Annotated in this window: 56 protein-coding genes and 1 tRNA gene (2 of these 57 running past the window's edge); 36 read left to right on the forward strand and 21 right to left on the reverse strand. The window is 37.2% G+C overall.

From position 1 onward, the window contains the following. On the forward strand, positions 1–1,595 hold the 3' portion of the coding sequence (locus tag LS68_RS02335; protein WP_034369385.1) for a PD-(D/E)XK nuclease family protein. 691 nt of this gene lie to the left of the window's left edge; the window shows 1,595 of its 2,286 coding nt (coding positions 692–2,286); its start codon lies off the left edge, out of view; its stop codon occupies positions 1,593–1,595. Between the two features lie 31 nt (positions 1,596–1,626). Here LS68_RS02335 and murI read toward each other — a convergent pair whose 3' ends face one another. From murI to LS68_RS02370, 7 genes are all read right to left on the reverse strand, one after another. Beyond that, complete coding sequence (murI, locus tag LS68_RS02340) at positions 1,627–2,367, reverse strand: glutamate racemase (protein WP_034369387.1); 741 nt, start codon at positions 2,365–2,367, stop codon at positions 1,627–1,629. Between the two features lie 4 nt (positions 2,368–2,371). Continuing rightward, complete coding sequence (rho, locus tag LS68_RS02345) at positions 2,372–3,667, reverse strand: transcription termination factor Rho (protein WP_034369390.1); 1,296 nt, start codon at positions 3,665–3,667, stop codon at positions 2,372–2,374. Between the two features lie 117 nt (positions 3,668–3,784). Further along, entirely contained in the window at positions 3,785–4,459 is a 675-nt protein-coding gene (locus tag LS68_RS02350; RefSeq protein WP_138090828.1) for a response regulator, read from the reverse strand. Beyond that, positions 4,449–5,909 carry a HAMP domain-containing sensor histidine kinase gene (locus tag LS68_RS02355; protein ID WP_034369393.1) on the reverse strand — a complete coding sequence of 487 codons (1,461 nt, stop codon included), beginning with the start codon at positions 5,907–5,909 and terminating at the stop codon, positions 4,449–4,451. The genes LS68_RS02350 and LS68_RS02355 overlap by 11 nt, the downstream gene beginning before the upstream one ends. Then, a complete protein-coding gene (locus LS68_RS02360) occupies positions 5,910–7,379 on the reverse strand; it encodes a hypothetical protein (protein WP_138090831.1) in 1,470 nt (489 codons plus the stop codon). Between the two features lie 2 nt (positions 7,380–7,381). After that, complete coding sequence (gene uvrC / locus LS68_RS02365; RefSeq protein ID WP_034372220.1) at positions 7,382–9,190, reverse strand: excinuclease ABC subunit UvrC; 1,809 nt, start codon at positions 9,188–9,190, stop codon at positions 7,382–7,384. Then, a complete protein-coding gene (locus tag LS68_RS02370; RefSeq protein WP_081950958.1) occupies positions 9,183–9,647 on the reverse strand; it encodes a hypothetical protein in 465 nt (154 codons plus the stop codon). The genes uvrC and LS68_RS02370 overlap by 8 nt, the downstream gene beginning before the upstream one ends. Between LS68_RS02370 and LS68_RS02375 the strand changes: the two genes are divergently transcribed. Then, on the forward strand, positions 9,630–9,836 hold the full coding sequence (locus tag LS68_RS02375; RefSeq protein ID WP_034372222.1) for a hypothetical protein: 207 nt from the start codon (positions 9,630–9,632) through the stop codon (positions 9,834–9,836). The genes LS68_RS02370 and LS68_RS02375 overlap by 18 nt on opposite strands. Continuing rightward, a complete protein-coding gene (locus LS68_RS02380) occupies positions 9,833–11,293 on the forward strand; it encodes an FAD-dependent oxidoreductase (RefSeq protein WP_034372224.1) in 1,461 nt (486 codons plus the stop codon). The genes LS68_RS02375 and LS68_RS02380 overlap by 4 nt, the downstream gene beginning before the upstream one ends. On the opposite strand, the gene LS68_RS02385 is transcribed toward LS68_RS02380, so the two are convergent. From LS68_RS02385 to mnmG, 3 genes are all read right to left on the reverse strand, one after another. Then, positions 11,283–12,455, reverse strand: coding sequence for a glutathionylspermidine synthase family protein (locus LS68_RS02385; RefSeq protein WP_034372227.1), 1,173 nt, complete (start codon positions 12,453–12,455; stop codon positions 11,283–11,285). The two genes, LS68_RS02380 and LS68_RS02385, sit on opposite strands and share 11 nt — an antisense overlap. Positions 12,456–12,464: 9 nt before the next feature. Next, complete coding sequence (locus tag LS68_RS02390) at positions 12,465–13,070, reverse strand: UPF0323 family lipoprotein (RefSeq protein ID WP_034372230.1); 606 nt, start codon at positions 13,068–13,070, stop codon at positions 12,465–12,467. Positions 13,071–13,139: 69 nt separating this feature from the next. After that, the gene (gene mnmG / locus LS68_RS02395) at positions 13,140–15,050 is read right to left on the reverse strand and encodes a tRNA uridine-5-carboxymethylaminomethyl(34) synthesis enzyme MnmG (RefSeq protein WP_199741473.1); all 1,911 of its coding nucleotides are present in this window, start codon (positions 15,048–15,050) and stop codon (positions 13,140–13,142) included. A 110-nt stretch (positions 15,051–15,160) separates the two neighbouring features. Here mnmG and LS68_RS02400 point away from each other — a divergent pair, with 110 nt between their 5' ends. Beyond that, positions 15,161–15,820 (forward strand): Crp/Fnr family transcriptional regulator, encoded by a 660-nt coding sequence (locus LS68_RS02400; RefSeq protein WP_034372236.1) that lies wholly within the window; start codon positions 15,161–15,163, stop codon positions 15,818–15,820. Between the two features lie 147 nt (positions 15,821–15,967). On the opposite strand, the gene LS68_RS02405 is transcribed toward LS68_RS02400, so the two are convergent. Further along, positions 15,968–16,045 (reverse strand) — tRNA-Pro (locus LS68_RS02405). Between the two features lie 168 nt (positions 16,046–16,213). Here LS68_RS02405 and LS68_RS02410 point away from each other — a divergent pair. The 16 genes from LS68_RS02410 to LS68_RS02485 all read left to right on the forward strand — a co-directional run bounded on the left by LS68_RS02410 (position 16,214) and on the right by LS68_RS02485 (position 32,737). Continuing rightward, positions 16,214–17,194, forward strand: coding sequence for a flagellar basal body P-ring protein FlgI (locus tag LS68_RS02410; RefSeq protein WP_052100481.1), 981 nt, complete (start codon positions 16,214–16,216; stop codon positions 17,192–17,194). A gap of 28 nt (positions 17,195–17,222) precedes the next feature. Beyond that, complete coding sequence (locus LS68_RS02415) at positions 17,223–17,540, forward strand: rod-binding protein (RefSeq protein ID WP_034372242.1); 318 nt, start codon at positions 17,223–17,225, stop codon at positions 17,538–17,540. Next, positions 17,482–18,579 (forward strand): HAMP domain-containing sensor histidine kinase, encoded by a 1,098-nt coding sequence (locus LS68_RS02420; protein WP_241993675.1) that lies wholly within the window; start codon positions 17,482–17,484, stop codon positions 18,577–18,579. The genes LS68_RS02415 and LS68_RS02420 overlap by 59 nt, the downstream gene beginning before the upstream one ends. A 16-nt stretch (positions 18,580–18,595) precedes the next feature. Continuing rightward, positions 18,596–19,900, forward strand: a complete 1,305-nt coding sequence (aroA, locus tag LS68_RS02425) for a 3-phosphoshikimate 1-carboxyvinyltransferase (RefSeq protein WP_034372248.1) — start codon at positions 18,596–18,598, stop codon at positions 19,898–19,900. Positions 19,901–19,912: 12 nt separating this feature from the next. Beyond that, complete coding sequence (locus tag LS68_RS02430; protein WP_034372251.1) at positions 19,913–20,734, forward strand: 4-hydroxy-3-methylbut-2-enyl diphosphate reductase; 822 nt, start codon at positions 19,913–19,915, stop codon at positions 20,732–20,734. Between the two features lie 97 nt (positions 20,735–20,831). Next, complete coding sequence (locus tag LS68_RS02435) at positions 20,832–22,490, forward strand: 30S ribosomal protein S1 (protein ID WP_034372254.1); 1,659 nt, start codon at positions 20,832–20,834, stop codon at positions 22,488–22,490. 13 nt (positions 22,491–22,503) lie between these two features. Continuing rightward, positions 22,504–22,977 carry a hypothetical protein gene (locus LS68_RS02440; RefSeq protein ID WP_034372257.1) on the forward strand — a complete coding sequence of 158 codons (474 nt, stop codon included), beginning with the start codon at positions 22,504–22,506 and terminating at the stop codon, positions 22,975–22,977. A 22-nt stretch (positions 22,978–22,999) separates the two neighbouring features. Continuing rightward, on the forward strand, positions 23,000–24,577 hold the full coding sequence (gene serA / locus LS68_RS02445) for a phosphoglycerate dehydrogenase (RefSeq protein WP_034372260.1): 1,578 nt from the start codon (positions 23,000–23,002) through the stop codon (positions 24,575–24,577). A gap of 26 nt (positions 24,578–24,603) precedes the next feature. Beyond that, complete coding sequence (locus tag LS68_RS02450; protein ID WP_081950948.1) at positions 24,604–24,864, forward strand: putative Se/S carrier-like protein; 261 nt, start codon at positions 24,604–24,606, stop codon at positions 24,862–24,864. 57 nt (positions 24,865–24,921) lie between these two features. Then, a complete protein-coding gene (gene uvrA, locus LS68_RS02455) occupies positions 24,922–27,774 on the forward strand; it encodes an excinuclease ABC subunit UvrA (protein ID WP_052100463.1) in 2,853 nt (950 codons plus the stop codon). A gap of 3 nt (positions 27,775–27,777) precedes the next feature. After that, the gene (locus LS68_RS02460) at positions 27,778–28,818 is read left to right on the forward strand and encodes a D-alanine--D-alanine ligase (RefSeq protein WP_034372262.1); all 1,041 of its coding nucleotides are present in this window, start codon (positions 27,778–27,780) and stop codon (positions 28,816–28,818) included. Between the two features lie 21 nt (positions 28,819–28,839). Further along, positions 28,840–29,571: an alpha/beta hydrolase gene (locus tag LS68_RS02465; protein WP_034372265.1), complete on the forward strand. Its 732-nt coding sequence runs from the start codon at positions 28,840–28,842 to the stop codon at positions 29,569–29,571. After that, a complete protein-coding gene (locus LS68_RS02470) occupies positions 29,564–29,875 on the forward strand; it encodes an acylphosphatase (protein WP_034372268.1) in 312 nt (103 codons plus the stop codon). Before LS68_RS02465 ends, LS68_RS02470 begins: the two co-directional genes overlap by 8 nt. An 8-nt stretch (positions 29,876–29,883) precedes the next feature. Continuing rightward, positions 29,884–31,365, forward strand: coding sequence for a UDP-N-acetylmuramoyl-tripeptide--D-alanyl-D-alanine ligase (gene murF, locus LS68_RS02475; protein WP_034372271.1), 1,482 nt, complete (start codon positions 29,884–29,886; stop codon positions 31,363–31,365). A gap of 23 nt (positions 31,366–31,388) precedes the next feature. Beyond that, positions 31,389–31,877: an HIT domain-containing protein gene (locus LS68_RS02480; protein WP_034372274.1), complete on the forward strand. Its 489-nt coding sequence runs from the start codon at positions 31,389–31,391 to the stop codon at positions 31,875–31,877. Between the two features lie 11 nt (positions 31,878–31,888). Further along, entirely contained in the window at positions 31,889–32,737 is an 849-nt protein-coding gene (locus tag LS68_RS02485) for an ankyrin repeat domain-containing protein (protein WP_034372278.1), read from the forward strand. Here LS68_RS02485 and LS68_RS02490 read toward each other — a convergent pair whose 3' ends face one another. Continuing rightward, entirely contained in the window at positions 32,738–33,271 is a 534-nt protein-coding gene (locus LS68_RS02490; RefSeq protein ID WP_034372279.1) for a PAS domain-containing protein, read from the reverse strand. 147 nt (positions 33,272–33,418) lie between these two features. Between LS68_RS02490 and truB the strand changes: the two genes are divergently transcribed. The 16 genes from truB (at position 33,419) to LS68_RS02570 (ending at position 48,577) form a co-directional block, all read left to right on the forward strand. Further along, on the forward strand, positions 33,419–34,258 hold the full coding sequence (gene truB / locus LS68_RS02495; protein WP_034372281.1) for a tRNA pseudouridine(55) synthase TruB: 840 nt from the start codon (positions 33,419–33,421) through the stop codon (positions 34,256–34,258). Positions 34,259–34,261: 3 nt separating this feature from the next. Further along, positions 34,262–34,513: a carbon storage regulator gene (locus tag LS68_RS02500; RefSeq protein ID WP_034372283.1), complete on the forward strand. Its 252-nt coding sequence runs from the start codon at positions 34,262–34,264 to the stop codon at positions 34,511–34,513. Further along, positions 34,510–35,334: a 4-(cytidine 5'-diphospho)-2-C-methyl-D-erythritol kinase gene (locus tag LS68_RS02505; protein ID WP_138090838.1), complete on the forward strand. Its 825-nt coding sequence runs from the start codon at positions 34,510–34,512 to the stop codon at positions 35,332–35,334. Before LS68_RS02500 ends, LS68_RS02505 begins: the two co-directional genes overlap by 4 nt. 2 nt (positions 35,335–35,336) lie before the next feature. After that, positions 35,337–35,804, forward strand: a complete 468-nt coding sequence (smpB, locus tag LS68_RS02510; RefSeq protein WP_138090841.1) for an SsrA-binding protein SmpB — start codon at positions 35,337–35,339, stop codon at positions 35,802–35,804. Positions 35,805–35,822: 18 nt separating this feature from the next. After that, the gene (exbB, locus tag LS68_RS02515) at positions 35,823–36,287 is read left to right on the forward strand and encodes a TonB-system energizer ExbB (RefSeq protein WP_138090844.1); all 465 of its coding nucleotides are present in this window, start codon (positions 35,823–35,825) and stop codon (positions 36,285–36,287) included. Then, a complete protein-coding gene (locus LS68_RS02520; protein WP_034369110.1) occupies positions 36,284–36,670 on the forward strand; it encodes a biopolymer transporter ExbD in 387 nt (128 codons plus the stop codon). Before exbB ends, LS68_RS02520 begins: the two co-directional genes overlap by 4 nt. 16 nt (positions 36,671–36,686) lie before the next feature. After that, the gene (locus LS68_RS02525; RefSeq protein WP_034369108.1) at positions 36,687–38,606 is read left to right on the forward strand and encodes a hypothetical protein; all 1,920 of its coding nucleotides are present in this window, start codon (positions 36,687–36,689) and stop codon (positions 38,604–38,606) included. 14 nt (positions 38,607–38,620) lie between these two features. After that, on the forward strand, positions 38,621–39,334 hold the full coding sequence (locus LS68_RS02530; RefSeq protein WP_138090847.1) for an OmpA family protein: 714 nt from the start codon (positions 38,621–38,623) through the stop codon (positions 39,332–39,334). Positions 39,335–39,401: 67 nt separating this feature from the next. Next, positions 39,402–39,536, forward strand: coding sequence for a 50S ribosomal protein L34 (gene rpmH, locus LS68_RS02535; protein ID WP_081950894.1), 135 nt, complete (start codon positions 39,402–39,404; stop codon positions 39,534–39,536). An 8-nt stretch (positions 39,537–39,544) separates the two neighbouring features. Beyond that, positions 39,545–39,979, forward strand: a complete 435-nt coding sequence (gene rnpA, locus LS68_RS02540) for a ribonuclease P protein component (RefSeq protein ID WP_034370148.1) — start codon at positions 39,545–39,547, stop codon at positions 39,977–39,979. Further along, positions 39,979–40,371 carry a membrane protein insertion efficiency factor YidD gene (gene yidD / locus LS68_RS02545; protein WP_241993649.1) on the forward strand — a complete coding sequence of 131 codons (393 nt, stop codon included), beginning with the start codon at positions 39,979–39,981 and terminating at the stop codon, positions 40,369–40,371. Before rnpA ends, yidD begins: the two co-directional genes overlap by 1 nt. Further along, on the forward strand, positions 40,371–42,140 hold the full coding sequence (gene yidC, locus LS68_RS02550) for a membrane protein insertase YidC (RefSeq protein WP_034370151.1): 1,770 nt from the start codon (positions 40,371–40,373) through the stop codon (positions 42,138–42,140). The genes yidD and yidC overlap by 1 nt, the downstream gene beginning before the upstream one ends. Beyond that, positions 42,137–42,985: a Jag N-terminal domain-containing protein gene (locus tag LS68_RS02555; protein WP_034370152.1), complete on the forward strand. Its 849-nt coding sequence runs from the start codon at positions 42,137–42,139 to the stop codon at positions 42,983–42,985. The genes yidC and LS68_RS02555 overlap by 4 nt, the downstream gene beginning before the upstream one ends. Then, complete coding sequence (mnmE, locus tag LS68_RS02560; RefSeq protein ID WP_034370156.1) at positions 42,948–44,351, forward strand: tRNA uridine-5-carboxymethylaminomethyl(34) synthesis GTPase MnmE; 1,404 nt, start codon at positions 42,948–42,950, stop codon at positions 44,349–44,351. The genes LS68_RS02555 and mnmE overlap by 38 nt, the downstream gene beginning before the upstream one ends. 265 nt (positions 44,352–44,616) lie before the next feature. Then, on the forward strand, positions 44,617–47,190 hold the full coding sequence (locus LS68_RS02565) for an AAA family ATPase (RefSeq protein WP_034370159.1): 2,574 nt from the start codon (positions 44,617–44,619) through the stop codon (positions 47,188–47,190). A gap of 73 nt (positions 47,191–47,263) precedes the next feature. Further along, positions 47,264–48,577, forward strand: a complete 1,314-nt coding sequence (locus tag LS68_RS02570; RefSeq protein ID WP_034370162.1) for an outer membrane family protein — start codon at positions 47,264–47,266, stop codon at positions 48,575–48,577. 147 nt (positions 48,578–48,724) lie between these two features. Here LS68_RS02570 and efp read toward each other — a convergent pair whose 3' ends face one another. The 9 genes from efp to nuoN form a co-directional block, all read right to left on the reverse strand. Next, a complete protein-coding gene (gene efp, locus LS68_RS02575) occupies positions 48,725–49,288 on the reverse strand; it encodes an elongation factor P (RefSeq protein WP_034370165.1) in 564 nt (187 codons plus the stop codon). A gap of 15 nt (positions 49,289–49,303) precedes the next feature. Then, entirely contained in the window at positions 49,304–50,227 is a 924-nt protein-coding gene (locus LS68_RS02580) for a class II fructose-bisphosphate aldolase (RefSeq protein WP_034370167.1), read from the reverse strand. Between the two features lie 21 nt (positions 50,228–50,248). Beyond that, positions 50,249–51,076, reverse strand: a complete 828-nt coding sequence (locus LS68_RS02585) for a peptidyl-prolyl cis-trans isomerase (RefSeq protein ID WP_034370170.1) — start codon at positions 51,074–51,076, stop codon at positions 50,249–50,251. Positions 51,077–51,152: 76 nt separating this feature from the next. Next, the gene (locus tag LS68_RS02590) at positions 51,153–51,818 is read right to left on the reverse strand and encodes a uroporphyrinogen-III synthase (protein WP_034370173.1); all 666 of its coding nucleotides are present in this window, start codon (positions 51,816–51,818) and stop codon (positions 51,153–51,155) included. Then, positions 51,818–52,345: a DUF308 domain-containing protein gene (locus LS68_RS02595; RefSeq protein WP_034370176.1), complete on the reverse strand. Its 528-nt coding sequence runs from the start codon at positions 52,343–52,345 to the stop codon at positions 51,818–51,820. Before LS68_RS02595 ends, LS68_RS02590 begins: the two co-directional genes overlap by 1 nt. Before the next feature lie 77 nt (positions 52,346–52,422). Continuing rightward, a complete protein-coding gene (locus LS68_RS02600) occupies positions 52,423–53,592 on the reverse strand; it encodes an FtsW/RodA/SpoVE family cell cycle protein (protein ID WP_034370178.1) in 1,170 nt (389 codons plus the stop codon). A 129-nt stretch (positions 53,593–53,721) separates the two neighbouring features. Beyond that, entirely contained in the window at positions 53,722–54,528 is an 807-nt protein-coding gene (moeB, locus tag LS68_RS02605) for a molybdopterin-synthase adenylyltransferase MoeB (RefSeq protein ID WP_034370181.1), read from the reverse strand. A gap of 9 nt (positions 54,529–54,537) precedes the next feature. Next, positions 54,538–56,883: a hypothetical protein gene (locus LS68_RS02610; RefSeq protein ID WP_034370184.1), complete on the reverse strand. Its 2,346-nt coding sequence runs from the start codon at positions 56,881–56,883 to the stop codon at positions 54,538–54,540. A gap of 29 nt (positions 56,884–56,912) precedes the next feature. Continuing rightward, positions 56,913–57,671 carry the 3' portion of an NADH-quinone oxidoreductase subunit NuoN gene (nuoN, locus tag LS68_RS02615; protein WP_034370188.1) on the reverse strand. 735 nt of this gene lie beyond the right edge of the window, so the window shows 759 of its 1,494 coding nt (coding positions 736–1,494); its start codon lies off the right edge, out of view; its stop codon occupies positions 56,913–56,915.

The following is a 57,671-nucleotide window of genomic DNA, read 5'->3' on the forward strand; positions in this document are numbered from 1 at the left end:
AACCTTTGCCACCTTTGGCGAGAATCGAGGCTTATCATTTTTCACTTGCAATCAGTCAAGTTGCGTTGATTTTTGCCAAGATTGAGCAATGGCTTCAACAAGGTGTTCAAGAAGAAGATATTGTCGTGATTTTGCCTGATGAGGGTTTTATAAAATATCTTGCCTTATTTGATAAAGCAAGGAATCTCAATTATGCAATGGGCACAGAGCTTAGCGAAAGTAAGCCTTATAAGATTCTTTGCGATTATCTTGAGAAACTGCAAGATTCACAAGATGCTTCACCTTTACCACAAAATCTCTCTGAATGGATTGCTTCATTATTAGAATCAGTCTCCCAAGAAAAGTATAGCAAGGAACTTGAATCTATTTATCATTTGATTTTTGAGTGGGAAAATTTCAGGGTTGGTTTTGAAGGATACACACAAGTCCAAATGCTTGAGTTGCTTTTGGAGGAGTTACAAGCTGTGAGACTTGATGATGTTGTAGGTGGGAAAATACGCGTGATAGGTGTTTTAGAATCTCGAGGGTTTCGATTTAAAAAGGCAGTGATTGTAGATTTTAATGAAGATAAGATTCCTAAAATTCAAGATAGTGATATATTTTTAAATTCTAGCATCAGAAAGCTTCTTAAAATGCCTACCATGAGAGATAAAGAATCTTTGCAAAAGCATTATTATTACGGGATTTTTCGCAATGCTGATGAGGTGGCTATCGCTTATGTTGAAAATGAAAATATGCACCAAAGTATGATGCTTGAAGAATTACGCGATAAAACGCAAGTTGATTTGAAGAATGGAGATTCACTTTATGCGCTTTTGCCACAAGGGGGACAGACACACCCTTATCAAGAAGATAGATTCTTTGGTATCTTGCCTTCGACTTTATCTCCTAGTGGGCTGAAAGTCTTGCTTGAATGTCGGCGTAAGTATTATCTAAAATATCTCCAAAATCTTGCCCCACAAGCTTCGGAGGATAACGCCTTTATGGGGAATCTGGTGCATCAATGTTTGTATGATGTGTATCGCCATTTTATAGGTAAAAAAGGGCTTGATGCTCAAGTCCTTAAAACTCAAGCGTGGCAATGGCTTGAAACGATGTCTTGTCAAAGTGCTTTACATAAGGTGCAAATAGAGCTTTTGAAGCTGGAATTAGAGCGGTTTTTTGATATTGATGCCCCTGTAAATAATGATATTGAAATTCTTGCATTGGAGCAAGAATGTGAGGTGAAAATTGGTGATTTTTGTTTTAGAGGGCGCATCGATAGGATTCAAAAATCGGGGCAGATTTTGCAAGTGATTGATTACAAATACAAAAATCACTTTAGCTTAGAAGATAAACCCAAAAAGATGAGTGATTTTGCATTGAATATTTACGCAAGGTCTATAAGCGCATTATTCCCTCAATATGCCCATTTAGAAATACAAATGCAGTATTGGGATATTAAAGGGGGCGAGATTCACAATGAGGTGCAAGGCAAAGATGAAGAGCTTTTGAAGAATTTATCCGCATTACAGGGTGAAATTGAATTTTACCCTTGTGAAAATCGCTCCATTTGCCGCTATTGTGATTTTGTAGAAATATGTAATCGTGATTAGATTGAGATTCTGCAAAGATTCTTAGAATCTCTTACAGCCATTTATTTGCGACTTTGACTAATTCAGAAGTATTATCACTTGAATAGAATTTGAGCGATTTAAGAGGGTGTTGCGATTTGAGATGGAGATTTTTTTCTAAATATTCGACAATGGCTTCCCCAGAATGGATAAGCAAACTTTGGTGTTTGAAATACTCATCAAGAGCCTTAGAAATGAGCGGGAAGTGTGTGCAACCTAAAATCACCGCCTTAGGGGGAGTTTTAATGTTGTGAAAATAGTATTCAAAGGCACTCTCTAAGACTTTCCCTTCAAAGATGCCTTCTTCGACTATGGGGACAAAAAGCCCTGTCGCAAGACTTTTGAGATTCCAAAAACCAATATCACGCAATCTTGTTTCGTATTCTCCTGATGCGATTGTCGCTTTTGTAGCGATGATGAGTGTTTCAGAATCTGTATCTGCGATTTGATTTTTTAAGGCAAGCACACCCGGCTCAATTACGCCAATAATTGGAATCTTTGCATGACTTCTCATAGTATCAAGTGCGTAAGCACTCACGGTATTGCAAGCAACGATAAGAATATCAATCTGATGAGGAGCAAAAAAATCAAGAGCTTGGAGTGAAAATTTGATGATTGTTTGCTTATCTTTTACTCCATAAGGCACACGAGCGGTATCTCCGTAATAAATAATTTCTTCAAAAAGTTTGGCATTAATAAGGCTTTTTAGGACACTTAATCCGCCTACGCCGCTATCAAATACGCCTGCTCTCATAGGATTAATCCTGACTATTCATCATATTTAAAAATTCTTCGTTGTCTTTGGTTTGCTTCATTTTGGAGTAGATGAAACTCAAAGCTTCAATATCGTCCATTGTGTGCATTACATTGCGAAGCATCCATACTTTGGTGAGATTGTCTTTGCCAAGTAGCAAGTCATCTTTTCGCGTGCCGGATTTAAGCACATCAAATGCGGGGTAGATTCTGCGATCGGCAATTGTGCGTGCAAGGACAATTTCACTATTGCCTGTTCCTTTAAATTCTTCAAAAATGACTTCGTCCATTCGCGAGCCTGTCTCAATTAAAGCTGTTGCAATGATTGTGAGACTTCCGCCTTGTTCGATATTACGGGCTGCTCCAAAAAATCGTTTGGGTTTGTGCAAGGCATTAGCATCGACACCACCGCTTAGCACTTTACCGCTTGATGGTGTAGCGGCATTATAGGCGCGTGCCAATCGTGTGATAGAATCAAGCAAAATCACGACATCTTTACCCATTTCAACCTTGCGTTTTGCACTTTCAATAACCAAATCTGCCACGCGAATATGATTTGTTGCAGGCATATCAAAAGTAGAACTAAACACCTCTCCTTTGACGCTTCGTTCCATATCGGTTACTTCTTCGGGACGCTCATCGACTAAAAGCACCATCAATTCTACTTCGGGGTGATTTTTTGAAATGCCATGTGCGAGCTCTTTCATTAATTCTGTTTTTCCTGTGCGGGGAGGAGCGACAATAAGAGCTCGCTGTCCTTTTCCTATCGGGCTAAATAAATCAAGCATACGCCCTGTAACTTTGGAAGATTCATATTCGAGCTTGAGTTGTTGGAGAGGAAAAAGCGGTGTGAGATTGTCAAAAAGCGGACGATTTTTAATCTCTTCAAGCGAGATATAATTGACTGCTTCGATTTTGAGTAGTGCATAGTAACGCTCTTGATCTTTGGGAGGTCGCACCTGTCCTGTTACAATATCACCATTTCTTAGTGCAAATCGGCGGATTTGAGATTGTGAGACATAAGTATCATTAGGGCTATCGGCAAAGTTTTCTGTGAGTGCGCGTAAGAATCCATAGCCTTCATTTGTGATTTCTAAGATTCCCGAAAATAAGATAAATCCGCCTTGATTGACTTGCGTTTTGAGAATCTCAAAAATCAAATCTTGGCGGCGATAATCGCTAGGGTTTTCGACACCGATTTGTGCGGCGATATTGGTTAAAGCCTTGATGCTTTTAGTGCGTAAATCTTCAATTTGATAACCTTCTACAGGTGTATGTGTGCGTGATTTGTCTATTGCCATTAAGTTTCCTTGAATAAAGAAGTTTGGAAGTGAAATGAAGTCCTTGTTTTAGGATTTGATATTGAAAAAATGATTTTAGTCAAAACTTTATGTGAAGTCAAGTAAAAAGTATATTTTTTATACAATGTTGTTTTTGACATTTTGGTCCAAGTCGGGATGAATTTTATAAACTTTGTTTTTGATTTTAATCAGAATCCCCGTATCAATCAGTTGCTTAAAAGTTTTTACAATGGTTGGTTTGCTGACATTAAGATGCTGGATAATATCCTCATAAGAACCATAAAAGATATTATCTTCATCGCAATTAGCAAGGAGGAATTGGATAATAGCGATTTTTTTACCCCCAACAAATGTTGAAATAGCATTAATCAGTAGATTCTTTGAAGCAATTTCATCGGCTTGGAGAAAAGGTAAAATCGCTTTTTGGAGGGCTTGGAGAAGCTCCTCAATATTGATAGGTTTTAAAATATAACCATCGACTCGTAATCGAATCGCATCAAGGAGGTATTTCGTCTCGGTATGCGCAGTCGCAATGACGACAGGCACATCTGGGTGAGTGGAAGAATGACGGATTGCGTTGATAAGCTCGATACCATTAAGTTTAGGCATTAAAATATCTGTAATGACTAAATCCACTTTGTGAAGATTGAAAAGCTTTAGGGCTTCTTGCCCATTTTTTGCTACAAGCAATCGCCCCACATAGTCCTCTAACACCATACTTGTAAGATTTGCTGTATCAGTATCGTCTTCTGCGTATAAAATGGTGAGCTTGTTGAGTGTTTCAAGATTCATCAGTATGATCCTTTTGCAGGGGGATTTTTATAGTAAATTCAGCCCCAAAATATTGATTTTCCTTTCCCCAATGTGTATTTTCTACGCTGATTGTGCCATTCATTTGACGCTCAATGATTTGTTTCGCCATATAAAGCCCTATCCCCGTTCCCACAGATTGGTGTTTTGTAGTAAAGTAAGGTTCAAATACTTTTGTTTTATCCTCAAGTTTTACCCCACCTGCATTATCTTTGAAATGAATAAAGACATTATACCCTATCCTTTCTAATGAAATTTCTATAATCGATTCTTTGTTTTCAGTTTGACGCTTGAGCGCGTCCATAGCGTTATTGATTAGAATCAAGATAACTTGCGTGAAAGAGTTTTGATACCCGAGTATGTAGAGATTTTCTTCATCGACATTGTTGAGAATATTAAGCGTGATAAGTTGCTCTTTAAGTTGCTCCTTGAGGAGATCAATAGAATCATTAATACTGCAAATGATACTAAAATGCTCTTTTTGCTTGTCTGGTCGGAAAAAACTGCGAAAATTTTCAATAGTATCGGACATATTTTGGGCGATTTTCATTCCATATTCAGTTTGTGAAAGGACAAAAGATGTGTCAAGCTTGTCTTGAAGCTGTTTGGTCTTAAAGCTTTGAATAAGCATCATAAGGGAATTAAGCGGTTGTCGCCATTGGTGTGCAATATTTTGTATCATTTCCCCCATTGATGCAAGACGCGCTTGTTGAAACATAATCAAATCTTTCTGGCGGTTTTGCTCTACTTCATACTCGATTGATTTTTGCAAATTTGCATTGAGCATTTGTAGTTCTTTGGTTTTAGAATCCACAAGTCGTTCTAAAAGTAAATGGTTATTATTGATAGAATGCTTGATGGTGAGTGAAAAATAAAAAAGTGTCGCCCCAAGAATCACTAAAAAGACAATTAATATTATATAAGTATGACTATAAAGAGAATCGGTGATAGTTTTATTGAGAGCGGCAAGTTTGAGATTAATATCAATTTTTTCATCAATCAAATAAGTGAGTTGGTCGGTATTTTGTGTCGCAAAGATTTGGTCAATCAGAATAGTAGTTGTGTTTTCTTGCACGAGAAGATTCTCAATTTCATCGCGTTGCATGGGCAGAAAACTTTGAGCATACCATTGTCGTAAAGTCCTGATTTTTGAGGGATTGTTTTCTGTAAGACTATGCGTTTTATAAGTATCCCATATCTCTATGAGTTTGTTTGTGTCTTGTGGATTAGCTCGATAAGTTTTGCTTAGGGAGATGAGAATAGACATACTTTGATTTTGAGGAGAATTTGTGTCAAATTCCGCTTTTAAGCCTACAAGAGCAAGTAACCCCACACCTCCTATCAATAAGAATCCTAAAGTGATAATCCACATAAGGACGGTTGTCTGCGTCTGAAAGGGAGCTTTTGTGATGAGATGGATAATATTTTTCATCTATATAATGTCTTTTGCATTTAAAATGGCATCAGCCAAAGCTCGTGAGAGTAAATCGTATTGCAAGAATTTGCTTTTATTCTTTTTGAGTGCGTAATTAATCTGTTCTTTGAGGTAGGTTTGCTCATCTAAAAGGCGTATTTGTTCATTATTGAGCAAAGAGAGATTCTTAGAAATATGATCGATTTCATCAAGAAGTTGAGATTTGGTCAGTATGATTTGATTGACTTCTTCAGTAAGGTCTTTGATACTGCTAGATGAGCTTGTTTTTTGATCAGTCAATACCCGCAAAGCTTTGCTTTTTGTTTCTTGAAGTCCTTGATGATAGGATACTTTTTGAATCAATTCCTCCTTTGAAGCTGAATCTTGCTTGATTTGAGTTGCGACAAATTCTAAACGTTCATCAATCTCATCGGATCGCTTTTGACTTTGCTCAATATCGAATTCCACATTCATTTTGTTACGCAGACATTCTTTGATAAGATGAATCGTCCAAGGATTGCCATTATTATCCGTGATGATAGGTTTTTTGTAGATTCTATTTCCGATTTGTATTGAACCGCCGTTATAAAATTCAATAAAACGCGTGGCATTTTCGTTGCCTTTAGCGCACAATTCAAGAAGTTCTTTGGCGACAATTTCAAACATAATCCACTCAAATTTTTTTACCAAAAGCATACAATAAATACCTTTCGCAATAGAATCAATATGGCTTAGGGGTAGTCCTTCAAGGTAGATTCTGATTTTTTGAATTGCAAAAAAACTAAAATTTTTGTTGAAAGTAAAATTATCAATATGACTTAAATCAATATCTTTTTCCAAGATAGACAATGTATTTTGCACAATCAAAGATTCTAAATCCACGCCGTTAAGGCACTTTTCAATTGTTTTACGATCTTCATTGCTAAGGACATTAATATGTGAATTTTGACTGATTTTGCGAATCTCATTATTGATTTTGACAACTTCATAATCAAATTTAAAAAGTTTAATTGTCCCGTCTTTAAAAAAAAGTGCATCACGCGCTTGTATGCCACATACAATGCGAAGAGCTGTTTTGATCATTTCTCTTTTGGTGCTTTCTTCTTGTAGGTTAAGTTGCGTATCCACAAAAGTAAAAAGTTCGTCAAAGGATTCAGAAGTAGCAGTTTGCTGCTTGTAGGATTCTAAAAGTTCCTTGCGGGATTTGAGAAATTCGATGATGCGTTGGATATAAATATTGTTGTTGCGATTTTTGATGCGTGTGATGATTTGGAGATGTGATTTTTCAAGATGCACGAAAGCTGCCAAACCGCGTTGATTGTAAAAATGTAAGATAGCCATACGAATGTCATTTTCTTGTTCTGGGTGCGATTGAATAAGCTCAAAAAGCTCTTTTGATGCGTTTTCTTGAGAATCTTTGATAGGTTGTTGATTTTGGTAACATTGATTAAGAATCTCTAGCGTTTGATCATAAATTTTTGATACCATTATTATCTCTCATGCAGTTTTTTGGAGCGTAGAATTTGCGCTATTTGTTCGTCATTTGCTTCTTTAATGCGTTCATAACTTCCAAAATAATTCAGCAAACGCTTGATTTGGGAAGGTGAGTAGTTTTTATCCATTATCTGTATCTTTTGTATATTTTTTCGTTTTTTGTAGCGATGATATGTAATAGCATAACGATGAACCTCATCTCGTAGTTTTTGAAGAAATTGTAATCTTTTATCATTTGGTTTTAGTTTAAATGTCTGATTTTTGTTTCTGATAATGTCTTGGACATTACCTTTAGCCCGATTTGCTACGCCATTGATTTTCATTTTTGAAATACCAATGACCTCGACATTTGCCCCTATACTTTGGAGAATCGTAAGAGCAAGTTGGATTTGTGCTTGACCGCCATCAATCACCCATAAATCTGGCGGAGGCAATGTCTCAAAACTTTGCACTCTTCGTGTAAGCATTTCACGCATTTGTGTGTATTCATCATCGCCTTGCAATTGATAGCGGCGATATTTTGATGAGACAAAAGTATTGTTTTCATAAGTGATCATTCCTCCCACGCTGTGTTCACCGCTATGGTGAGAAGTGTCAAAAACTTCGATATGATAAGGCGTATTGTGGAGTGAGAGCAGTTCTTTAAGTGAGTGCAAAATAGAATAGTTTTCATCGTTTTCCTTGCTTTGCAAACGCAAGATTTCTTGAGCATTTTGGGAGCATAGTGCTATAAGGTCTTTCTTTTTACCTTTTTGTGGTTGGCAGATTTTTATTTTGCTTTGGAGATTTGTTTGCAAAATCGCTTCAAGCTCGGCTTTAGATTCTAAAGTAAAGTAGGGGATTAGAATCATATCAGGCAAGAGAGGCATTTGGGTTTTGTAATGGCTAAGAATCGCTTGTGTGTAGGCTTGAGAAAGATTGTGGGATTCTATATCTTGATGGAGAAGTGAAAAGTCGCTTGAGACAACGCGCCCATGACGAATAAAAAGCTTCATCAAAACGCTATGATCTTGTCCTTTTTCAATCACAAACACATCAAAATTACCAGCAATCATATCAATCACAGATTCATTTTGCATTGATGCAATTTTGTTCATTTTGTCCCGAATCTTGGCAGCTTCTTCAAAATGAAGATGGTCAGAATAAAACTGCATTTTTTGCTCCAGAATCGTTAGCAGGTTTTTTTTGTTTTCAATGAGATTGATGCCTTCCTCGATGGTTTTTGCATAATCTTTTGGTGAAATTTTTCCCTCACAAGGTGCGGGACATTTACCGATTTGATAAAACATACAGGATTTTTTGCTTTTAATGCAAGATTTTTTTTGCACAAGAGGTAATGTCTCATAAAGACTTTCAAGCAAATCTCTTGCTCCATTGGTAAAAGGTCCAAAATATTGAATCTGATGATCTTTAAGGGCGATTCTTGTGATTTCAAAGCGAGGGAATGGCTGTGTTTTGTCAATATAAATGTAAGGGTAAGTTTTGTCATCACGCAAAAGGATATTGTATTTAGGTTTGAGACTTTTGATGAGGGAATTTTCAAGGATTAAGGCATCTTGTTCGTTTTGTGTCAAAAGTGTATGGATTTGGGCGATTTGAGAAACCATTAGGGCGATTCTTGGGCTAAGATTAGTTTTAGGAGTGATGATATTATCCTGCACACAAAAATAACTTTTAATGCGATTTTTAAGATTTTTCGCTTTGCCTACATAGAGGAGATTGCCATAAGAATCAAAATATTGATAGATTCCCGAAGTGTTAGGCAATGATCGGAGATGCGTCAAAAGATCATAAGTATTATTCATCGTCTAATGCCTTAATGCGCTGAATACTCAAACGTATTTCTTCAAATTTTTTATAAATATCGCTATTTTTTGCGTGATTTTCAAAGTTTCCGCTTGAGTGTTCAGAAAAAGTGTGATGTGGTTTAAGGGTAATGTGTGATGATGCAAGGATATGTGAGGGCACATAGGCGTGTATTTTTTGGATTGTGCAAAGCGTGGGGAACTGCTCTTTGTATTGTTTTAAACTCTCTATTATTTGTTTGTGTTTATAATGGTTGAATTCAGCACAAAGTGCTTGATGTTTAAAAGCAAAAAGAAGCCTATCTTCTTTGCGTGTGATAAAGAGGATTTGCTCTTTGATATGGGGCGTGAAGAAGAGATTTTTGAAACGCGAGATTTCTTGGTGTTGTTGGATTTTTTGTGCAAGATTGGGAAAATCTTGTGTTAGAACGGAGATAAGATGTTGCGAACTTTTCATAAAGGAATTTTAGCATATTTAGCATTTATTTTTCTTATAGGTTGTGGTTATAAAGCCGATCCTTTTTATAAGCAAATCGATTCTAAAATCCAATCACCCAAACAATCATCAGAGGGCAAAAAGGTGCTATTTTATGGAATCGATACTTATCCTACTTATAGTGATGAAGATTTGGGAGAAGTGCAATGAGTAAAGAAATCAAGTATGATGTTATTATTATTGGCGCGGGAGTAGCAGGGCTTTATTGCGCCAAGCATTTGCCTAAAGAGCTAAGCGTTTTGGTTTTATGTAAGGCACAGCCTTGGGAATGTAATACTTTTTACGCACAAGGGGGTATTAGCATTGCCAAAGGCAGTGATGATGTGTCTTTGTATATGCAGGATACGCTTTTAGCTGGAGCGCGTTTGAATAGCTCGGATAGGGTTAGTGAGCTGACAAGAGGAAGTTTGGATATACTTGATGAGTTACTTGAGAGTGGATTTGAGATTGATAGGGACGAAGAGGGTAAGCTTTTATACACTCAAGAAGGCGGACATACTATACCACGCATTATACATTCTGGAGGTGATGGCACAGGGCGGAATCTCCACACACACCTCATTAAGACGCTCAAGCATACATTGTGGAAAAATGCTGAAGTCGTGGATTTGCTGATTGAAGAAGATATGGCTTATGGTGTGTGTGTGCAAACAAAACTAGGACTCTTTAATCTCTATGCAGATCATATTGTGATTGCTAGTGGTGGTGTAGGGGGGCTTTTTAAGTATCACACCAATGCCTATACAATCAGCAGTGATATGCACGGAATCATTTTGGAACATCATTTGGCATTGCACGATATGGAGATGCTGCAGTTTCACCCTACGGTTTATATCGACACTCCTCACGCGCGAAAATATTTAATTTCTGAAGCAGTGAGAGGTGAGGGCGGAATGATTGTCGATGAAAATGGCAAACGTTTTTTATTTGCCTATGATGAGCGCGGGGAGCTTGCCCCTCGTGATATTGTTGCGCGTGGTATTATGGATTATTGTATGCGTGAAAAAAAGAGTGTTTTTTTAGATTTAAGTGCTTTCAGTGAGCAGACTTTCAGGCAACGTTTTCCCAACATCTATCGTGATCTTTCGACATGCAAGGTGCGAATCCCCGAAGATAAAATCCCTATTTCGCCTGCATTTCATTATTCTATGGGAGGGATTTTGGTTGATGATAAGGGGAAAGTGCAGGGTATGAAGAATCTCTATGCGGTGGGTGAATGTGCTTGTAATGGTGTGCATGGAGCAAATCGCCTAGCGTCTAATTCCCTGTTAGAAGGGCTTGTGTTTGGTAAGGCAGTCGCTAATGATATTATCAGTAAGCCTCTTAGCACACCAACTAGACATTTTCCTTTGTGTGAAGAGATATTAGAAAAGGAAGGCGATATAAAATTAAAGAATATTTTGCGGGAGATTATGTGGGCAAAAGTCGGTATTATGCGCACTCAAAGCGGTTTAGATTCTGCGTTAGGTGGGATTGAGGTTATGCTAGAATCTAATATTGGGCGTATGCTTCGCTTACGACTGCTTGTTGCGCGGAAAATTATCCAAGCTGCCATTGAGCGCAAAGAAAGTTTAGGAGCGCACCACAGGCTTGATTCTAACCTTTGATGCAATGACTCACAAATTTTGAAAAATTATCCATAATACTTCCGCCTTTACGGAATCCTAGTCCGCAAGATTCGTAGGCAAAAAATACATTAGGTTGGTAAAACGCATTGTTGTGAGTGTTGAGTTCGTAAAATGCTTGATAAAGAGGCTTTTGATTGGTATAAATGCCTTCTTTAGAATCTAGCACTTTGCCATTAGCATCGAGAATCTGGACATTTGCACCTTCTCGTCCAAACGAGGGTTTGCATACCTGCTTGACAGAAAGAGGTGTGAAGCTTGATTCTAAAAGAAGAGGGTGATTGGGGAAAAGATCCCATAGTATCTTAAGCATTCTCTTGCTTTGGAATAATAAAGTGTAAGCGGGATTAAGAAAAATCGTATTATTATTTTGCATCATCTCATTCATTAACAAGGCTAGTTCGGGTTCATCAATCGCAATGTTTTCCCATGGAATGAGTTTGAATAAAAATTCATACGAGATACCCTCAAAGCTTACACCTTCTGTGGGTGAGAAAAGCACCTTATCAATCGGAGCGAACCCACACTCAAAGCCGCTTTCTCGTGCGATATGTTCTAAGAATCTTGTCGTTGTGATTTCTTCAAGATTATCGCCAATGCTTGAAAAGAGAATCTTCCAGCCTTCATAAAGCTCTGTAAATCGAGAAGTATCTTCTTCAAGTGTGATGAGACGCTTGAAATTTTCGCTCAAAGCATGATAAATATCATTAAATTGTGCATTTTCATCAAGCCCATTGGCTTTGAGTAAAGCCCATTGAATCAAAGCACTTTCATAAAGCATTGTGGGCGTGTCTGCATTGAACTCCAAAAGTTTAATAGGCTTACCATCAAGCCCTCCTGCTAAGTCAAAACGCCCATAAAGATGCCAATGAATGTCTTCTTCCCAACTTTGCTTGATCATACCAATAAGGCTAGGAGGAATATCTAATTCAAAAAACAAATCATTATCGATGACATATTGTCCTGCTTCGACATACATATCATAAAGTGTATTGCCTGCTTCATAAAATGCTTCAGTTTCTTGCTCTGTGATGTGTATTAGTTCATCACTGATATAAGGGGTTTGATCACTATCTGTATGCCATGGTAAGCCTATTTGCTGCAAGGTTTGCGTATCAAGAGGTTTAAGTGTGCTAATATTCATTGGACAATCCTACGAGCTAAAGCTTGAAGAGCTTTTACTAGTTTGCGAATTATTTGTCCCAAAGAATCCACTTTTTCCTGCTGTGCTAGAGCGTGTGGTGCTACTGCTCGTTTTGTTGTTAAAACTATTCTTGCTGCGTTCATAAGCTTGAGGGGATTTGTAATTGCGTTGTGCGTTTGCTTGATAATTGGGATTGTTGAAAAGTTTATTTCCGATATAGCTTCCTAGCATTGCACCTGCGGCACTTGCAAGAATCGCTCCACCTAAGCCTAATCCTCCGCCATTGGGATTGGTAAGTTCACTTGTGCCTGCATCAATTTTTTCTTCTTCAACCTTAAGAAGGTCATCAATTTCTTCTTGAGTGAGCATTCGTTCTTGTCCATTTTTATCTTTAAGCATCACGCGTGTTTGATCACTAGGATATTCTTCAAGCACCTTGTAGCTTCCATCAGCTTGTTCTTCAATAATGACAAAAGCACCTTCTTTTTTGGCTTCTTGAAGCGTAGAGTTAAGAGAATCTTGTGCGCCATTATCACAAGCGTTAAGGGCAAAGACTGCCATCACACCTAGTCCTCCAACCATTGCGTAGTCTTTGATAAAGCGGATATGTTTCATAGTTAAGCTCCTTAGATTCTAAATATCACTACTCATTATTATTTGATAACACATTATAGCTTTAGAATCTTAACGCGCCGCTTTTAAGGCTTGTTTGTGATGCAAATGAATATAGAGATGTAAAACATCAAGACTAGCAGGTGTGATGCCGCTGATTTCGCTTGCTTCAAACAGACTTTTGGGAGCAAATTTTTGTAATTTTTCAATCACTTCGAGGCTTAATCCCGGAATACCCTCAAAAACAAAATCTTTAGGAATTTCCACTTCAAGCATTTGAGACATTTTTTGGATATTTTCTTTTTGTTTTTGAATATAGTCAAAATACCGAGATTCTATGCAGATTTGCTCGCACGCTCGGCTGCTCATTGTTTGGATAGACTTGAAACCACATTCGGTGAGAAATTGCTTTAATGTGTCTTCGCTTAGAGCATTTTGACCGATGATGTGGGTTAAAGATGTGCGATTAGTGATAGGTGGGATTTGGAAAGAATCTAAAAGGGCAAGATTCTTACTTGAAGGTGTGAGATTGGTGTTTTCGATCCATTCTAGGGCTTGTGCAATATCGTTTTTATCACGCATCACTTGAGTGTATTGCTGTTTATCAATTAATCCAAATGAATACGCATAAGGTGAAAGCCTCAAATACGCATTGTCTTCGCGAAGTAAGAGGCGATATTCAGCGCGAGAAGTGAAAACCCTATAAGGTTCTTTTGTGCCTTTTGTTACTAAATCATCAATCATCACGCCAATATATGCCTCATCTCTTCTTAAGATAAAGTGTTGTTGCCGCAGGGAAAGGGCTGCATTGATCCCAGCCATAATGCCTTGAGCAGCTGCTTCTTCATAGCCTGTGGTGCCATTAATTTGTCCTGCAAGGTAAAGATTTGAACATTTTTTTGTCTCAAGGGTGTGGTAAAGTTCGGTAGGATCAACATAATCGTATTCTATCGCATAGCCATAGCGCGTGATTTTGGCATTTTCTAAGCCTTTGATGCTATGAATCATCTCTTCTTGCACATCAATAGGCAAAGAGGTTGAAAGCCCATTGATATAGTATTCAACTGCTTCTTTGGTTTGAGGTTCTAAGAAGAGCTGATGCCGTGTTTTGTCTGCAAAACGATTGACTTTATCCTCGATACTTGGACAATAACGGGGACCTACACCTTCTATTTGTCCCGTGAAAAGTGGTGCGCGATGAAAATTATTCCTAATAATTTGATGCGTTTTTTCATTTGTGTAAGTAACATAACATGGGAGTTGGGTAGGCTGAAAATTTTGTGTGCTAGCACTAAAATGAGGAGGGTTTGAATCCCCGCAATGTTGTTCAAGATGCGTAAAATCAATGCTTTTTGCATCGATTCTTGCACAAGTGCCAGTTTTTAAACGCCCCAGCTCAAGCCCTAATTCTTTAAGTGAAGTGCTAAGATTCTCTGCGGCAATCTCGCCAAAGCGTCCATTATGAAGTTGGTTTTCACCAATATGCACAAGTCCTTTGAGAAAAGTCCCTGTGGTGAGAATAATTTTTTTTGCAAGGTAGGTTTTGCCGATATTGGTTTGAATGCCTGTCGCAAAAAAATGCCCGTCTTTATCTTGCTCGTAGAGAATCTTTTCTGCCACTTCTTGCGAAATAGTGAGATTGGGTGTATTAAGAGCCTGTGCTTTGGCAAGTATGCTGTATCTGTCCATATCAATTTGAGCCCTTGTGCCTCTCACAGCAGGACCTTTGGAGTGATTTAGGATTCTGAATTGAATCCCGCATTGGTCTGTGATGATGCCCATCACTCCTCCTAAGGCATCTATTTCTTTGACAAGATGTCCTTTTCCTAGCCCTCCTATTGCAGGGTTGCAACTTGCTAGGGCGATATTTTGCACAAGAATAGTCAGAAGATGCGTCTTTGCGCCCATTTTTGCGCTTGCAATGCTTGCTTCTAATCCAGCGTGTCCGCCGCCTACAACCAAAACATCATATTGCATATCAATCCTTAAGATTTTTATTTTAGTCGCGTATTCTACTATATATTTTGCTATTTTTATTATAATATATCGCTTCGTGAGAAGTTTAGATGCAATTGTTTTTAAGGATAAGGAAGATGAAAATTGATGCAATCAACTCTATCAAGTCTTTTAAATCACTCGGTAGAGAGAGTTTAGAAGCACTCAATAAAGTCGCAAAAATAAAAGTTGTCGATAAAGATAGTATCTTGTATTATGAAGGTGAAAAAATAGAATGTGCTTATTTTCTTGTCGATGGACTTTTAGAGCTTTATAAAATGGATCAAAATAATAATGAATTGTTTTTGTGTTATGTTTCTTCGGAAGAAGATGCGCGTTTGATTAATTGTTTTGGTAATTTTGAGCCTTATATCGCATCGGCAAGTGTTCATAGTCTAAGGACAAGCACTATTTTACTTTTAGAGCTTCATTTGCTTGCGGATTTAGTTTCGGAATATTTGGATATTAGTAACGCACTTTTAAGAGAATTTATGGGTAAAAATATTGTGTTTAAAAATTTTATTAATTTCAAAGAGATTTATGACAGCACTGCACGAGTAGCATATATTTTGCGCACACAGCTTGATTATTTTAACAAAGTGCAACGACAAACGATTGCTAGAGAACTCAATATCAAGATTGAAACTTTAAGTCGGATTCTGCAAAAAATGTTTCAACAAGGGTTGATTTATAAAAACAATAAGGGCGAGATTTGTCTTAGTAATAAGGCAGAATTTGAAAGAATCTACGGAGGATAAGAGTTTATTGCGTGATTTTGGCAGATTCTTTAAGGGCAAAACCGCTATGCCTTGTAAAGTTTATTTTTGTAGATTCTAGAATCTGTGTTGCAAACATAAAAGTGGATAATAAGCTAGAAAATGAGTTTTACAAAGAGTCTCATAAAATGGTCGGAGTAGCGGGATTCAAACCCACGACCTCACCCACCCCAAGGGTGCGCGCTAATCAGGCTGCGCTATACTCCGTAAAAGAATTAAAACGCGCATTATAGCAAATTTTTTTAATTTGTCCAATCAATGCTAAGGAATATTAATTGCTTCAATGAGATGAAAGTTTTGAATCAAGGGAGTGATATGAAAACAATCAAAAGCCAATGTTTGTATGCAATACTATCTCTAGCGGTATGCGTTTCAATGGCTTCTGCTCAAAAAATTAATGAAATTGCCCAAGTTGTAGGGATTCGGGGTAATAGTCTTGTAGGTTATGGGCTTATTATCGGGCTCAATGGAAGTGGAGATAAGAGTGGCTCTAAATTTACGATGCAAAGTATTGCAAATATGCTAGAGAGTGTCAATGTAAAGCTTTCTGCTAACGATATTAAATCGAAGAATGTCGCGGCTGTGCTTGTAACGGCGACTCTTCCACCATTTGCGAGGGTAGGGGATAAGCTTGATATTTTGGTTTCATCAATTGGTGATGCAAAATCAATCAATGGCGGCACACTTGTAATGACACCGCTTAATGGGGTTGATGGCAATATTTACGCACTTGCGCAGGGCAATATTACATTAGGAGAGAGCAATAGCGCATTATCAGGCACAATCGTAGGTGGAGCAACCGTAGAGCGTGAGATTAATTACAACCTTTACAATCAGAGCCAAGCGACTTTGAGTCTCAAGCATTCTGATTTGCAAAATGCGATTAAGATTCAGCAAACGCTTAATAGCGTATTTGGCGATGCGATTGCAGTGGCTGTCGATGCGCGCACGATTAAGCTTCAAAAGCCTGATAATCTTAGTATGGTAGAGTTTTTAGCTCTTGTCGAAGAAGTTGAAGTCGATTATGCGCGTAAAGAAAAAATCATCATTGATGAAAAGTCTGGAACGATTGTCGCTGGAGTAAGTATCACAATTGATCCGGTGGTCATCACGCATGGTGATATTACGATTAAAATTTCTGATGAGATGCTTAATGATCCTGAAGCAGTGCAAATAGATGAGGGTGTCATAGTCAGTAAAACGCAAGGCACGATTAGCACGAATGGTTCTAAACCGACGGTTTCAAGCGTGGTAAAAGCATTGCAAAGAATGGGGGCAACTCCAAGAAATGTCATATCTATTCTTGAAACAATCAAAAAAGCGGGCGCAATTAGCGCAGATATTGAAGTGATGTGATAGAATCCAAACATACTAAGGAGAAAAAATGCGAATTGATACTTCAATGGCGATGATGAATTATGATAATGCCAAGCTCAAAAATCAGTCTCAAGTGATACAGAATCAAGATGATGCTAAGCTAAAAGAACAAACGGATCATTTCGAAGCATTATTGCTCAAAACAATGCTTCAAGATGCAATCAAAAACGATGATACACTCTATCCCAAGCAGCCCGGAAGCGATATTTATCATTCTATGTATATTGATCAGTTGAGTGAGGAGTTAAGCGGAAGCTTTGGTTATAGTGAGCTACTTTATCGGTATCTTCAAGATCAACAAAACCAAAATGCAAAACGAAAATAGCCTTATTAGTCCAGAGATTTTAGAGCGTCTAAGCAGTGATGATAAAAGTGTGCTTTTAGATTCTCTAGCAACGCTGATTCAAAGCACTTATGGCACAGAGCAAGAATTCAAAAAGTTACAAAATGATTTTAATAGTCTGAAAGCATTGTATGAGTGGGTTTTAGAGCTTATTCCTCAAGCGATTTGGGTGATTGAAAGCAATGGTAAGCTATTCTATCAAAATGCTGAAGCAAGCCGCATTGATGGAATCTTGCAAAGTTATCAGAATCAAGGTGAGAAAGAACAAGAAATCGAATATCTCGGACAATTTTATTTACTCCAAAGTAGTCATAAAGGTAATAAGCAAGTCATTAGTGCGACAAATATTACCAATCAAAAGCGTCAAGAAAGGCTTGCGTCAATGGGGCAAGTCTCTGCACATCTTGCTCATGAAATACGCAATCCTATAGGTTCTATCTCACTTTTAACATCAACCTTGCTTAAAAGGGGTGATAATAGCATCAAGTCGATTGTGCTTGAAATCAAAAAAGCACTTTGGCGTGTGGAGCGATTGATCAATGCGACTTTGCTTTTTACTAAAGGTGTCAATCCTAATCGTCAAAATCATCGTTTGTGTGATTTAGAAGATGATTTGCACCATTCTATCGGGTATTATACATTCTCAAAACCGATTACTTTTGACTTTGATTTAGGCGTAGATAAGAATCTTGAAGTGTTTGTTGATTTTGATTTATTCAGTATAGTGATGCAAAATTTTCTTTTTAATGCGATTGATGCGATTGAAGAAGGCGAAGGAGAAAGCGGAAAAATCGCAGTGAGATTCCAAGATGAAGAAAAGTTTTGGTGTTTTAGTTTTAGTGATAATGGCAAATCCGTAGATAATAGAAATATTCTTTTTGAGCCTTTTAAGACGACTAAGCTCAAGGGCAATGGTTTGGGATTGGCTCTTTGTAAGCAGATTATTCAAGCGCATGGCGGAGAAATTTGTTTTGAAGATGAAAAAGATAAAATCTTTTTTGTTAGAATTGCTAAAAAGTGATAGAAAGGAATGGTAAATGAGGCATACAAAAATCAGTAAAGCTCAACCTTTTGAGGGGGAGTTTGAAGTCGCGACAGACAAATCTATCTCTCATCGTAGTGCAATGTTTGCATTGCTTGCGGATAAGCCTTGTGAGGTCAAAGGTTATTTGCAAGGTGAAGATACTTTGCACACATTGCAAATTGCTTGTCAGTTGGGACTAAAAGTCGAACATTTAGATTCTCAAACGATGCGTTTTATACCGCCAGAAAATGGTATTTGTGAGCCTAGTGAAGTGCTTGATTGTGGTAATGCAGGCACAGCGATGAGGCTTTTTTCGGGATTGCTAAGTGGAGTAAAGGGGCATTTTGTTTTAACAGGGGATAAATATCTTAATCAGCGCCCGATGAGACGCATCATTGAACCTTTACAATCAATCGGAGCGGATATTAAAGGCAGAAAGGATAATTCTCTCGCTCCTTTGAGTATCACAGGATCATCATTAGAATCTTTTCAATATCATAGCCCTATCGCTTCTGCGCAAGTTAAGAGCGCGATGATTCTTGCGGGGCTTTTTGCCAAAGGTGCTTCGAAATTTAGCGAACCGCTTTTAAGCCGTGATCACACTGAAAATTTGCTTAAAGGTATGGGTGTGCATCTCCAATGTAAAGAATCTGATAATGGTCGTTATGAAGTGTGTTTTGAACCGCTTGAGAGAAAATTAGAATCTTTTAAACTTGAGATTCCAGCTGATCCATCAAGTGCGTTTTATTTTGCTCTAGCGGCGTGTGTGTGTGATGCAAAAGTTTTACTCAAAAATGTCTTGCTCAATAAAACGCGCATTGAAGCATTTAAGGTTTTGGAGCGAATGGGAGCAAAAATCAGCTATCACATACACCCATCGGATTATGAACTTATCGGTGATATTAGTGTCCAATCCGCGCCATTAAATGCTATAAAGGTAGATTCTTCAATCGCATGGTTGATTGATGAGATTCCCGCTTTGGCTATTTGTTTTGCGATTGCAAAGGGTAAAAGTGAAGTGCGTAATGCAAAAGAATTGCGCGTTAAAGAGAGCGATAGAATCCTTGCTACGATTACGAATTTGCGTGCAATGGGGATTGAATGTGAAGAGTTTGATGATGGATTTAGCGTTATAGGTGGGGAATTAAAGCCTGCAAAAGTGGATTCTTATGGCGATCATCGTATCGCAATGAGTTTTGCTATCGCCCAGCTCACTTGTGGGGGAGAAATTAGCGATAGTGAATGTATTGATGTTTCTTTTCCGCAATTCTTAACCCTGCTTTCACAGATTACACATATAGAAAATACAGAATCGTAAGAAGGTGGTTTGATGAATATTAAGTTTGCTGAAAAATACGGATTCTGTTTTGGGGTTAAAAGAGCGATTCAAATTGCTGAACGCAATAGGAATGCTACCACTTTAGGTCCTATCATTCACAATACTCGTGAAATTGCGCGCTTGGAGAGGGATTTTGATGTGAGTTTGAGTGAAGATATTGAGAATCTTGCTGATGCACAAAATGTCATTATTCGCACACATGGTATTACAAAGCAAGACTTGCAGACTTTGCAAGAGCGTAAAAAACATATTATTGATGCGACTTGCCCTTTTGTAACCAAACCTCAAAAAATTGTTAAAAAAATGTCCGATGAACATTATCAAATTATTATTTTTGGCGATAAGATTCACCCTGAAGTGAAGGGTGTAGCGAGCTATGGAGAAAATGTGTGTGTCATAACAAGCGTTGAAGAACTTGAAAAAGTGAAACTAGAAAAGAAAGTCGCTTTGGTTTCTCAAACGACCAAGCAACCGAAACAATTTGAGCAGATTGCTGCTTATCTAGTCTCTAAAGTAAATGAATGTCGTGTGTTTAACACGATTTGCAATGCGACTTTTGACAACCAACATGCAGCGGATATGCTAAGCCGTGATGTTGATGTGATGATAGTCGTAGGAGGGAAAAATTCTTCAAACACCAAGCAGCTTTTAGCGATTGTCCAAAAGCATTGTCCTCATAGTTATTTGGTCGAAGATGAAAATGATTTGCAAGAATCATGGTTTGAGGGAAAAGCATTATGTGGGATTACAGCAGGAGCTTCAACGCCGGATTGGATTATCAAACGGGTGCAGGAAAAAATTGAGCAGATTTAGGGAAGTTTATGTAGCTTAAAGTCTTTCTTAAGATATTGCAAGGTTTGCTTTTGGTAAAATGATAAATTGTAATTCTATTTTAGGTAAAAGGGTTTTGATGAGAAAGAATTTGGAAAATGATGAATTTTGCAACTCTGAAGAAGAGGATTTTGCAACATTATTTGAGGCTAGTGAGAAAAAAGCAAATGCGGGAGCTATTCAAAGTGGAGAGATAGTGGCAGTCAGTGATGAATATGCAATGATTGCAATTCCTAATCAAAAGGTTGAAGCACGATTAAAATTGTCAGAAATACAAGATGAATCAGGCAGTTTGCTTTTTAAAAAGGGCGATCAAATCGAAGTTTTTGTAACTTCTAGTCGTGGCGGACTCAGTGCTTCTTACAAGAAAGCACTCAAGTCGAAAAAGCTTGTTGAAAAAATCGCAGAGATTCAAGACAATTATGAAAATAAAGTGATTGAAGCGAAAGTCATAAAGAGAAATAAAGGCGGTTTTATCCTTGAGTATGATGGGATTGATGTGTTTATGCCTCGCAAAGATTCTGCGGTAAGAGATGATGACAAAGCCTTAGGGAAGACATTTAAGGTAGCAATCGTAAATATTGATAAGGACAATCACTCAATCATTGTTTCTCGTAAGAAATTCTTTGAAATTGATGATAAGAATCGTCAAGAGATGAGTGGGAAGCTACTTGAAAATGATGGGGTTCAAAAAGGCATTGTCAAAAAGATTGCCCCATTTGGTATTTTTGTAGATATTAATGGTATTGAAGGATTGGTTCATTATACAGAACTTAGCCATAAAGGACCTATCAATCCTGCTAAAAATTTTAAAGAGGGTGATGAAGTGGAAGTGAAAGTGTTGGGTTATGATGAAGCAAAAAGACGCCTATCACTTTCAATGAAAGCACTTGGAGATGATCCATGGAAAGAAATTGAAAAAGAGCTTGAAGTAGGCTATGCTATTAAAGTTACCGTGAGCAATATCGAACCTTATGGAGTTTTTGTGGATTTGGGAAATGATATTGAGGGCTTTTTGCATATTTCTGAAATTTCATGGGATAAAAATATCAAACACCCTTCAAATTATTTGAATCTAGGACAAGAAATAGATGTAGAAATCATCGAAATTGATACGCAAAATAAGAAATTACGCGTTTCGTTAAAAAAGCTTTTGGACAAGCCTTTTGCTAAATTTATCAAACAACATCAAGTCGGTGAGAATATCAAGGGTAAAGTCGCGACCTTAACTGATTTTGGTGTATTTGTTGATTTGGGTGGTATTGATGGATTATTGCATAATGAAGACGCTTATTGGGATAAGAATCGCAAATGCAAAGATGAGCTAAAAGTCGGTGATGAAATCGAAGTAAAAATCATTAAAATCGATAAAGAGAATGAAAGAGTTTCACTTTCTAAGAAGTTGCTTGAACACTCACCAGCCAAAGCATTCGGACAAAAACATACAATAGATGAGGTAATGAAAGGTCGTGTCATTGACATTAAAGATTTTGGTATTTTTGTCAAGCTTGATGAGATGGAAGCATTAATTCGCAATGAAGATTTGTATCCTCTTAAAAAAGACGAGTTGAAAGTCGATGATGAAATCGAATGTGTGATTGCCCACATTGATGAGGCAAATAATAAAGTTCGTGCATCTGTCAAAAGACTTGAGCGTCAAAAAGAAAAAGAGACACTTAAAGCATTTAATTCTGATGAGAAAATGACATTGGGTGATAAGCTTAAAAATCGTTTGTAGGAGATTCTAAGTAGTGGTAAAAAAGGCGGCTTTTGCCATAGTTTTTTTAGCAGTCTTTGGCGGTGCAATTTATGGAATCTTGTATTTTGACAAGATTTCAGTGGGTCCAAAGATTGAGATTCAGCCAATGAATTTGTCTGAATTAGGCTACCAGCATGAAATCACTCAAGATGAAATGTGGATTTCATCGCTTTCTTCTCAAGAAGATCTCCCTTATGCTTATCCCGCGACAGAATTGAGTGTGAAATTTGATTTTGTAGATAAAGATTCTGCTAAAGCACCTATTCCTTCAGCTATTAGCATCAATGATTTAGATGAATATAAATTTGCTTGTGTAAAGCAGGTGCTTAAGGAAAATCATATAGAATCTGCTTATTATAAATCCGGAGATACACTTAAACTGATGGTATTTTTGACAGATGAGTCGATGTATAAGAAACTTCTCGAAGATCTTAAATATTATCATTTAAGTTATAGTGTGCAATAAATCATAACATTAAGGAGAATAGATGTATAAAGTTATAGTATGTGATCATATTCATCAAAGTGGTTTGGATTTGCTCAATGCCCAAAGTGATATTGAAATGCAAAATTTGGCTGCAATGCCTAAAAATGAGCTTTTAAACCATATTAGTGAGGCAGATGTTGTTATTACGCGGAGTTCTACAGATGTGTATGAGCAATTTTTGCAACATTCGGGTAAAATCAAAGCCGTAGTGCGTGCAGGTGTAGGCGTAGATAATGTCGATATTGATGGGTGTTCGCGTAAAGGTATTGTAGTAATGAATGTGCCTACAGCAAATACTATTGCTGCTGTGGAGCTAACAATGGCTCATATGATTAATGCTGTGCGACATTTTCCCGGTGCTAATGCACAGCTTAAAAATGATCGAAAATGGAAACGCGAAGATTGGTATGGCATAGAGCTTAAAGGCAAGAAATTAGGTATCATTGGTTTTGGTAATATCGGTAGTCGTGTGGGTGTTAGGGCAAAAGCTTTTGAAATGGAAGTTCTAGCTTATGATCCTTATATTTTACCTACAAAAGCTACAGATGTAGGGATTGCTTACACAAGCTCTCTAAAGGATATTTTGGAATGTGATATTATTACAATTCATACACCTAAAAATGCTGAAACAAAAAATATGATTACTTCTAAAGAAATTGCGCAGATGAAAGACGGCGTAATTTTGATTAATTGTGCTCGGGGAGGATTGTATAATGAAAATGATCTTTACGAAGGGTTGCAGTCAAAGAAAATCGCTTGGGCGGGGTTAGATGTTTTTGATAAAGAGCCTGCCATTGATAATCGTTTGCTTGATTTGCCTAATGTTTATGTAACACCCCATATTGGAGCAAATACTTTAGAATCTCAAGAACAAATTGCGATTCAAGCTGCTCAAGCTGCCATAGAATCCGCACGTGGTTCAAGCTATCCTAACGCGCTTAATCTACCCATTAAAGAATCTGAATTGCCATCTATGCTTAAGCCTTATTTAGAATTAACCCAAAAGCTTGGATTCCTAGCTGCACAGGCAAATAAAGGTGTCATTACTTCTATGCACATTGAAGCAGAAGGCGAAATTAGTGCCTATGGAGATTCTCTTACTACTTTTGCATTAGTTGGAGCGTTAAATATGAGTTTAGGTGATAAAATCAATTATGTTAATGCACAATTTATCGCCAAAGAGCGTGGTATTGATGTCAAAACGACTCTTAAACAAGTCAATGAGACTTATAAGAATCAAGTTCATCTTACTTTGATTACACAAAATGAACACATTACATTGAGTGGTTCTGTTTTTGAGGATCGTCATTTGCGTATTACTTCAATCAATAATTTCTGCTTTGATATTGAGCCTAAGGGAAAAATGATTTTCTTTAGAAATACAGATGTGCCCGGTGTGATTGGCAGTGTGGGGAATATTATGGCAAATCATTCTATTAATATTGCAGACTTCCGTCTTGCGCGTCAAAACAAAGAGGCAATGGCTGTCATTGTTGTCGATGAAGATGTGCCAACAGAAGCTTTGAAGGCTTTAGAGCAAATCCCCGCTTGCTTGGGATTAAAGGTTGTGAATCTGTAGTTTTTGAATCTTGTGGCAGATAGTCAATGCAGGCTTATATTTTGCTTTTTAACACTTCAAGTGCTTTCGCTGCCGAAAGAGTGTTAAGAAGCCCATTGCTTGGTGAATTTGACTTTCAAATGTCGCTTGTCCCTACACCCAAAGAATTTCTAAGTGATTGCGGTATGTCGCTTTTAATCGTAGGCGGGGAAAGATTGATTGATGAGGAATTAGAAACTTTTTGGCAAAGCGTAGAGAGTATCTTGCAATCAAAAAAAATCCATTATCGTATCCAGCGTGTTATTTAAAATACATTATAATGTGAAAATTATCTTAAAGGTTTTGCATTATCTTAAGGAAACGCATTGAAAAATTTTGGTCAGATTGATATTGTTGGTGCTCGAGAAAACAATCTCAAAAACATTTCGCTCAGTATCCCTAAAAATCAGCTTATTGTTTTTACGGGTTTGTCGGGGTCAGGTAAATCTACCTTAGCATTTGATACGCTTTATGCTGAAGGACAAAGACGTTATATCGAATCACTCTCAAGCTATGCAAGGCAGTTTTTAGATAAGGTAGGTAAGCCTGATGTGGATAAAATCGAAGGACTGACGCCTGCTATTGCCATTGATCAAAAAACGACCAGCAAGAATCCACGCTCCACTGTTGGCACAATCACAGAGATTTATGATTATTTTCGCTTGCTTTACGCAAGAGTAGGGATTCAGCATTGTCATTTGTGTGGTGATCCTATTTCGCAGATGAGCCAGACAGATATTATTGCACAGATTCTGAAACTTCCTCCAGAATCTAAATTGATATTGTTTGCCCCTATTGTTAAAGAAAAAAAGGGAAGCTTCCAAGACAAGATTGAAGCACTACGCCAAAAGGGCTATGTGCGTGCGATGATTGATGGCGTGATGGTGAGATTAGATGAAGATATTGAACTTGCTAAGAATAAGAAGCACACAATTAAGGTCGTGATTGATCGTGTAACACTTACATCTGATAATCACCAGCGCATTGCTCAAGGTGTGGAAAAAGCACTTAAAGAATCTTATGGCGAGCTAGAAATAGAATTATTACACAATGATGAGAAGAAGTTTTTACATTATTCTGAACATTTTGCGTGTTTTAAATGCAAAGTTAGTTTTGAAGAGCCTGAACCTTTAGCCTTTTCTTTTAATTCGCCTAAAGGCGCGTGTGAGGATTGTTTGGGGCTTGGGGCAAAATACACTATTGATTTGAAAAAGATTCTCGACAAATCCCAGCCCTTTAATAAGGGAGGGATTAAAATCATTTTTGGCTTTAATCGCAATTATTATGCTGAATTATTTTATGCTTTTTGCAAGAGTGCTAAAATCGACCTTTCTCAAAGTTTTGAAGATTTGACAAGTTCTCAACAAAGTGCGCTTTTGTATGGGAGTGAAGAAGAGGTAGAAATCACTTGGAGTAAAAGTAAGCTCAAGCGTCCTTGGAAAGGGATTGTCCAAATTGCTTATGATATGTTTAAAGATGATAAGGATTTGGGTGAATACACCACGGAAAAGGTTTGTGGCACCTGCAAAGGGCATCGCCTCAAAAAAGAATCCTTAAGCGTTAAGGTGGGAGGATTGGGTATCGGTGAGCTGATTGATATGCCGATACAAGAAGTGTATGAATTTTTTGAAACTCAATCAAATTTTGACTATCTCAATGAACAAAGTCGATTGATTGCCCAACCTATATTTAAGGAAATCCGCGAAAGATTGTTTTTCCTTTATGATGTCGGTTTGGGGTATTTGACTTTGGGACGAGATGCTCGGAGTATCAGTGGTGGAGAATCCCAGCGTATCAGAATCGCTAGTCAAATAGGCAGCGGACTTTCGGGCGTGATGTATGTGCTTGATGAGCCAAGTATCGGTTTGCATGAACGCGATACATTGCGACTCATCAAAACTTTACGGAATCTGCAGGAAAAGGGTAATACCGTGATCGTTGTCGAACACGATAAAGAAACAATCCTAAGGGCAGATTATATTGTAGATATAGGACCAGAAGCGGGGCTTAAGGGAGGAGAAATCGTTTTTAGCGGAAAGGCAAAAGATTTGCTCGATTCCCAAACGCTCACTGCTCTTTATATCACAGGAAACAAGGTGATTTATTATCCGCACAATCGCCCACAAAAGCAATGGCTAACGATTAATAACATTAATATTCATAATATTCATAATCTCAATGTCAAAATCCCCCTATCCAATTTTGTATGTATCACAGGTGTGAGCGGTAGTGGCAAAAGCTCACTTATCCTTCAAACGCTTCTCCCAGTCGCTCAAGAGATTCTCAATAATGCTAGAAAGGTGCAAAAATGTGATGGCGTTGAGATTCTCGGTTTGGAACATCTTGATAAGGTGATTTATCTTGATCAAAGTCCTATAGGTCGAACGCCTCGCAGTAATCCAGCAACTTATACGGGTGTGATGCAAGAGATTCGTGCGCTTTTTTCTGAAGTCAAAGAATCTAAGGCGCGTGGCTATGGCGTAGGACGCTTTAGCTTTAATGTCAAAGGTGGGCGATGCGAGAAATGCCAAGGTGAGGGTGAAATCAGAATCGAGATGCACTTTTTGCCCGATGTGATGGTGAAATGCGATGCGTGTGGCGGCGCAAAATATAATCCACAAACGCTTGAGATTGTTTATAAGGGTAAGAATATCGCTGATGTTTTGGCAATGAGTGTTGATGAAGCAGTGGAGTTTTTTGCCAAAGTGCCCAGAATCGCTTCTAAATTACAAACGCTTAAAGATGTGGGCTTAGGCTATATTTTACTTGGGCAAAATGCTGTTACATTGAGTGGCGGAGAGGCTCAACGCATTAAACTTGCTAAGGAGCTTAGTCGAAAAGATACAGGACAAACTTTATATGTGCTTGATGAGCCTACAACAGGATTGCATTTTGCTGATGTGGATAAGCTGACAAAAGTTTTGCATCATCTTGTGGATTTAGGCAATTCAGTGATTGTGATTGAACACAATTTGGATTTGATTAAAAACGCGGATTATATTATTGATATGGGACCCGAAGGAGGAGAGGGAGGAGGGAAAATTGTCGATAGTGGCACGGTTGAACATATGATTGCTCATTATCAAAAAAGTGGCAGTTACACAGGACAATTTCTTTCTTATGAATGTGAATCTTATCATTCCTTGCCCTCTAAAAACACAAAAAAAACGAAAGGATAAGTAATGAAGTTTGATATATTATTTGGCGGTGTGAGCTATGAACATGAAATCAGCATCGTAAGTGCTATTGCATTGAAAAAGGTGTTGGGAGAGTATATTGAGCATTTTATTTTTCTTGATTCTTCGCATCGCTTTTATTTGATACCTGCAGATTCTATGAAGTCAAAACTTTTCAGTTCAGGTGAATACAAGCAATGTAAAGAAATTTTTCTCCAACGCGGCTCATTTGAAACAAAAGGCGTTTTTGGCACAAAAAGAGTAATGCCTAATGTCATCATTAGTCTTATACATGGGGCAGATGGCGAAGATGGCTCAATCAGCGCAATGCTTGATTTTTATCATTTGCGCTATATCGGTCCACGCATAGAATCTAGCGTAATGAGTTTTAATAAGATTCTCACAAAACTTTATGCTGCTCAAAGAGGTGTTAAAACACTTGATTATGAGGTGCTTACGCGTTCTTGTAATACACCTCAAAAGCTTTCATTTCCTTTGATTCTTAAACCCGCAAGATTGGGAAGTTCTATCGGTGTGAGTGTCGTTAAAGAAGAAAAAGATTTAGATTATGCGAGAGATTTAGCATTTGAATATGACGATCATATCGTAGTCGAATCATTCAAAAGCGGTGTGAAAGAATACAATCTCGCAGGTTGCAAAGTGGGTGATACCTTTCGTTTTTCGATTATTGAAGAACCCTCCAAAAAAGAATTGCTTGATTTTGAAAACAAATATTTAGATTTTTCACGCACTGCACAAGTATTAAAGGCTGATATAAGCCAAGAGTTGGAACAAGAGATTCAAAATAATTTTATCAAACTTTACGAAAATGCTTTTGAGGGCGCACTGATTCGATGTGATTTTTTTGTGATCGATTCTGAAGTGTATTTGAATGAAATCAATCCTATTCCGGGTTCAATGGCGAATTATTTATTTGAAGATTTTGCACAGGTGCTTCAAGATTTAGCGTGTAATTTGCCAAAAAAACACCCAATCAAGGTAAGCTATCAATATATTGAGAAAATTCATTACGCTAAGGGTAAATAATGTCTATAAAGCAGATGCAAAATGGCTAAAAAGACAATCAAATATCGCGACACAGATTTTGATTTGAGCTATGAGATTTTGTGTGCGCAGACCTCCTCTTCGCCTGCAATGTTATTTTTGCATGGTTGGGGAAGTAATAAGGAGGTAATGAAAGTTGCTTTTGCTCAAACATTCCAACAATATCATCACATTTATTTAGATATGCCCGGTTTTGGTAATAGTCCTAATGAAACACCTCTTTACACGCAAGATTATGCTCATATTGTTAAATTATTTTTGGAGCAGATTGAATATCAAGTTGAAATCATTGCAGGACATAGCTTTGGAGGAAAAGTAGGGATATTGTGCGCTCCTAAGGAGATGATTCTGTTAAGTTCGGCTGGTATTAAAATTGCCAAATCTCTTAAAGTGCGATGTAAGATTTATCTTGCTAAACTTTTGGGACAGCTTGGGCTTAAGGGTATTACAAAGAGATTCCGTTCTCAAGATGCAAAAGAAATGAATGAGGGTATGTATCAAACATTTAAGAATGTTGTTGATGAGGATTTTTCTGATCAATTCGTAGCTTACAAAGGTAGGGCAAGTGTTTTTTGGGGTAAAAATGACACTACTACCCCTTTATTTTGCGGCTATAAAATCGCTAATCTTATCGAAGATAGTCGATTCTTTGCTTTAGAAGGCGATCATTATTTTTTCTTGAAACAAGGTGAGAAGATTCAGAAACTTTATGAAGGGAGAGAAGAAAATGGATAAAACATTATATGAATTTTTGATATTTGGAAAAGTTCAAGGTGTAGGTTATCGCCGTTTTATAAAAAGTAAAGTCGAGCAGATTAATCTTCAGGGTGTATTGATCGAAGGAAGCATTAAGAATCTTAAAGATGGCAGTGTGCGAGTGATTGCAAGAGGAGATGAAGAATCAATCCAAACGCTAAGACGTTATCTTGAAGTTGGTCCAATTAGAAGTAGTATCACACAGATTCAATCACGGATTATCGGTGAAGATGAGTGTAAAGAGCATACTTTTAATTTAGATGGTTTTAATGTTATAGAATAGGAAAAAAAATGGAAGATAAGCTGATTATAGCTATTATTGCGCAATGGCTTTTTATCTTTTGCCTTGCGTATTATGTGATGACAAATTTACAATGGTATAATTATAGTTTTAAACGTGTATTATTGATGCACCATAAGATTCAATGGCACTTTTATTACGCTATTTTACCTCTTGCAGCATATATAGGGATATTTTTTATTCCTAATCAGACAGGTCTTTACTTGCTTTTAGCTTTGGGTGCGCTTTATTTTTTAGGCATTGTAATTTGGACAATCAGGCTTGATAAGCGTTTAGTTTTTACCTCGAGGGTTGTAAAGTTTTTTATTATTTTATTAATTTTTATGATTATTAATGAAATCCTTTGCTTTTTCTTAGAATTAGAATCTGCTTTGTTATCTTTGATGGCTTTGCTGTTTGCAAGTGTGATTTCAAAAATCTATGAAAATACATTGCTCAATCGTTTCATTATTATTGCAAAAGAAAAACTTGATATTATGTCAAATCTTACAATTATCAGTGTTACGGGAAGCTATGGAAAAACAAGCATCAAAAACTTTCTTGCACAGATTCTGCGAGAAAAATATAGTGTTTATGCGACACCAAGAAGTGTGAATACACATACAGGCATTGTGGCGGACATTAATAAGAATCTTGACTATACGACAGAGATTTATATTGCTGAAGCAGGTGCGCGTTTAAAAGGTGATATTGAAGTTATCGCGAAATTTTTGAATCCTCAATATGCGGTTATTGGCGAAATAGGAGAGCAACATTTAGAGTATTTTAAGAGCCTTGATAATATCGTTGAGACAAAATTTGAGTTGCTTCAAAGTGCGCGACTCAAGAAAGCTTTTGTGTTTGGGGATAATCCTAAACCCTCCCATCTCTCTTTAGATACAGAATCTAAAATTCGTTATTTCCCTGATAAGGTGAGAAATGTGAATGCCACTTTGGAGGGGACAACATTTGAGTTGTATATCAATAATCAATGGTATTTGTTTGAAACCATGATATTAGGTGCATTTAATGTCGTCAATTTGAGCGCGGCGATTTATGTGGGATTAGAATTGGGATTAAAAATTGAAGAGATTCAAAAAAGTGTGAAACGCATTCAGCCAATCCCGCATCGTCTCAATAAGATTCAGACAAATCAGAAGATTATTATTGATGATGGATTCAATGGGAATCTTAAAGGAATGAAAGAGGCAATTCGGCTTTGCTCACTCTATCAAGGGCGTAAAATTATTGTTACACCGGGTATCATAGAAAGCACTAAAGAAGCTAATATAGAATTAGCCGAAGCGATTGATAAAGTTTTTGATATTGCTATTATCACGGGTGAGCTTAATAGTAAGATTCTCGCTTCTCATATCAAGACGACACAGAAGATCATTATTAAAGACAAATCTATTTTAGAAGATATGCTCAAGTCTTGTTCTCAACCTAATGATTTGGTATTGTTTAGTAATGATGCGCCGGGTTATATTTAGGCATATCTTGTAGGAGGGAGATAATGGAGAGAATCTATGCACCTTGGCGGAGTGAATATTTTGGCTCAAAAGAGCAAGGGTGTGTGTTTTGTGAAATCGCACAGCATTGCGAAGATGATGAAGTAAATCGCGTGATTTATCGTGATGAACATGTCTTTGCGGTGATGAATCGTTATCCGTATAGTCCCGGTCATTTTATGCTTTTACCACATCAACATTGTGATTCGCCTGAAAAATTGCCTTTGGAGGTTTGGCTGCATTTGCATAAACTTTCTTTTAAAGCAATGGATTTACTTTATGAATACGGCGCAATGGGTATTAATATGGGAATGAATATTAAAAAAGCTGGAGGAGCAGGGATACCCGAACATTTGCATTTGCATTTTGTCCCACGTTATATAGGTGATACAAATTTTATGACTTCAGTTGCAGATACACGCACTTATGGGATTGATTTTCAGAGTGTGTATAGTAAGGTCAAATCATTAGCGCAAAAGCATTTTACAATATGAGGAGGTTTAAAATGAGGCATTGTATTTTATATCTTACTTTGATTGTGGGGATAATGGCTTGTTATGGCGCAAACGATAGGTATAACTATCTGCTTTTTAGTAATAACTATGTTGATGTGCGTAAAGGTATTAATTTAGGCGCAGATGTTGAAGCACGATTGCGCGGTAGCACGCCGCTTTATGATGCAGCGCGTAAGGATAATATGGAGATTCTTTATTTACTGATTGAGCGGGGTGCTGATGTCAATGCAGTATGTCATGGTGAAACACCGCTTTTAAAAGTGGTCGCACTCAATAATCTTCGATTTGCCAAAGCACTGATTGCAAAAGGTGCGAATGTCAATGTTGCCGATGAGCATTTGGGTAATACACCTTTGCATTATGCGGTGATTAAAAGAAATCCAGAGATGATTAAACTGCTTTTGTCTAATGGTGCGGATATGTATGCAGAGAATTATAAGGGAGATACGCCAGCTCGCTATATCTTGGCAAGTAAATCTTTGCCTTCTGCAAGTATTGAAAACTCTGATTTGATTCTGAATGCAAGTTCATTTAATCTTGCACAGGGTAGAGTGAGTATTAGCGTAAAAAACAAGACAAATCAATTTATCGGTGTTAATTATGTCGCATTGTATATTGATGGGGATTTGATCGCAGAGAGTGAAGCGAATAAAAAGATCCCGCCAAACGCGAGTGCTTCGGTAGTAGCATTGGATATTCCTTCAAATACTTATGAAAATGTCCGCATTAAAAAATCAGGCACTACTAATATCAAATATGGATTTGCAATTGAATATGATGTCGATGGCAAAAACGGCAGTTTATATAAAAAGACGACCACAGAGCTTAAGCTATGGTGATCAATAGTAACCTTCTGTTTTGCCAGTATTTTGTAAATTAATAACAAGCTCTTCATAAGTTGTGTTCGCGTTTTGAAGGGCTTGTGTGAGTTGCTCAAGCGAGGCTTTCATACCTCCTCTAGATTCTGCTTCACAAAGTGATTTGTAAAGCCCACTCATAAACTCTACGCCTTTTTTGCTAGGGCGTCTTCGCACTGAATAATATCCAATCGTCTTGCGATTTTCATCATAAGATGGTGTGATGTTGGCGAATACCCAATAGATTTGTTGGGTTCGTGAGAGATTCTTAACAAAAGCAAAAAACTCCTTGCCATTTTGTATATTTTCCCATAATAATTTAAAGGCTATGCGTGGCACATCAGGGTGGCGAATAATATTATGCGGCTTACCTAAAAATTCTTCCTCTGTGAATCCGCTAAAACGCACAAAATCATCATTCCCATAGGTGATTATGCCTTTTAAGTCGGTTTTTGAAGTAATAAGGGTATTGTCTTCTAAGAAAATTTCATTTGCATTCAGAATGGGTTGAGACATCAAAGCTCCTTGTTTAAGAAATATTGAATTATAGCATAAGCATCGTGAGATTGTGTGATGAATATTTGAATTGATTGACACAGCATCAAAAATAATCTATAATCCCTTTCTTTTTTCACTTGATTCAATAAAAGGCAAGGAGATTTATTGCTTTTAGCCGCTTACAAACCCGCTTTTGTCAGTTCAAATAGCTTTTTGTCCAAGATTAAACGACACTTCCATACCTCAAAGGCAGGTTATTTAGGCACATTAGATCCTTTTGCTAAAGGTGTGTTGGTTGTGGGCTTGGGGCATTATACGCGATTGTTTCCGCATTTGATAAAAACCCCAAAAACCTATGTTGCGACATTATGGCTAGGAGCAAAAAGCAGAAGCCTTGATATTGAAGATATGCAGAGTGTGGAGGTTATCCCTGCTCATCAGGAAAGTGAAATTGCTTATGCTCTCTCAAAACTTAAAGGAGAAATCAAATACACCCCACCGATATTTAGCGCACGGCATATTAATGGACAAAGAGCCTATAAACTTGCGCGAGAGGGCAAAGATTTTACACTTCCTCTTAGCACAATGTATATCTATGACATTCAGTTATTGCATTATTCCCACCCTTTTGTAAAGTTTTGGGTGAGTGTGAGTGAAGGAGCATATGTCCGAAGTATTGGGGAAATGATTGCTAAGAATCTCAATGAAAATGGGGCTTTATGCGCATTAGAGAGAATCAGTGAGGGAGAAATGGGCATAGGAGATTCTCAAATTTTTGAAGGCAATGGATTATGTTATCAAGTGCTTGATCCTCTTAAATATTTGCCTTATCCTATTTTAGAATCCTCTGATTTGAAAGATAAAAAAGATGCAATTTATAATGGTAAAAAAATTGTGCTAAAAAATACACAAAAGGGCAAATATATAGTTTGTTTTGAGGATTTTTTTTCTATAATTGAAGTGTTGGAAAATGGTCATATCCAATATATTGTGAATAGGATTTAGATAATGTTAATTCTTTCAAGAAAGCAAGATGATAGCGTATTGATTGGTGATAATATTGAGATTAAAGTAATTTCAATCGACAAAGGTTCGGTCAGACTTGGATTCTCTGCACCTGAAAATTTTGTCATTTTAAGAGGAGAGCTTAAAGAAGCCATAACAAGCCAAAATAAGCAGGCTGCAATCCATACTGATATTGATAAGCTGTATTCACAATTTCAATCATTGGGTAAAAAACCTTTAAAGAGTGGGCGTTGAGCGTTAAAATTTATCCTAAAGTCAATGTATTTTTAAAAATCATAGGATTCAAAGAGGGTTTTCATCAGTTGCATTCGCGATTTATCCTTGCAAAAGGTGATTTGTATGATGAAATGGACATATATGAGACGCAAAAAGGTTTTACACTTTTGGGTGATTTTGGTTGCGCAACGGAACACAATACGATTTACAAGGCTCAATGTGCTTTGCAAGATTATTTAAAAAAGAATGGCAAAGATTCTGTGGGAGTAAAATATGCTTTAAATCATCTTTGTGTTGAGGTGCAAAAAAATATCCCCAAAGGGGCAGGTTTGGGTGGCAGTAGTGGCAATGCAGGTGTATTTTTGCAAATGATGAATGAGCGATTTGAGCTTGGAATGAGTGTCGAGGAGTTGTGTCAAGTAGCGTTGAGTGCTGGAGCTGATGTCAGTTTTTTTGCGAGTGGCTATGAAAGTGCAAATGTTTTTGGGCGAGGTGAGAATCTTGAGCGATTTAATGAAAATAGCCCTGTTTTGGAGATACACACACCCGAGATTTTTTGCGATACGAAAGCTGTGTATCAATACTATGCACACAATGTCGCACAGCAGATTCAGACTTATTCTGACCCTGCATTATCTTTGCAATGGGTAGATAAAACGAGCTTATTATTGTTGGAAAATGCTACCAAAATAAAAAATGCCCGTTGTTTTTTTAATGATTTGTATGCAAGTGCCCTCAAGCTTTATCCGCAATTAGAATCTGTAGCTGATGAATTGGGAGAGCAGTGGTTTTTTAGTGGTAGCGGTAGTAGCTTTTTTCGATTGAAAGATGGGGATTAAAAATGCAAACACGAATGATTGCAAAAAATAAAAAAGCATATTTTGATTATGAGATTCTCGAAAGCTTTGAAAGCGGGATTGTGCTTTTGGGTAGCGAAGTGAAAAGTATTCGTGCAGGGAAAGTGAATCTCAAGGATAGTTTTGTGAAAATTGTTAAAAATGAGGCATTTTTATTTCAAGCGCATATTTCATTTTTAGAAACTACACATACTTATTACAAGCCCGATGAACGCAGAGCAAGAAAGCTTTTGTTACACAGAAAACAGATTGATAAACTTTTTGGGTCAGTGAGTAAAGAATCTTTAAGCATTGTCCCATTAAACATTTATTTCAATCAAAAAAATAAAATTAAACTTTGTATTGCATTAGTCAAAGGGAAACATCTTTATGATAAGCGCGAGAGTATTAAGCGTAGAATGCTTGATCGAGAAGCAAGAGCAAATATGAAAGAATATGGCAAAAAATTATGATTTTTGTGAGGAGGGCAGATGCAAGCAGCTGTTGATTATGGTGTGTTGGGATTTTTAGGATTCTTAAGTGTGATAACGCTTGCGTTGGCATTGGAGCGTTGGTGGTTTTATCGGAGTGTGAAAGTTGAAGATTTTAATGATAAGAGAATCTTAGAATTGCGACTTTATCAACGTTTGACATTGATTGCTACAATTGGCTCAAATGCTCCTTATATTGGACTTTTGGGGACGGTCGCGGGTATTATGGTAACATTTATAGAAATTGGTTCTAATTCATTGGTGGATACGCAAAGCATTATGGCTGGTTTGGCTTTAGCGTTGAAAGCCACAGCAGCGGGACTTATTGTCGCAATCCCCTCTATTGTTTTTTATAATTTGCTTTTGCGCAAAGCGGAAGTGATTCTGTCTTTGTGGGATATTGCTCATTATCCTCGCCCATCATCGAAAAATTTAGAGAATCCAAAAACAAGGTATGATGTATGAAAAAAATCGATAGCTTGAATGTGATTCCATTCATTGACATTATGCTTGTATTGCTTGTGATTGTGCTAACAAGTGCTTCTTTTGTCGTCCAATCTCGCATTCAAGTCGATGTCCCTCAAATCGAACAAACACAAGGTGAAAACACACATAAAAAAGATAGTAAGCAAATCACTATCAATAAAGAAGGACAATTTTTTCTCGATGATCGTGCCTTGAGTCTTGAAGAACTCAAACAATCCATTGATACTTTTGACAAAGAAACGCAGGTGATTATTCGTGGAGACAGGCAGAGTGATTTGGAGTTTTTCCTTGAACTCACGACTATTTTAAGAGATAATGGTATTAATGATGTGTATGTGATAGCAGAATCGCATCAAAAATAGAATCTAAGGAGAAAATATGCAAGAGCTTAATTGGCTGATTAATATTTGCTTTACGATTTTTATGGTGGGGCTTTTTGTATGGGATTTTAAAACATTTGGAGAGCCTACGCATAAGGATTTTAAAGCAATTATTATGAGCACGGGGGTTTTGGGGACTTTTGTAGGAATCTTTGTGGGATTAATGGGCTTTGATACGCGTGCCTTGCAAGATTCTGTCCCTTTATTGCTTGATGGGCTAAAGACAGCTTTCTATACTTCTATTATGGGTATGGGGTTAGCCATTGCGCTTTCGATTATTCAAAGGGCAAGAGGTATCAAAAGCTCACAAGATGCGAATATGGACTATATGATATATCAAGTAGGGAATCTGAACTATCTTAAGGGTATCGAAGAGATTAGTAAAAATATGGCAAATCTGCCAACAAAAAATGATATGATTCAGATTAATTCTACTACCAATGCGTTGTTGGAAAGTAGCCTTAAGAAGATTGATGTTTCTTTGCAAGAAGCAATCAAACAATTAGCTTCAGGTGCTTCAAAAGAGCTTATTGCGGCATTAGAACTTGTGATTAGGGATTTTAATCATAATCTCCAAGACCAGTTTGGCGATAACTTCAAAGAGCTTAATGTCGCTGTAGGACGACTTTTGACATGGCAAGAACATTATAAAGATTCTATTGAACAAACTCAAACTCTACTCACTCAAACACACAATGCGATGAACGACACAAAAGAAGCAATGAGTAACACACAAAAGACACTTGATTCAATCACGCAACAAAATATTACAGCAATGGAGTTTTATACTAAAACGCTTGAGATGATAAATGAGCTTAAGGCAAAAGGTGATTTGCTTCAAGCCCAGTTGCAAGAAGTTGCAAATCTTGGAGACAACGCGAAAAAATCTTTAAATGATGTGAATCATTTCTTTATTCAAACGAGTGAGAGTTTTAAGAATCTTGAAGATTCTGTAACGCAAAATGTCGAAGAAATGAAAAATGGGCTTGAAACGCATTTGGATCATCTTGATGAATACACGCAGGGGAATGTTGAAACCTTAAGGAAATTTTTGGAGACAAGCTCAATGGAGGCTGGCTCAAATACAAGTGCAATGTTGCAGCAACATACTTCACTCTTTAGGACAAGCCTTGAGGAAATGGCGGGGCATACTGATGAGGTGTTAAAAAATGTAATGAATACGGCAAATACGCAGTTAGAGCGATTAAGCAATGAACTAGAAAAGAATATCCAACAAAATATAGAATCTAATACGCATAATAGTGCGGAATTTGCACGATTGAGAGAGCATATTGCAAAGAATCATACGGCAATTGTAGAAAGTTTAGAATCAAGCCTTACCAAGCTTAATGGATACAATGAACAGATTATGCAGGATATGTCGAAGGGCTTGAAAGGTATGCAGGATATGTATCTCTCTACACTCACGGCAAGTATGGATTCTGTGATGAATAAAGAGCAAGAGTTGATACATAATCGTATGGAAAGTATGAACGAACTTGCACACAAAACAGATGCAAATCTTAACGCGCAATACGAAAATACAAATCAATTTTTAAAGAAAATCGCCACAGAGTATTTGAAAATTATGCAAAAACTCACAAAAGATTCGGTAGCAATACCTAAAGATATGGGTGTGCAAGTGGTGAAAGATTTTGGAGATTTGCAACACAATCTTCTTTCGCATTTAGGGAATCTTAATGCGCAGATTCAGCATAATAGTATGCAATTGATTGAACTTTATCGTAATGTCCAAAAGATTCTCAATGAAAACATTGATGGCAACAAACATTTACAACAAGAGATTAAAAGCACTTTTAGCTCACTAGATGAGTCAATGAGTGCGAGTATGGAAAACTTCAAGGAAAATTACGAGTGGTTTTTACGCCGAGTGCGTGAGATTATCGGTTCGAGATAACGGAGCAAGATGCAATGAAACACAATCAGTGGATTAGTATTTCTGATATGATGGCGGGCATTATGATGATTTTTTTGCTCATTATGGTGTCTTTTATGCTTATTACCCAAAAGACGCAGGAAGATTTAAAGATTCAGAATCAGAAACTTTTAGAGCTTAATGAAGCAATGAGCGCAATTGCTCAAAATTATTCAGACTTGCAACAAGAGCTTAATGAAGCGTTATTGAAGGAGTTTAGTAAGGATCTTAAGCGGTGGGACGCGCAGATTGATGAAGATAATACGATTCGATTTAATGAACCCGAAGTGCTTTTTGATACTGGAGCAAAGCAAGTCAAGAAACGTTTTCAAGATATTTTAGATGACTTTTTCCCACGCTATGTGAAGATTCTTGTTCTGCCAAAATTTCAAGAAAATATTGAGGAGATTCGCATCGAAGGGCACACTTCGCAAAGTTGGTTTGCAGCGCATACTTTGGAGGATCGTTATTTAGGGAATGCTGAATTATCACAAGCAAGAGCATTAGAAGTGTTAAAGTATTGTTTTAATCTTAAAAAGATTGATGCTTATAAAGAGTGGCTTATTAAAGTATTTCGCGCCAATGGTTTGTCTTTTGCTAAGCCTTTGGAAGATGATGAAAAATCTCGGCGTGTAGAATTTCGTGTGATTACAAAAGCAAACAAAGATTTACTTAAGATTCTTGAAATCAGTAAGGACTTTGAGCCTTAAATAACTTTGGTTTAAGTAAAATTACGGCAAAATTCTCAATTTGTAAATCTTATTTGAAGGCATATCAATGAAACGAACTTATCAGCCACATAATACACCCAGAAAACGCACTCATGGTTTTCGCGTCAGAATGAAAACAAAAAATGGTCGTAGAGTTATTAATGCAAGAAGGGCAAAAGGTCGCAAAAGACTTTCTGTGTAAGTGTTCTAATGAAGTTAGATTCTCTGAAAAACTCATCAGAGTTTGACTTCATCTATAAGAATGCGCATCGCTTCTTTCACCGATGTTTTGTGCTTTATGGCACTAGTGTTTTCTCGTTAGAATCTTCTTCCCGACAATGTAGCGTTTTAGATACTATTTCTTCGCGTGAATGTGATATATGCGTGGGTTTGAGTATTTCTCGGAAGATTGCTAAAGCGCATATTCGTAATCGTCTCAAACGAAGAGTAAGAGCAATTTTGCAACAACAAGATATATCCTTTAAGGGCTTTGTTTTTGTTTTTGTCGCTAAAGCTCCTGTGGTAGAGCTTGATTTTGCCATGTTGGAGAAAAATGTATCTTATGCAATGGCGCATATTCAAAAGCAACTCTCAAAACCTAAAACATATAAAAAATCTTCCCCTAACACCAAAGGTCATCATTAGTGAGACAAAATATCATTTCATATTGTATAAGGAGTGTTTTAATCATTATGGTGCGTGTGTATCAAAAGACTTTTTCGGCTTTAAGTGTGGGAGCTTGTCGTTATTATCCTAGCTGTTCTGAATATACTTTATGGCTTTTGCGTTTTGATTCTATTGTATGTGCTTTAGGTAAAAGTTTGCTAAGAATCTTGCGATGCAATCAGTTTTTTAAAGGAGGGATTGCATATCCTATCGTTACAATGGAACTAAGAAACATTGTCTTTGCCCCAAAAAATATTAAATATTGGTTCGTTCCTTACGAAAATCTGATATTTTTAGATATAATGACATTTCCAAAAAAAACTTATAAGATGAGATTCTATATTATCAAATCAATTTTAAAAGGTAAATAATGTATCGTCCCGAACCAGATAATGCTATTTCTCTCACTCGTGTTTTGGTGGCGGTAGGTCTTTCTATCGCTTTTTTTGCTGTGTATGCTTATTTTTTTCCCCAATCTCCAAAGGCAGCTGAAACCTCTAAAGAAGCTTCTCATCAAGAGATTAATGCCCAACCCACATCAGACATATTGCAAGAAGATTCACTTCAGTCTAGCAATGCACCTCAAGAATCAAATGTAAATATACATTCTCAAGCACCGCAACCTCAATCTAATCAAAAATCGCTTAAGCAAACGACACTTGTGCATCTTGATTCTGATGAGTTTGAAATCGAAATAGACGCATTAGGTCGCATTAAGCAAGTGTATCTTAAAGATCCAAAATTTACTAAAGAAGAGCAAACAAGCCTTTTTTCAATGGTAGCAGGTGTTTTGGGTTTCAAGACAAACCACAAAGAGACTTTAGATAAACTCCCTTTGTTCAGCAATGATTTGTTACGAACAATGGAAGTGCGTTTTACCGATAAGAGTATTAATCAAAAGGCATTTTCTACACCTTACACGAGTAATGTCTCTCGTATCAAGCTCGATTCTACTCCTCAAGAGATTGTTTTGACACAGCATTTAGATGATATTGTATTGAAAAAAACGCTTATTATCTATCCAAACCTTCGTTATGATGTTCGTATTGAGGTGAATAATCCTAATGTAGAATATTATGTGAGCAATGGAATGCGTCCTACGGCAGATCCAGATACTTATGCTTTTCGTGGAGTTTTTACGCGAAATGCGTTTGATGGTGTCTTGACGAAATTTGAAGACGGAGATGCCTCACATGATTATATTGTCAAAAAAGCAAATGATGTAAGAAATTCAAGCTTTATAGCAAGCGTGGATCGCTATTATACAAGCTTATTTTTTACTTCTGATCCTAAAGGTTTATTTGTCGTAATGAGTGGCGATGAGGCAAATAATCCAATGCCTTTTGTGAGGTTTGAAGGAAATGCAGAATTTCAAGCCTACATAGGTCCTAAAGAATACCATGAATTAGCGTCAATTGATGAGACACTTACAGATGTAGTAGAGTATGGGAGAATCACTTTCTTTGCAAAACCAGTGTTTTTACTATTAGATTTTTTGTATGGTATATGTGGAAATTGGGGTTGGGCGATTGTTTTGCTGACATTAGTTGTCCGAATCGTGCTTTATCCTTTGACTTATAAGGGTATAGTGTCAATGCAAAAACTCAAAGATCTTGCTCCAAAAATGAAAGAATTGCAAACTCGATACAAAGATGACCCCCAAAAATTGCAAATACATATGATGGATTTATACAAAAAGCATGGAGCAAACCCATTAGGAGGCTGTTTGCCTTTATTTTTGCAAATCCCTGTGTTTTTTGCTATTTATCGTGTTTTACATAATGCTGTAGAATTAAAAAGTTCCGAGTGGATTCTGTGGATTACAGATCTTTCAGCAATTGATCCTTATTTTGTTTTGCCTATTTTAATGGGGGTTAGTATGTATGTCTCTCAACGCATCACACCTTCAAATTTTACTGATCCAATGCAGGAGAAGATTTTTAAAATGTTGCCCCTTGCTTTTGCATTATTTTTTATTATTTTCCCATTCCCAGCGGGATTAGTGTTGTATTGGACGGTCAATAATATATTTTCTATTATCCAACAATTAAGCATTAATAAAATTATGGCAATCAAAAAAGAAAAAGAGATTCTTGCTCACCACCAACAACATCATCAACATCACGAGGTAAAAAAATGAAGAAGATTGTTGAAAAGACTTTAGATGCGGCTTTGATTAAGGCTTCTATGGAGCTTCAATGTTCTGTGGTGGATCTTGAATATGAAGTGATACAACATTCTTCTAACGGCTTTTTGGGAATCGGAAAAAAAGATGCTATTATCATTGTTGATACAAAAGTTAAATCTTCAAAGTCTCCTAAAAGCTATGCAAAACAAGAGCCAACCCCTACAAAAAAAGCTCCCAATAAAGATTTTGTCAAAGATAAAAAACCGCAAACAGATATAGAATCATCTCCAGTGATGACTTTTCAAGGGCATGGTTGGGGAGAAAATACAGATTTGTTTGATGAAGTAAGTCTGCAGTCTGCAACACCTACTTTAAAAACACCAAATGTAAGTCAAGATGATGCGAGTAATGTCGCTCAAATCCGATCAGAAATTATTGATTTGTTTGCTCGATTACCTTTTGAAATTGATTGTTTTGAGGTGCGTTTGGAAGATGATAATACCCTTTTTGTGTATATTAATGGTAAGGATTGTGCATTGCTTATCGGTGAAAGAGGGTATCGTTACAAAGCACTTTCTTATCTTTTGTTTAATTGGATTAACCCCAAATACGGCTATTCTTTGCGTTTAGAAATTGCTGAATTTTTAAAGAATCAGGAAGAAATGATTGATGTGTATCTCAAAGAACTTGCTCGCACTATTAAAGCAAATGGTAAGGCACAGACAAAAACACTTGATGGAATCTTGGTATATATTGCATTGAATAAATTACGCGCAATGTTTCCCGATAAGTATATTTCTGTGCGTCAGAATGAGACTGATGAAAAATACATCATCATCAACGATTTCAGACGATAGCACGATTGTCGCTATTGCTACACCTATAGGAATTGGAGCGATTAGTATTGTGCGTTTAAGTGGGCAAAATGCCTACAATATTACTCTTTCTTTGACACATAAAACAAAACTTACCCCGCGTTATGCTCATTTGTGCGATATTTATGATCATGCAGATTCTATGCTTGATGAAGCGATTGTGTTATTTTTCCCTAAACCTCACAGCTACACTATGCAAGATGTGTGTGAGATTCAGTGTCATGGGGGGATTGTGAGTGCTAAGGCAATTGTGCAAGAGTGTCTGAGGCAAGGAGCGAGACTTGCAACAGCAGGAGAATTTACAAAACGCGCTTTTTTGAATGGGCGATTAGACTTGTCTCAAACTCAAGCGATTGCTCATATCATACAATCTCAAAGTCTTCAAGCAAATAAGTTTTTGGCGCGGCAGCTTAAGGGTGAGTTGGGACAATTTGTAGAGAAGATTCGTCAAAAATTGCTTGAGATTCTCGCATTTAGTGAAGTAAATATTGATTATAGTGAAGAGATTGAAGAAGATTATATACACATAATGGAGCATAAACTTCGGGATATACAAACGGAGCTTGAAAAAATCTACACGCTTTCACGCACTCGACAAGGATTGATAGAAGGCTATCGTTTAAGTATTGTCGGTAAGCCAAATGTAGGTAAAAGCTCATTTCTTAATAAAATTTTGATGTATGATCGAGCCATTATAAGCCCTGTAGCCGGCACGACAAGAGACACGATTGAAGAAAGTATTGATATTGGCGGCAATATCGTGCGCATCATTGATACAGCGGGTATTCATGATAGTCAAGATGAAATCGAACAAATTGGTATTGCAAAAAGTAAAGAAGCAATTGAGCGCAGTGATATAGTATTGGCAGTCTTTGATGCTTCGCAGATACTTGATGAGCAAGATAAGGCAATGATAGAGATTTTAGATTCTCAATGTCAGGATAAATGGTTGTTGGTGCTTGTCAATAAGAGCGATTTACCTATAAAGTGCGATGAAAATGTATTGATAAGTATTCTTTCTTCTCACCCAAAAGCTATTTCTAAAACTCCTTTGTTTATCAGTGCGCAAAATGGTGAGATAAAAGAAGTGCTTAAGATACTTGAAAATGTGCTTATGCAAAATGATGCAGGAGATTCTCTTTTGCTGACTTCTACCTATCAGATTCAGTGTGTTCAAAAGGCAATTGCTCATCTTCAAGATGCACACACTATGCTCCAAAAACAAGAGCTAGAGCTTTTTTCTTATCATATCCGCGATAGTATTGAATCTATTTGTCAAATCACTCGTCCTTATGAGACCAGCGAACTTTTAGATCAGCTTTTTAGTGAGTTTTGTTTAGGCAAATGACAATATTTTATAAGCCTTTAGATTGTAAAAGGCTGCTAACCCATAATATTCTTAGATTCTAATCCCTGCCTTTTATCGTTTGGTATAGAGTTTGCGGAATCTCTACTACGAAGAAACTATTAAAAAATAAGCGTAAAAATTATCATTTTACAGATTCGGCTTTTAGTGAAGATAAATCAAAATTGTGTGTAATTTTATAAATAAACTTGACAATAAATGACTAAACTTATATAATGCTATTTATATAAAACTTAAGGAGTTTGCTATGAATCTTTTTGAAAAAATAACCAATCAATTACGCGAATCAATCGATAGTGCAGCCTCTTTGGCAATCCATTCACAAAATCAAGAAATTAATCCCGCACATTTATATTGGGCATTATTGACAAATCATCAGAGTATTCTTAATCAAGCTTTGAATAAACTTCAAATTGATAAAGCACCTATTGAGCTTCAGGCACGCAGCGAAGTTGAGAATCTGCCTAAAAGCTCTAATGTTTCAAAGGAAAATATTGCCATTGGTAAGGAGCTTTCTCAAGCTTTGCATCTTGCGCAAGGTGAGGCGACTAAAAATGGAGATAGCTTTATTGCGGTGGATACATTTTTGAATGCGAATATCAAAGATGCAATTTTTATGCGCATTTTTAAACCTTTTTTGGACATACATGAATTACAAAAGACGCTCTCTGCACTTCGAGGTAGCACTAAGATAGAATCTCAAAACGATGATGATAATTTAGAATCTCTTGCAAAGTTTGGGATTGATTTGACACAAAAAGCTCTTGAAAATACACTTGATCCTGTCATAGGGCGAGATGATGAGATTAATGCAATGATGCAGATTCTCATACGCAAAAGCAAGAACAATCCGATTCTTTTAGGTGAGCCGGGTGTCGGTAAAACAGCTGTGGTAGAGGGATTAGCACAAAAAATTGTCGCTAAGTCCGTGCCTACGAGTTTGCAAAATAAAAAATTGATAGCCCTTGATATGAGCGCATTGATTGCGGGGGCAAAATATCGGGGAGAGTTTGAGGAGCGATTAAAAAAGGTAGTCGAGGAAGTCAAAAAAGCAGGAAATATCATTTTGTTTATTGATGAGATACATACGATTGTCGGTGCAGGTGCGAGTGAGGGGAGTATGGACGCAGCAAATATTTTAAAACCTGCTCTTGCAAGAGGTGAGTTACACACAATTGGTGCAACCACGCTCAAAGAATATCGCAAGTATTTTGAAAAAGATGCTGCCCTTACGAGACGTTTTCAGCCTATCAATGTGAATGAACCAACCATTAATGAGGCTTTGTCGATTTTGCGTGGCATAAAGCCTAATCTTGAAGCGCATCATAATGTCAATATTACAGATTCTGCTTTGATAGCTGCAGCAAAACTTTCTAGCCGTTATATCACTGATAGGTTTTTACCCGACAAGGCGATTGATTTGATTGATGAGGGTGCGGCGGAGTTGAAAATGCAAATAGAATCTGAACCTTTAGAGCTAAGCAAAATTAAAAAATTGATTCAGACTTTGGAAGTCGAGAAAGAAGCTCTCAATATGGAAAAAAATGCGGACAATGAGAATCGACTCAAAGAAATTGATAAAGAATTGGCAAATTTGCGTGAAGAGAGAGTGAGCTTAGAGGGAAAATTTGAGCAGGAAAAAAATGTTTTTACACAGATTGCGGCATTAAAAAGTCAAGTGGATTCTTTGCAAAGAGAATCTGAACTTGCTAAACGCGATGGTGATTATAATAAGGCTGCTGAAATTGATTATGGCAAGATTCCACAGATTATCGAACAAGAACGTAGTTTGCAAAAACAATGGGAAGAGATGCAGAAAAATGGCACTTTACTCAAGAATGCAGTTACTGAAGAGACAATTGCAGGAGTGGTGAGTCGTTGGACGCAGATTCCGATTAAGAAAATGCTCCAAAGTCAAAAGGATAGAATCTTGGGTATCGAATCTGAATTATCCCAAAGTGTAGTAGGGCAAGATGATGCGATAAAAGCGATTTCTCGTGCGATCAAGCGCAATAAGGCGGGATTAAGTGATAGCAATAGACCCATTGGGAGTTTTTTATTTTTAGGACCCACAGGTGTAGGTAAGACACAATGTGCAAAATCTCTTGCATCATTTCTTTTTGATAGCGTTAAATCTTTAGTGCGTATTGATATGAGTGAATTTATGGAGAAGCATTCTGTAAGTCGGCTTGTAGGCGCACCTCCCGGATATGTTGGATACGAAGAAGGCGGTGTGCTTACAGAAGCTGTGAGGCGCAAACCTTATAGTATTGTGCTTTTTGATGAAATCGAAAAGGCTCACCCTGATGTTTTTAATCTTTTATTGCAAGTCTTGGACGATGGGCGTTTAACGGATAATAAGGGCGTAACGGTAGATTTTACTAATACGATTATTATTTTAACAAGCAATATTGCAAGTGATAAAATTATGGAATTGAGCGATAAAAATGCGCGAGAGAGTGCGGTTAGAGAATCTCTCAAAGCGTATTTTAAACCAGAATTCTTGAATCGTCTTGATGATATTGTGATTTTTAATCCGCTCACTATGCAAAATATTCAAGAAATCGTGGGGATTATGTTTGAATCACTGGCTAAAAAAGCAAATGAGCGAGGCATACATATAGAGATTGATGAAGCAGCTAAGGCACATATTGCTCAAGTAGGATTTGATAGTGTTTATGGAGCAAGACCTCTTAAAAGAGCTTTGTATGAAGAGGTAGAGGATCGATTGGCAGAATTGATACTTAGTGATGAAGTCAAAGAGGGTGATCATGTGAAATTTGTATTAGAATCTGGGATAATCACGCCAAAATGGAAGTAGGATTAGCTTAATAATTTTTTTACATAAGTGTTGATAGAATCTCTCCCGAAATTAATAAGGGGGAGTGAAAATAATGAGAAAAATCATCTTTGGAAGTTGTGTTTTGGGTTTGATGTCAAATGCTTGGGGGTTTGATTATCAGCTCAATGGTATGGCTGAAAGTTTTGGAAAATTTGGATTTAATAGTGGCTCATATCGTCCTAGCACCAATGATTCTGATGGAAAATATCCTACCGATAGTTACGCGTCATTGTTTGGATCTTTGGGGATTGACTTATCACTTACGAAAGGATTAAGTGCTGCACTAGGAGGCTCGCTTAATGGGCTTATTTATGATAGCACTCCTTCACAAGGTGGAGAAGCTTTAGGGGTAGGATATGTAGGAAATTACTTAGGTTTTTATGGCGATAAGTCTCTCACTTCTCGCAATTATATTATTCACAATGCGTATCTTGCGTATGAAAGCACACATTTTGGGATTCAGGCTGGACGTTATGAAGTCAATGATTTAGATTGGTTTAGTGAATTTAATCAAGGAGCAAGTCTTTATTTTAAATTTTGGGACATAAAAGCTTGGGGATTCTTTTCTAGTGCTAGAGCAATGGTTTCAAGTTCTTGGTTTTGGGATTTTACACAATTTTCTGTCGGCGGTAAAGTCCTCGGTGCTGGAGGCATTGAGCTAAATCGTAATGGTTTGTTATTGTCTCTTTATACTTATGCTGCCCCGGATCGCTATACTGCTCCGGGTTTTAAGATTGGCTTTGATAGCAATCCTTCTTTTGAGGGTAAAGGTTTTCGGTCTCAAACAACTCTTATCGGGCTTTTCCCTATTAATGCACAAAATCCAACTGGACGAGATGGCGAAATAATAAAACAAGATATTCTTTATGGGATTGATTTTTCTAAAGATAGTTCTAAATACACGCAGACACTTTTTGTCAAACAACGTTTTGATATTGATGAATATCATTTTGGGGCGATGGTGTATAAAAATTGGGGCAATGCAAATGCGTGGATTGGCTCTTATGGCGACCCTTTTGGAGGAGTTGATATTTGGACAGCAAGTGCTTATGACAAAGGTGCATCTTTAAGTGATATGATTGGGCGCAATGCCTTGAGCGGAATGCTTTTTGTGGGTGGAGTGCATGGTGGCTTTGAATGGGGTATTTTAGGGAGATTGACAACAAGCCCTCGCAGTGATGAGCAAAGTATTGCTTTGACACTTACGCAACGCATTATGGAGAGCTTAAGTGTGAGTATCAAGCTAGAATATTTTAGTGATACGACTAAAGCAGGTTATACGATTGGCACAGATTCAATACCCCTTGCCAAAAATAATGTGAGCGATCGTAGTCATGTTATGACATGGATTACACATCAGTTTTAGAATCTACAAGCTGGTTTTATTGATTTTGTGATTGGAAATAGTGAGTTTGCCGCACTTGAAATTAAATATCAAGTGTGGCAAAAATAATATTTAGATTCTGTGATAAAGACAGAATCTAGCCTCTCCCATCAGTGTTTAAAAACTGAATTACTTGACTTTTTCTAAATATTCACCTGTTTCTGTATTGACTTTGATTTTTTCACCTTCGAGGACATGGAAAGGCACTTGCACGACAGCTCCTGTCTCCAAAGTGGCAGGTTTTTTACCTCCACTGCTTGTATCGCCTTTGAAGTTAGGAGGAGTTTCGGTGATGACAAGCTCTACGACTTGTGGGACATCAACAGAAATAGCTTTTTCATTGTGAAAGAGAATCGAGACATTCATTCCGTCAATGATCCATTTTGCTGCCTCTCCGACTTGATCTTCGCTCAAAGCGATTTGCTCATAAGTGGCTGTATCCATAAATTGGAAATTTTCGCCATCGTTATAGAGGAATTGCATTGTTTTTTCTTGTAAATTAGGTTCTTCACATTTATCACCTGCGTGAAAAGTCTTTTCTATCACCTTGCCATCAAGGAAAGATTTGATTTTAGCACGCACAAAAGCTGCCCCTTTGCCCGGCTTCACATGTTGGTATTCTGTAATACGATAGGGAATCCCATCAATCTCAATTTTTAGTCCTTTTTTGAGTTCGCTCATTCCAATTGCCATATTTGTCCTTATAATTTAAATTTTATTTGCGCTACCAAGTATATTCATACGCTCTACCATGACTTTAGTGATTGATTCCATAGCAGGTGCAAAAAACTTGCGTAGGTCAAATTGTGTCGGATCTTCGTTTGCAACGCGGCGCACTTCAGCGATAAATGCAATGCGTAAATCTGTATCGATGTTTATTTTATTGATGCCGCCTTTGATAGCTTCTTTCAAGAAATCAAAAGGCACACCCTTGCTGCCTTTTAAATCTCCTCCAGTAGCTAAGAATGCTTCACGGACATACTCTGGTATAGAGCTTGCTCCATGCAAAACAAGAGGGATATTTGTGCGTCTTTTGACTTCTTGCAATCGTTCAAAGTCAAGTTTTGGCTCACCCTTAAATTTAAAAGCCCCATGGCTTGTGCCAATAGCTGGAGCAAGATAATCTACTTTGGTTTTTGATACAAATTCTTCGGCTTCATCGGGATTAATCAATACTGCATCTTTTTCGGATACAGAGATGTTGTCCTCAATACCCATTAATCGCCCTAATTCTGCCTCCACACTTACACCTTTGGCATGTGCCATTTCTACGACTTTTTGGGTTAATTGTAGATTCTCTTCAAAAGGGTGATGAGAAGCATCAATCATCACTGATGTGAATCCTGCTTCCACAGCTTTTTGACATGACTCAAAACTTGTGCCATGATCAAGGTTTAGAGCTACGGGGATATGCGGATAGCGTTTGGATAGAATCTTGACCATTCCTACTGCCATATCTATCCCCATATATTTGATTGCCCCCTCACTTGCTTGGACGATAATAGGTGAATTTGCCTCATTGGCTGCACAAAAAATTGCATTGAGCATTTCAAAATTGACAAAATTAAACGCCCCCACGCCATAATTTTCTTTATGCGCCTTGAGTAGAATCTCACTACCTGAAACAAGCATATTTCCCTCCTTAAGTAAATATTATTTAGTAATCTGAATCTTTGCTTTTTGTCGCAATTCTTGCACTTTCTGTGCCATTGCACCTTGAATATTTTGCATTTTGATTTCGTTTTCTATTGTTTTTTTAGCTTCGCTGTAAGGAATGATTTTAGGTTCGGTTTTCCTTTCAAGATAGATGACATGATAGCCAAAAGGTGTGGCAACAGGTGTTTTAGTATAAGTGCCGGGTTTAAGATCAAAGGCAGCCTTAGAAAAGTCAGGGTGCATTTGTGCTCGTTGGAATACGCCTAGATCCCCACCATTTTTTTGCTGTTGAGAAGCAGGGTCAATAGACTTTTGATTAGCAAGCTCGATAAATCGCGCTTCAACTCTACCTTTAGCTTTATCAAGATCATCAATAATGGCTTTGGCTTCAGATTCTGTTTTGACAAGGATATGTCTTGCTTTGCCTTCTTGATTGATAAATAATCCTTCGTTTTCTTGATAGATTTTTCGCAATTGCGCATCTGTCATCGTAGGCACTTGAATAGTATCAGCTTGTTTTTTTGTCCATAAATCCACCAAGATATTTTCTTTAATAGCATTTAACACATCTGTGTATTCTTTTGATGTGTCAAGTTTGTCTTGTTTAGCGGCTTTAAGGATAAGCTGTCTGTCAATTAATTGATTGATTAGTATATCTTGTTCTTGAGGTGAAAGCTTGCTAAAATTGAAGCCCGGATTGACTTGTTTAAAAATTTCAAAATCTTGGTCAGTAATAGCTTTGCCATCAATGGTTGCGTAAGTTTTGGCATTTGCTACAAAACATATTGAGCTAAGAAGCACAGCCCCAATAACTAATTTTCTCATTTTGTTCTCCAAAAATAAATTTTGCAGATTCTACCTTGTAAAGCTAAATAAAACATAATAATTATACCTAAAAACACTAAGGAAGCTTTTGGACAAGATCATTAGCAAAATCAATACACCCATCAATGCTTTGTGTAGGGCTGACAAATGCTTGAATCCCATTATCAAAGCTATTAAATGTCGTCATACCGATTGCAATGGCAATATAATTACCTTCCCAACCAAAATTCATCACAAAAGATTTATAGGCACTTGGCGAAGTAAATATCAAAATATCATTGGATTTTGGTTTTAAAGACGGATCAAGAGTTTTAGGTTGGTTGTCATAGGCAATAACTTGTTGGAGATGGATATGAGCATGGAGTAATTGCTCATCAAGTTGAGAAATAATATTTTTTGCTCGCACATAGAGAGGAGTTTGCCCTTGTAGTAAGGGTATGATTTCTTTAGCAAAGCTTGCCCCATGAGCATCGCTTCCGATAAGGGCAATATTTGCATGGTGTTCTTTTAGGATTTTTGCACTGCCTGCTCCAATAACATAACTAGGGAGTTTATACCAATTCTGCAAAGAAGGATTCTCTTTTACAGAATCAATCAAAGACAAAATAGCATATCGTGAAGTAAAAATAAGTGAAGTGATATTGCTTAAATCACATTGGATAGGCAAAAACTGAATCTGATTGACGATAAGACTCTTTACTCTTTCGTTTTGACGCGTCCCTACAAGGATAATCTCACGCATTAAGAATTCCTAAAGTCATTTCTGAAACTATTCCAAAAATAAATACCTACACCTCCAGAGATGATTAGTGTCGTGCCTAAGGCAAAACTAATCAATGTAGCAAGGATTTGAGGGAAGATGAGAAAAATAACACCTAGAATGATATAGATTCCGCTGATGATGATAATGCCTAGTATTGATGAGCTTTGCACAAAATTTTTGATTCTGAAACTATGAATGAGCCATAAGATACCCTTGAGGATAAGCCATAAAGCGATGAAATAAGGGATAAAGTTTTCAGCGATTTGACTATTGCCAAAAAGCAAAATAAGCCCAAAAAGTGTTGATAAGATTCCATCAACAAGCATCATTGTAAAATGTGTCTGAAAATAATACGCTATCCCCCCAATGCCACTAAAAAGCATAATAAAGCCAACAAAGTAAGTAAGCCAAATCATTGTATCAGAGGGATTGACCATACACACAATACCCAAAACAATTAAAGCAATACTAAAAGCAAGCCATAAGATTGAAGTCGTTTTATTCATCATTTTTCCTTTGTCTTTTTGTTTGAATTGTGAATTGTATAATAAAATTTTATACATTTTAGATTAATGGCATTGTTTTAAGGAGTATTCATATCAGCCTGTTTGGAAATGCTTAAAACCAAGCCGATAGCGATACAATTTGCAATCATTGAGCTTCCTCCATAGCTTAAGAATGGGACGGCAATGCCTTTTACAGGCGTGATGCCCGATACACCAAATGCGTTGATAATCAATGAGAATCCAATCAAAAGCGCAATCCCTACACAGAAAAGATAGTAGGTTTTGTTTATCGTGCGGTTGGCTATGCGGAGAATCCGCACCAGAAGATAAGCATATATCATTACAATCATAAATAGACCTACAAATCCTAATTCTTCGGCAATACCAGCAAGAATAATATCTGTATGGACATCACTTAAGAATCCAAGTTTGATAAAACCTTCACCGAGACCCGAACCAAAGAATCCACCGCTCGAAATAGCATTAGTAGCATGGTAGATTTGATAGGGTTCAGGGAGACCACTTATGCGGAGATTCTCTGCCCAATTGTTTGGTAAGAGTGCCAAGACAGAATCTTGTGCTGTTGCCCACCATGATTTGATGCGTAAGATTCTGTGAGGGCTTGTGAGAATCGCAATCAATGCTGTGCTGATTGTGCCTAAAAAAATCACCCCGAGCAGTCGCAAGCTTCCACCGGCAAAAAGGAGCATAACACCTAATGTCAAAGCTAATAAGATTACTTGTCCCAAGTCATTTTGCAAAATTGCTATTAAGATTACAGCGACAAAAAAGAGTGCGAGATAGGGGATAAAGATTTTGATTTCATCTTTAATCGAAAGTTGGACATTGTGAGCAAATTTGCGTGAAAAACTCCAAGCAAGAAAATACACAAAACCAATCTTAAAAAGTTCAGAGGGCGCAAGAGAAATCATCGGGAGTCGTATCCAACGTTTAGCACCACCAGCGGTGCTTACAAAGGTTTGAGGTAAAAAGTGCATGCCAATCATCAGAATCATTGAGCATAAAAAAATCAGCAAACCAATGCGCTTAAAGTTTTTATCCGCATCAAGTTTAGAAAGTCCCCACATTAAGATAATGCCAATGAAAGCAGAAAGGGATTGACGCACAAGAAAATGAAAGTGTGAATAATGGTATAAATAAGCGACATAGGTTGCAAGAGAATACGACATTACAATGCCGATTCCAATTAAAAATGTCGTTGTGTAAAAAAGTTTAGAATCTACCATAAAACTCACTTTATTATTTTTGGGGATTTAAGAATACGATTTTAACAAAACATTATGAAAATACAAAGCCAATATAAGACGACTTTGTGCGAATTATCCGCAAATCTTATTGTAAAAGTTTGTTATGGTTTATGAAGGGATAGAGCAGTTGGGCAAATCATATTCTTGTAAAGTTTGGATTCCGTTTTCTCCACATACGCGACATTGAGGATTCTTAGCAAGTTTGATTTTGCGGAAATCCATTGTTTTGGCATCAAAGGTCAAAAGTTGATTGTAAAGAGGTGTGCCTACATTGGTGATGATTTTGAGAATTTCCGTTGCTTGAATTGTGCCAAGCATACCAGCGATTGAGCCTAAAACTCCTGCACTTGCGCAGTTAGGCACACTATTTGGTGGAGGTGGTGTGTCAAATACACACGCATAACAAGCACTTTGATGTGGTTTGATACTCATCGTTTGTCCATTAAATCGTAAAATCCCCCCATGAGAGTAGGGTTTGTCAAGCAAAATACAAGCATCGTTAATGAGGAATTTGGTTGCAAAATTATCTGTGCCATCAACAATCACATCATAAGGTCGCATAATCTCTAAGACATTATGAATATTAAGCATCACAGGATAGGTGTTGATTGTGATGTGAGGATTGAGAGCAGACATCGCAGTTTGAGCGGATAGGACTTTGGGTGTATCAATTTCATTTGTAGTATGGATAATTTGACGTTGGAGATTACTCAAATCGACTTTATCGTGATCGACAATTCCTATTTCACCGACACCTGCTGCAGCAAGATAAAGTGCAATTGGTGCGCCCAATCCTCCCGCGCCAATAATCAAAACTTTAGCTTTGAGTATTTTTTCTTGCCCTTTGTAGCCAATTTCTCTAAGGCTAAAATGCCGAGCGTAACGCTTAAGCTGTTCTTGAGTGAAAGAATACATTTTTTTACCTTAAGGGAGAATCTCAAGAGCTTGTGCGCACAGACTTTTCCATGCACCTTCATATGCGATACCTACGCATTGTTCAAATACGGGCTTAGATTCTCTATTGATACTTTTAAGAATCGAACCTTTAAGATAAAGGGCTTTTTGTTGATTGTCCTTATTCATCTCTTTTTTGAGAAGATTATCAAGCACAGAAATCGCATCATTAAAGCGTTGGGTGCGGATATAAGATTGCGTAAGGGCAAAATCCACATAAGGTGAATCTGTGCTGTCATGATGGAGTGCTTGTAAGCGTAAAATATCCTTAGCATAAAGCTCGATACCTAGCTCTTCTTTTTGTGATTCGCTTGCTTTGAGCAAGGTAAGATCAATAGGAAACATTCGTTGGTCGTCTGCGAGATGTGTTTTTAAGAAAGCATACACATCAAGTGCTTCGGCTGTATTGTTAAGTGTGTAAAGAGCATCAAAAAGCACAAAGCCCACATCATAATATTTTGGATTGCGTTGATTTTTTGCTAACTCAAGTGCGTCTCTTCCAGCTCTAGCGACACTTTTTGTATCTCCAAGTTTAGCAAAATTCAGCGCATCACGATAGAGCCAAGCAAGTTTTTGGGCTAAATCTTTAGAATCTTGAGCCATATCTTTAGCAACTTTTGCAGCTTCTTTGTTTAGAGCAAGGTCATAAAGACAATCAAAAAGCGGCATTTTAGAATCTTCGGGGATTTCCACTTGCGGCGATTGTGTGTAATAAGTCGAGGCTTGTTTGCAATCATTGTTTTTGAGGCTTTGCTTGATTAAAGCAAGGTAGCTTTGACTTATTAAAGGTGAGTTTTTAATACTTTCCTTCATTGCAAGGACAGATTCATATTGCCCCTCATCAAAAAGTGTTTGTGCTTTTAAGCCTAGGGCTTTTTCTTTTTCGGGTGAATTGTCGTAATTTTGAATGATATAGTCATATTTTTGAATCTTGTCATCAGGATTTTCTGCTTGTGCAAGATCAAAAAGCAATTTATCGTCTCTCTCACGCACTTCTTCGGTTTTAGGACGATGCTCAAATTCTTGCAAAAAGATTTTATTGATTCTGTGAGCGTCTTGCACTTCATTGGCTGCTTGATACCATAAGCTCACATCATTAAGCAAATCTTCTTTGGAAATATCATCATTTTGGAGATGCTCAAAGAGGTATTCACCAAGATTTGCAGCAATAAGATACATTTGATTTTCAGCAAGTAATTTCAAAAATTCATAATTTTTAATAGGGTATTTTGTAATATAGCTAGGATTAGCCTTGAGCATCGCTTCAAGGAGCTTTTGAGCCTGCTCTTTTTCATTATTTTGAATGCGGAAATCACTCCATTCAATCGCAATCGCGCTTGCACTATCAAGATCTTTTGCTTCTTGATAAGCTTGAGAAAAAAGTCTCGCGGCGACTTGAGCGTCTGAACCTGTGTGGAAATGCTTTGCAAGCGACATTTTTGCAAGAGGCATATAGCGAGATTGAGGATATTCATTGATAATGCGTTCAAGATAATATTTTGTTTCATCTGCATTGCGTAAATCTGCGTATGCGTTGCCAAGAAAATACAAGACTTCAGGCACACTTGCATCGGTAGGGTATCTTTTGATCCATTTTGTCCCCATATCAATAAGCATATCACTATTTTCAGCCGCATCAAAGTGTTCTAAAGCGCGCATTCTAAACAATAGTAAGTCTTTAGTAAAAATTGTTTCGGGGAAAGCAATCAATGTTTCATCAATGAGTTTGACAGCTTCAATATGAGAATGGGCGTTCATTAGCTCTTTGATTTGATTGTATGCGTTAAAATCTTCCCCTTCTTCATATTGCAAGGGACCTCTGTCAATATCTAAATCAGTCAGAAAAATCTCACGATTTTTTATGATTTTAATGGGAAAATTTAATCCTTTTGTTGGAGCTTCATTGAGAAAGGGAATTTCGTTGATATAGCCGATAACCTGCCAAGACCGACTTTCTTTTGGCTGTTCTTTGGGGATTCTGACATTTTTTTTGAGATCGTAAGGTGTGGCAAAAAGTCGGATTTTATGTTTGGGTTGGACATATAGATAGAATCTTCCCTCTACTACGCGACTCCAGAATCTAAAGAATAAGGTTTCAGTTGGTGCAAAACTTGCAAGAGGAGTTTGGTCAAGTGTGCAAACAGCATAAAGCACCTCATTTTCTGCATTACGCTGTTCAAAGCAAGCAAGCGGGTCTTTGTGTGTGATATTTAGCACAGAGAAATGTTCTCGTGCTTCTTTGCCGTAATTGATAGTTACATCAAGAGCATTTGCACAATATAAAAACGAAAGTAATAAAGCAAAGATTCTAGCCACTTATGCTCCTAAAAGTGGCTTTCTTTGCGTTAAAAACCACTATTTCCAATATATTTTGAAATGAACTCAAGCAAATTTTGGACCAAAAACAACGATAAAACACTTACTGCCAATGAAATTGTCAAAACCCCTTTACTTGCCAAGCAAAGATGAGAATCAAAGTTTGTTGATAGTGAATGAGGTTCTTTGACAAAGATATAAACGACAAGTTTGAAATAATAAAATGCTGCAATGGTGCTATTAATCGCCATAAAAATAGCGAGTGCGATATATCCTGCATCTAAGGCACTTGCCATTAAATACATTTTACCCCAAAATACTGATAATGGCGGTATTCCCGCTAGGGCAATCATAAAAACAGAAAGCAAAATAGCGAGTATAGGGGAAGTGTGAATCATACCGCTAAATTTTGCATAAGGGTGAGAGAAACGAGGGTGAAAAGTATGATCATCATCTTGCATCAGCCACAGAATCGCAAATGCTCCAATATTAGTGAAAAGGAATAAAAACCAATAGAAAAATAAAATTGTATGAGATTGATGCGTGTTAATGAGAATCGCTCCAAGCACAAATCCTGAATGTGAAATCGAGCTATAAGCAAGCATTCGTTTGACATCTTCTTGTATGAGTGCGATAAGATTAGGAACGCTCATTGTGAGAATCACAAGCGCATAAAGGACATATTCGATCCATACATTATCTGAAGAAATAAACACATCAAAGATTCTTAATGTTACTGCAAAAGTTGCGATTTTAGGTGCAATGGAAATAAAAGCTGCTAATAGGCT

This window comes from Helicobacter sp. MIT 05-5293, assembly GCF_000765665.2.
Classification (GTDB): Bacteria; Campylobacterota; Campylobacteria; order Campylobacterales; family Helicobacteraceae; genus Helicobacter_C.

Coding starts and splice junctions, on each gene's coding strand:
- LS68_RS02525 (WP_034369108.1), top strand. CDS start 36,687: ATGCAAGAGCTTAATTGGCTGATTAATATTTGCTTTACGATTTTTATG.
- murI (WP_034369387.1), bottom strand. CDS start 2,367: ATGAGAGCAGGCGTATTTGATAGCGGCGTAGGCGGATTAAGTGTCCTA.
- LS68_RS02430 (WP_034372251.1), top strand. CDS start 19,913: ATGAATATTAAGTTTGCTGAAAAATACGGATTCTGTTTTGGGGTTAAA.
- LS68_RS02520 (WP_034369110.1), top strand. CDS start 36,284: ATGAAAAAAATCGATAGCTTGAATGTGATTCCATTCATTGACATTATG.
- LS68_RS02585 (WP_034370170.1), bottom strand. CDS start 51,076: ATGAGAAAATTAGTTATTGGGGCTGTGCTTCTTAGCTCAATATGTTTT.
- LS68_RS02400 (WP_034372236.1), top strand. CDS start 15,161: ATGAAAATTGATGCAATCAACTCTATCAAGTCTTTTAAATCACTCGGT.
- LS68_RS02500 (WP_034372283.1), top strand. CDS start 34,262: ATGTTAATTCTTTCAAGAAAGCAAGATGATAGCGTATTGATTGGTGAT.
- LS68_RS02350 (WP_138090828.1), bottom strand. CDS start 4,459: ATGAATCTTGAAACACTCAACAAGCTCACCATTTTATACGCAGAAGAC.
- LS68_RS02460 (WP_034372262.1), top strand. CDS start 27,778: ATGAAGTTTGATATATTATTTGGCGGTGTGAGCTATGAACATGAAATC.
- aroA (WP_034372248.1), top strand. CDS start 18,596: ATGAGGCATACAAAAATCAGTAAAGCTCAACCTTTTGAGGGGGAGTTT.
- rnpA (WP_034370148.1), top strand. CDS start 39,545: ATGAAGTTAGATTCTCTGAAAAACTCATCAGAGTTTGACTTCATCTAT.
- LS68_RS02385 (WP_034372227.1), bottom strand. CDS start 12,455: ATGAATATTAGCACACTTAAACCTCTTGATACGCAAACCTTGCAGCAA.
- LS68_RS02375 (WP_034372222.1), top strand. CDS start 9,630: ATGTTGCGAACTTTTCATAAAGGAATTTTAGCATATTTAGCATTTATT.
- rho (WP_034369390.1), bottom strand. CDS start 3,667: ATGGCAATAGACAAATCACGCACACATACACCTGTAGAAGGTTATCAA.
- murF (WP_034372271.1), top strand. CDS start 29,884: ATGGAAGATAAGCTGATTATAGCTATTATTGCGCAATGGCTTTTTATC.
- yidC (WP_034370151.1), top strand. CDS start 40,371: ATGTATCGTCCCGAACCAGATAATGCTATTTCTCTCACTCGTGTTTTG.
- LS68_RS02410 (WP_052100481.1), top strand. CDS start 16,214: ATGGCTTCTGCTCAAAAAATTAATGAAATTGCCCAAGTTGTAGGGATT.
- mnmE (WP_034370156.1), top strand. CDS start 42,948: ATGAAAAATACATCATCATCAACGATTTCAGACGATAGCACGATTGTC.
- LS68_RS02355 (WP_034369393.1), bottom strand. CDS start 5,909: ATGAAAAATATTATCCATCTCATCACAAAAGCTCCCTTTCAGACGCAG.
- LS68_RS02480 (WP_034372274.1), top strand. CDS start 31,389: ATGGAGAGAATCTATGCACCTTGGCGGAGTGAATATTTTGGCTCAAAA.
- LS68_RS02595 (WP_034370176.1), bottom strand. CDS start 52,345: ATGAATAAAACGACTTCAATCTTATGGCTTGCTTTTAGTATTGCTTTA.
- moeB (WP_034370181.1), bottom strand. CDS start 54,528: ATGTATTCTTTCACTCAAGAACAGCTTAAGCGTTACGCTCGGCATTTT.
- LS68_RS02360 (WP_138090831.1), bottom strand. CDS start 7,379: ATGGTATCAAAAATTTATGATCAAACGCTAGAGATTCTTAATCAATGT.
- LS68_RS02555 (WP_034370152.1), top strand. CDS start 42,137: ATGAAGAAGATTGTTGAAAAGACTTTAGATGCGGCTTTGATTAAGGCT.
- LS68_RS02370 (WP_081950958.1), bottom strand. CDS start 9,647: ATGAAAAGTTCGCAACATCTTATCTCCGTTCTAACACAAGATTTTCCC.
- LS68_RS02380 (WP_034372224.1), top strand. CDS start 9,833: ATGAGTAAAGAAATCAAGTATGATGTTATTATTATTGGCGCGGGAGTA.
- LS68_RS02470 (WP_034372268.1), top strand. CDS start 29,564: ATGGATAAAACATTATATGAATTTTTGATATTTGGAAAAGTTCAAGGT.
- exbB (WP_138090844.1), top strand. CDS start 35,823: ATGCAAGCAGCTGTTGATTATGGTGTGTTGGGATTTTTAGGATTCTTA.
- LS68_RS02570 (WP_034370162.1), top strand. CDS start 47,264: ATGAGAAAAATCATCTTTGGAAGTTGTGTTTTGGGTTTGATGTCAAAT.
- LS68_RS02490 (WP_034372279.1), bottom strand. CDS start 33,271: ATGTCTCAACCCATTCTGAATGCAAATGAAATTTTCTTAGAAGACAAT.
- LS68_RS02530 (WP_138090847.1), top strand. CDS start 38,621: ATGAAACACAATCAGTGGATTAGTATTTCTGATATGATGGCGGGCATT.
- LS68_RS02600 (WP_034370178.1), bottom strand. CDS start 53,592: ATGGTAGATTCTAAACTTTTTTACACAACGACATTTTTAATTGGAATC.
- LS68_RS02580 (WP_034370167.1), bottom strand. CDS start 50,227: ATGCTTGTTTCAGGTAGTGAGATTCTACTCAAGGCGCATAAAGAAAAT.
- LS68_RS02590 (WP_034370173.1), bottom strand. CDS start 51,818: ATGCGTGAGATTATCCTTGTAGGGACGCGTCAAAACGAAAGAGTAAAG.
- efp (WP_034370165.1), bottom strand. CDS start 49,288: ATGGCAATTGGAATGAGCGAACTCAAAAAAGGACTAAAAATTGAGATT.
- LS68_RS02465 (WP_034372265.1), top strand. CDS start 28,840: ATGGCTAAAAAGACAATCAAATATCGCGACACAGATTTTGATTTGAGC.
- LS68_RS02450 (WP_081950948.1), top strand. CDS start 24,604: ATGCAGGCTTATATTTTGCTTTTTAACACTTCAAGTGCTTTCGCTGCC.
- serA (WP_034372260.1), top strand. CDS start 23,000: ATGTATAAAGTTATAGTATGTGATCATATTCATCAAAGTGGTTTGGAT.
- smpB (WP_138090841.1), top strand. CDS start 35,337: ATGCAAACACGAATGATTGCAAAAAATAAAAAAGCATATTTTGATTAT.
- LS68_RS02390 (WP_034372230.1), bottom strand. CDS start 13,070: ATGAAACATATCCGCTTTATCAAAGACTACGCAATGGTTGGAGGACTA.
- uvrC (WP_034372220.1), bottom strand. CDS start 9,190: ATGAATAATACTTATGATCTTTTGACGCATCTCCGATCATTGCCTAAC.
- LS68_RS02435 (WP_034372254.1), top strand. CDS start 20,832: ATGAGAAAGAATTTGGAAAATGATGAATTTTGCAACTCTGAAGAAGAG.
- LS68_RS02485 (WP_034372278.1), top strand. CDS start 31,889: ATGAGGCATTGTATTTTATATCTTACTTTGATTGTGGGGATAATGGCT.
- LS68_RS02565 (WP_034370159.1), top strand. CDS start 44,617: ATGAATCTTTTTGAAAAAATAACCAATCAATTACGCGAATCAATCGAT.
- LS68_RS02415 (WP_034372242.1), top strand. CDS start 17,223: ATGCGAATTGATACTTCAATGGCGATGATGAATTATGATAATGCCAAG.
- rpmH (WP_081950894.1), top strand. CDS start 39,402: ATGAAACGAACTTATCAGCCACATAATACACCCAGAAAACGCACTCAT.